Source organism: Microvirga vignae, from assembly GCF_001017175.1.
Classification (GTDB): domain Bacteria; phylum Pseudomonadota; class Alphaproteobacteria; order Rhizobiales; family Beijerinckiaceae; genus Microvirga; species Microvirga vignae.
In genome coordinates this window covers 1-49,678 of sequence record NZ_LCYG01000066.1, presented here as the reverse complement: position 1 = coordinate 49,678, position 49,678 = coordinate 1, and the positions used below count along the sequence as shown (strand labels likewise).

General features: G+C 61.7%; 45 protein-coding genes and 2 pseudogenes. 13 read left to right on the top strand and 34 right to left on the bottom strand.

What is annotated here, in order from left to right; genetic code table 11:
* Positions 1-308: 308 nt before the first annotated feature.
* From AA309_RS23785 to nirB, 13 genes are all read right to left on the bottom strand, one after another.
* Positions 309-665 carry a 4a-hydroxytetrahydrobiopterin dehydratase gene (locus AA309_RS23785; RefSeq protein WP_047191515.1) on the bottom strand — a complete coding sequence of 119 codons (357 nt, stop codon included), beginning with the start codon at positions 663-665 and terminating at the stop codon, positions 309-311.
* Between the two features lie 79 nt (positions 666-744).
* Positions 745-1,776 carry a cysteine synthase A gene (locus AA309_RS23780; protein WP_047191514.1) on the bottom strand — a complete coding sequence of 344 codons (1,032 nt, stop codon included), beginning with the start codon at positions 1,774-1,776 and terminating at the stop codon, positions 745-747.
* Between the two features lie 51 nt (positions 1,777-1,827).
* On the bottom strand, positions 1,828-2,748 hold the full coding sequence (locus AA309_RS23775; protein ID WP_047191513.1) for an MBL fold metallo-hydrolase: 921 nt from the start codon (positions 2,746-2,748) through the stop codon (positions 1,828-1,830).
* A 122-nt stretch (positions 2,749-2,870) separates the two neighbouring features.
* On the bottom strand, positions 2,871-3,533 hold the full coding sequence (locus tag AA309_RS23770) for a peroxiredoxin (RefSeq protein WP_047191512.1): 663 nt from the start codon (positions 3,531-3,533) through the stop codon (positions 2,871-2,873).
* Between the two features lie 156 nt (positions 3,534-3,689).
* Positions 3,690-4,349: a class I SAM-dependent methyltransferase gene (locus AA309_RS23765; RefSeq protein WP_047191511.1), complete on the bottom strand. Its 660-nt coding sequence runs from the start codon at positions 4,347-4,349 to the stop codon at positions 3,690-3,692.
* 385 nt (positions 4,350-4,734) lie between these two features.
* Positions 4,735-5,412, bottom strand: a complete 678-nt coding sequence (locus tag AA309_RS23755; protein WP_047191509.1) for a protein-L-isoaspartate(D-aspartate) O-methyltransferase — start codon at positions 5,410-5,412, stop codon at positions 4,735-4,737.
* A 205-nt stretch (positions 5,413-5,617) separates the two neighbouring features.
* Positions 5,618-7,027 (bottom strand): cytochrome P450, encoded by a 1,410-nt coding sequence (locus tag AA309_RS23750; protein WP_047191508.1) that lies wholly within the window; start codon positions 7,025-7,027, stop codon positions 5,618-5,620.
* A gap of 291 nt (positions 7,028-7,318) precedes the next feature.
* Complete coding sequence (locus AA309_RS23745; protein WP_047191507.1) at positions 7,319-8,107, bottom strand: bestrophin-like domain; 789 nt, start codon at positions 8,105-8,107, stop codon at positions 7,319-7,321.
* Between the two features lie 418 nt (positions 8,108-8,525).
* Complete coding sequence (locus AA309_RS23740) at positions 8,526-8,771, bottom strand: hypothetical protein (protein WP_047191506.1); 246 nt, start codon at positions 8,769-8,771, stop codon at positions 8,526-8,528.
* Between the two features lie 83 nt (positions 8,772-8,854).
* Entirely contained in the window at positions 8,855-10,591 is a 1,737-nt protein-coding gene (locus AA309_RS23735) for a bifunctional protein-serine/threonine kinase/phosphatase (protein ID WP_047191522.1), read from the bottom strand.
* Positions 10,592-10,800: 209 nt separating this feature from the next.
* Positions 10,801-11,646, bottom strand: a complete 846-nt coding sequence (locus AA309_RS23730; protein ID WP_047191505.1) for a formate/nitrite transporter family protein — start codon at positions 11,644-11,646, stop codon at positions 10,801-10,803.
* 88 nt (positions 11,647-11,734) lie between these two features.
* Entirely contained in the window at positions 11,735-12,067 is a 333-nt protein-coding gene (gene nirD, locus AA309_RS23725) for a nitrite reductase small subunit NirD (RefSeq protein ID WP_047191504.1), read from the bottom strand.
* Positions 12,064-14,514, bottom strand: coding sequence for a nitrite reductase large subunit NirB (gene nirB, locus AA309_RS23720; protein ID WP_047191503.1), 2,451 nt, complete (start codon positions 14,512-14,514; stop codon positions 12,064-12,066). Before nirB ends, nirD begins: the two co-directional genes overlap by 4 nt.
* 489 nt (positions 14,515-15,003) lie before the next feature.
* On the opposite strand from nirB, the gene AA309_RS23715 reads away from it, so the two are divergent.
* Entirely contained in the window at positions 15,004-15,909 is a 906-nt protein-coding gene (locus AA309_RS23715; protein WP_047191502.1) for an SDR family oxidoreductase, read from the top strand.
* Here AA309_RS23715 and AA309_RS23710 read toward each other — a convergent pair.
* From AA309_RS23710 to AA309_RS23695, 4 genes are all read right to left on the bottom strand, one after another.
* Positions 15,893-16,720, bottom strand: a complete 828-nt coding sequence (locus AA309_RS23710) for a uroporphyrinogen-III synthase (protein ID WP_047191501.1) — start codon at positions 16,718-16,720, stop codon at positions 15,893-15,895. The genes AA309_RS23715 and AA309_RS23710 overlap by 17 nt on opposite strands.
* An 18-nt stretch (positions 16,721-16,738) precedes the next feature.
* Positions 16,739-18,217, bottom strand: a complete 1,479-nt coding sequence (gene cysG, locus AA309_RS23705; protein ID WP_047191521.1) for a siroheme synthase CysG — start codon at positions 18,215-18,217, stop codon at positions 16,739-16,741.
* A gap of 332 nt (positions 18,218-18,549) precedes the next feature.
* Positions 18,550-19,812: a CmpA/NrtA family ABC transporter substrate-binding protein gene (locus AA309_RS23700; protein WP_047191500.1), complete on the bottom strand. Its 1,263-nt coding sequence runs from the start codon at positions 19,810-19,812 to the stop codon at positions 18,550-18,552.
* Positions 19,813-19,876: 64 nt separating this feature from the next.
* Positions 19,877-20,485 carry an ANTAR domain-containing response regulator gene (locus tag AA309_RS23695; RefSeq protein ID WP_047191499.1) on the bottom strand — a complete coding sequence of 203 codons (609 nt, stop codon included), beginning with the start codon at positions 20,483-20,485 and terminating at the stop codon, positions 19,877-19,879.
* A 411-nt stretch (positions 20,486-20,896) separates the two neighbouring features.
* Between AA309_RS23695 and AA309_RS23690 the strand changes: the two genes are divergently transcribed.
* On the top strand, positions 20,897-22,006 hold the full coding sequence (locus tag AA309_RS23690) for a DUF3182 family protein (RefSeq protein WP_047191498.1): 1,110 nt from the start codon (positions 20,897-20,899) through the stop codon (positions 22,004-22,006).
* Positions 21,990-22,796 carry an alpha/beta hydrolase family protein gene (locus AA309_RS23685; protein WP_047191497.1) on the top strand — a complete coding sequence of 269 codons (807 nt, stop codon included), beginning with the start codon at positions 21,990-21,992 and terminating at the stop codon, positions 22,794-22,796. The genes AA309_RS23690 and AA309_RS23685 overlap by 17 nt, the downstream gene beginning before the upstream one ends.
* Positions 22,797-22,937: 141 nt before the next feature.
* Here AA309_RS23685 and AA309_RS23680 read toward each other — a convergent pair whose 3' ends face one another.
* Genes AA309_RS23680 through coxB form a run of 3 tightly spaced genes read right to left on the bottom strand, consistent with a single transcriptional unit; the run spans position 22,938 to position 26,784 of the window.
* On the bottom strand, positions 22,938-23,297 hold the full coding sequence (locus AA309_RS23680; RefSeq protein ID WP_047191496.1) for a hypothetical protein: 360 nt from the start codon (positions 23,295-23,297) through the stop codon (positions 22,938-22,940).
* Entirely contained in the window at positions 23,297-25,864 is a 2,568-nt protein-coding gene (locus tag AA309_RS23675) for a cbb3-type cytochrome c oxidase subunit I (RefSeq protein WP_047191495.1), read from the bottom strand. The genes AA309_RS23680 and AA309_RS23675 overlap by 1 nt, the downstream gene beginning before the upstream one ends.
* Positions 25,861-26,784 carry a cytochrome c oxidase subunit II gene (coxB, locus tag AA309_RS23670; RefSeq protein WP_244470469.1) on the bottom strand — a complete coding sequence of 308 codons (924 nt, stop codon included), beginning with the start codon at positions 26,782-26,784 and terminating at the stop codon, positions 25,861-25,863. Before coxB ends, AA309_RS23675 begins: the two co-directional genes overlap by 4 nt.
* A gap of 150 nt (positions 26,785-26,934) precedes the next feature.
* Between coxB and AA309_RS23665 the strand changes: the two genes are divergently transcribed.
* On the top strand, positions 26,935-27,918 hold the full coding sequence (locus tag AA309_RS23665; RefSeq protein ID WP_244470468.1) for a cytochrome c oxidase assembly protein: 984 nt from the start codon (positions 26,935-26,937) through the stop codon (positions 27,916-27,918).
* On the top strand, positions 27,915-28,460 hold the full coding sequence (locus AA309_RS23660; protein ID WP_150117717.1) for a c-type cytochrome: 546 nt from the start codon (positions 27,915-27,917) through the stop codon (positions 28,458-28,460). The genes AA309_RS23665 and AA309_RS23660 overlap by 4 nt, the downstream gene beginning before the upstream one ends.
* A 26-nt stretch (positions 28,461-28,486) precedes the next feature.
* Here the strand turns inward: AA309_RS23660 and AA309_RS23655 are convergent, their stop codons facing one another.
* Genes AA309_RS23655 through AA309_RS23630 form a run of 6 tightly spaced genes read right to left on the bottom strand, consistent with a single transcriptional unit; the run spans position 28,487 to position 35,340 of the window.
* Positions 28,487-29,437 (bottom strand): hypothetical protein, encoded by a 951-nt coding sequence (locus tag AA309_RS23655; RefSeq protein WP_047191494.1) that lies wholly within the window; start codon positions 29,435-29,437, stop codon positions 28,487-28,489.
* Positions 29,434-29,928, bottom strand: coding sequence for a c-type cytochrome (locus tag AA309_RS23650; protein ID WP_047191493.1), 495 nt, complete (start codon positions 29,926-29,928; stop codon positions 29,434-29,436). Before AA309_RS23650 ends, AA309_RS23655 begins: the two co-directional genes overlap by 4 nt.
* Positions 29,919-30,458, bottom strand: a complete 540-nt coding sequence (locus AA309_RS23645) for a DUF3341 domain-containing protein (protein WP_047191492.1) — start codon at positions 30,456-30,458, stop codon at positions 29,919-29,921. Before AA309_RS23645 ends, AA309_RS23650 begins: the two co-directional genes overlap by 10 nt.
* Complete coding sequence (gene nrfD / locus AA309_RS23640) at positions 30,455-31,768, bottom strand: NrfD/PsrC family molybdoenzyme membrane anchor subunit (protein ID WP_047191491.1); 1,314 nt, start codon at positions 31,766-31,768, stop codon at positions 30,455-30,457. The genes AA309_RS23645 and nrfD overlap by 4 nt, the downstream gene beginning before the upstream one ends.
* A gap of 3 nt (positions 31,769-31,771) precedes the next feature.
* A complete protein-coding gene (locus tag AA309_RS23635; protein ID WP_200902039.1) occupies positions 31,772-34,702 on the bottom strand; it encodes a TAT-variant-translocated molybdopterin oxidoreductase in 2,931 nt (976 codons plus the stop codon).
* Positions 34,690-35,340, bottom strand: coding sequence for a cytochrome c3 family protein (locus AA309_RS23630; RefSeq protein WP_047191489.1), 651 nt, complete (start codon positions 35,338-35,340; stop codon positions 34,690-34,692). The genes AA309_RS23635 and AA309_RS23630 overlap by 13 nt, the downstream gene beginning before the upstream one ends.
* 505 nt (positions 35,341-35,845) lie before the next feature.
* Between AA309_RS23630 and AA309_RS23625 the strand changes: the two genes are divergently transcribed.
* Positions 35,846-37,267, top strand: a complete 1,422-nt coding sequence (locus AA309_RS23625) for a M10 family metallopeptidase (RefSeq protein ID WP_047191488.1) — start codon at positions 35,846-35,848, stop codon at positions 37,265-37,267.
* A gap of 196 nt (positions 37,268-37,463) precedes the next feature.
* Here AA309_RS23625 and AA309_RS23620 read toward each other — a convergent pair whose 3' ends face one another.
* From AA309_RS23620 to AA309_RS23600, 5 genes are all read right to left on the bottom strand, one after another.
* On the bottom strand, positions 37,464-37,961 hold the full coding sequence (locus tag AA309_RS23620) for a GAF domain-containing protein (RefSeq protein ID WP_047191487.1): 498 nt from the start codon (positions 37,959-37,961) through the stop codon (positions 37,464-37,466).
* Positions 37,962-38,048: 87 nt separating this feature from the next.
* A complete protein-coding gene (locus tag AA309_RS23615) occupies positions 38,049-38,498 on the bottom strand; it encodes a DUF488 domain-containing protein (RefSeq protein ID WP_047191486.1) in 450 nt (149 codons plus the stop codon).
* A gap of 5 nt (positions 38,499-38,503) precedes the next feature.
* On the bottom strand, positions 38,504-39,079 hold the full coding sequence (locus AA309_RS23610) for a hypothetical protein (protein WP_047191485.1): 576 nt from the start codon (positions 39,077-39,079) through the stop codon (positions 38,504-38,506).
* Positions 39,080-39,090: 11 nt separating this feature from the next.
* Positions 39,091-40,263 (bottom strand): zinc-dependent alcohol dehydrogenase, encoded by a 1,173-nt coding sequence (locus tag AA309_RS23605; protein WP_047191484.1) that lies wholly within the window; start codon positions 40,261-40,263, stop codon positions 39,091-39,093.
* 139 nt (positions 40,264-40,402) lie between these two features.
* The gene (locus tag AA309_RS23600; RefSeq protein ID WP_047191483.1) at positions 40,403-40,828 is read right to left on the bottom strand and encodes an NUDIX hydrolase; all 426 of its coding nucleotides are present in this window, start codon (positions 40,826-40,828) and stop codon (positions 40,403-40,405) included.
* A 195-nt stretch (positions 40,829-41,023) separates the two neighbouring features.
* Here AA309_RS23600 and AA309_RS23595 point away from each other — a divergent pair, with 195 nt between their 5' ends.
* From AA309_RS23595 to AA309_RS23580, 4 genes are all read left to right on the top strand, one after another.
* Positions 41,024-41,818: an inositol monophosphatase family protein gene (locus AA309_RS23595; RefSeq protein WP_084731568.1), complete on the top strand. Its 795-nt coding sequence runs from the start codon at positions 41,024-41,026 to the stop codon at positions 41,816-41,818.
* A 127-nt stretch (positions 41,819-41,945) separates the two neighbouring features.
* On the top strand, positions 41,946-42,992 hold the full coding sequence (locus AA309_RS23590; RefSeq protein ID WP_047191481.1) for an ABC transporter substrate-binding protein: 1,047 nt from the start codon (positions 41,946-41,948) through the stop codon (positions 42,990-42,992).
* Between the two features lie 119 nt (positions 42,993-43,111).
* Positions 43,112-45,301 carry an ABC transporter permease gene (locus AA309_RS23585; RefSeq protein ID WP_047191480.1) on the top strand — a complete coding sequence of 730 codons (2,190 nt, stop codon included), beginning with the start codon at positions 43,112-43,114 and terminating at the stop codon, positions 45,299-45,301.
* A gap of 5 nt (positions 45,302-45,306) precedes the next feature.
* On the top strand, positions 45,307-46,413 hold the full coding sequence (locus AA309_RS23580) for an ABC transporter ATP-binding protein (protein ID WP_047191517.1): 1,107 nt from the start codon (positions 45,307-45,309) through the stop codon (positions 46,411-46,413).
* 95 nt (positions 46,414-46,508) lie between these two features.
* Here the strand turns inward: AA309_RS23580 and AA309_RS23575 are convergent, their stop codons facing one another.
* Positions 46,509-47,276 (bottom strand): ion channel, encoded by a 768-nt coding sequence (locus AA309_RS23575; protein WP_047191479.1) that lies wholly within the window; start codon positions 47,274-47,276, stop codon positions 46,509-46,511.
* 169 nt (positions 47,277-47,445) lie between these two features.
* Here AA309_RS23575 and AA309_RS23570 point away from each other — a divergent pair, with 169 nt between their 5' ends.
* Positions 47,446-48,105, top strand: a complete 660-nt coding sequence (locus tag AA309_RS23570; RefSeq protein ID WP_047191478.1) for an HAD family hydrolase — start codon at positions 47,446-47,448, stop codon at positions 48,103-48,105.
* Positions 48,106-48,113: 8 nt separating this feature from the next.
* Here AA309_RS23570 and AA309_RS23565 read toward each other — a convergent pair whose 3' ends face one another.
* Positions 48,114-48,506 (bottom strand): winged helix-turn-helix transcriptional regulator, encoded by a 393-nt coding sequence (locus AA309_RS23565; protein ID WP_047191477.1) that lies wholly within the window; start codon positions 48,504-48,506, stop codon positions 48,114-48,116.
* Between the two features lie 103 nt (positions 48,507-48,609).
* Between AA309_RS23565 and AA309_RS23560 the strand changes: the two genes are divergently transcribed.
* Both AA309_RS23560 and AA309_RS36795 read left to right on the top strand, forming a co-directional pair.
* Complete coding sequence (locus AA309_RS23560; protein WP_047191476.1) at positions 48,610-49,212, top strand: NADPH-dependent FMN reductase; 603 nt, start codon at positions 48,610-48,612, stop codon at positions 49,210-49,212.
* Positions 49,140-49,481 (top strand): annotated as a pseudogene (locus AA309_RS36795) (hypothetical protein); the annotation flags it as partial. The gene AA309_RS23560 and the pseudogene AA309_RS36795, both read left to right, overlap by 73 nt.
* 56 nt (positions 49,482-49,537) lie before the next feature.
* Here AA309_RS36795 and AA309_RS36790 read toward each other — a convergent pair.
* Positions 49,538-49,678: pseudogene (locus AA309_RS36790) on the bottom strand (DUF1801 domain-containing protein); the annotation flags it as partial.

The following is a 49,678-nucleotide window of genomic DNA, read 5'->3' as shown; positions in this document are numbered from 1 at the left end:
GCGACGCACGGCCGGTCCATACATCCGGGTCAAACGCGGAAGTCCCCTGCCCTTCTTGAGCGCCCGCTGACCGCTCGCAAGCTGACCAAGGCGCTAGATCCGGGAAGTGCCAAGAGCAAACACCTGGTGAAGCAGACACCTGATGAAGTTGGAAACACCGTCAGATCGAATGCCCGCAGGCAGGACACGTTGCTCCGGACCGTATGACAGCTGCATCATGCCAAGGACAATGGATCAGCCCGGGTGACAGGGATCGGGGAATCGGCCTATCAGGCGAAGCAGAGCTGTCCCGGCTCCTGCCATCTTCGTCAGGGGCCGAGCGATATGTTGTCTGCCAGGTCATCGATCTTCGCAGCCATAATGAAGTCATTCTCGTGCAGTCCCTGGATCTTCTTGGTCTGGAGGGACACCGTTGCATAGCCCCAGCCGAAGCTGACATCGGGGTGATGCCCCTCGGACTCGGCCAGTTCGGCCACCTTCCTCACAAAGGCGAATGCTTCGGCGAAATTCCTGAACGTATAAGTCCTTTCGATCCGCCGCGCCTCATCCTGGATTGACCAATCAGGGATCTGCTTCTGGAGCGCCGCGACCTCATCCGACGTCAGCGGCGGGATCCCGCCCTGACAGGGTGTGCAGGTCTTTGTGACGAGGGTTGTTACGGTCACAATCTCCTCCGTTTGGGTCTGATGTGCTGAGCCTCTTCTCCCGAGACCAACTCGCTTTGAACTGAATTCGGGTGGGATCTTATATGAGACACTTGTCCAGCGTACTTTCCCGCTCCAGCCATGCCGGCACCGGAAGGTTCTTGGAGCGGAGGAACTCCGGGTTGAACAGCTTCGACTGGTAGCGCGTGCCGTAATCGCACAACACGGTCACAATCGTATGGCCGGGACCGAGGTGCTTTGCGAGACGGATCGCGCCGGCGACATTGATCCCGGAGGATCCACCCAAGCACAAACCTTCGTGCTCCAGGAGATCGAAGATGATCGGGATCGCCTCCTCGTCCGGAATCTGAAACGCCACGTCCGGCCTGAAGCCCTCGAGGTTCTTCGTAATCCGCCCTTGGCCGATGCCCTCGGTGATCGACGACCCCTCCGCCTTCAGCTCGCCGCGTGTGTAATAGCTGTAGAGGGCGGCGCCCATCGGGTCGGCAAGACCGATCATGACCTTGGGGTTGTGCTCCTTGAGCGCAATCCCAACTCCGGCCAGGGTGCCTCCTGTTCCCACGGCGCAGATGAATCCATCCACCCGTCCCTCCGTCTGAGTCCAGATCTCCGGGCCGGTAGTGACGACGTGTCCATCACGATTGGCGACATTGTCGAACTGGTTGGCCCAGATCGCGCCGCTTGACTCGCTTTGCGCCAACTGCTCGGCAATCCGCCCCGAGACCTTCACATAGTTGTTGGGATTGGCATAAGGCACGGCTGGCACTTCGATGAGTTCGGCGCCGCAGAGCCGGAGCATGTCCTTCTTCTCCTGCGTCTGTGTTTCCGGAATGACGATCACTGTGCGGTAGCCCAGCGCATTTCCCACGAGTGCAAGGCCGATGCCGGTGTTGCCCGCCGTACCCTCGACGATGACTCCTCCGGGCCGTAGAAGCCCCCTCTTCTCGGCATCCCTGATAATGAACAACGCCGCGCGATCCTTGACCGATTGTCCCGGGTTCATGAACTCGGCTTTGCCCAGAATGGTGCATTCGGTCAGCTCGGACGCCCGCTGCAGCCGGATCATCGGCGTGTTGCCGATCGCATCAACAATTCCGTGATGGATGGACATGTTCGGCGCTCCTGTCCCTGCTGGCATCGCTCCTGCACCCGGGGCCCTGGGCTAATCCCAGACGGCGTAGGGCAGTGCATCGAGTGGGATCTTGAGATAACGAGTCCCGTTGCTCTCCGGCGCCGGCAGGCGACCGCCAGTCATGTTCACCTGCAGCGCGGGCAGGATCAGCTTCGGCATCGGCAGCTTCGCGTCGCGTGCCTGACGCAGCGACGCGAATTCATCCTCAGTGCGGGCCTGCAGGAGATGAACATTCTGAGCCTTTTGGCTCGCAACAGTGCTCTCCCAGGCCGGCGCCCGTCCGCCGGGCATGTAATCGTGGCCAACGAACAAGCGGGTCTCGTCAGGCAGGCTGAGGATGCGTTGGATCGTGCGCCACATGGCCCTCGCATCCCCACCGGGAAAATCACACCGCGCTGTGCCGTAATCGGGCATGAAAAGCGTATCGTGAATGAAAGCCGCATCACCGACGACGTAGGTGATGGAAGCAAGGGTATGTCCGGGGGAGAAGAGGACCTTCACGTCCATGGCACCGATCCGGAAAACATCGCCGTCGGCCATCAGGCGGTCCCATTGCGAGCCGTCCGCAGGGAAGTCGGCAAGGTTATAGATCTTCTTCCAGAGCCGTTGAACGTCCACGATCCGCTCGCCGATGGCGGTTTTCGCTCCAGTCCGCTCCTTCAGGTAAGCGGCGGCGGAGAAATGATCCGCATGCGGATGCGTATCGAGGATCCACTCGACTGTGAGATCGTGCTTTCTCACGAAGTCCAACAGGGCATCGGCGGAGACGGTCGCGACCGAACCGGACTTTTCATCGTAATCGAGCACCGGATCGATGAGCGCGCAATGACGCGTCGCTGGATCGGAAACGACATATTGGATGCTGCAGGTGCGCCGTTCGAAAAAGGCATTGACCTGTGAGCGGCAGGTGGAGCGATCGAGAGCCGACTGGGATAAACTCGCTGTGCTCATTGCTCCGGCTCCCGATATGCGCGCTCGATCGATTTGGGCCGAACAACCGTCGGGCCCAATCGATGCTGTGCTCAATCCGATCTGTCGGCCCTGGCTGCTGCCGACCGATGGGAAACTGCTGTTCAGGCCTGCGGCTGCGGCACAATCCGGATGTACGGCTTCGGCGCCTTCCAGCCCTCCGGATAGATCCGCCGTGCCTCGTCATCCGAGACCGAGCCCGCGATGATGACATCCTCACCCTGTTTCCAATTCACAGGAGTTGCGACCCTGTGCTTGGCGGTGAGCTGGAGCGAATCGATGACGCGCAGCACCTCATCGAAGTTGCGGCCGGTGGTCATCGGATAGACGAGAACCAGCTTGATCTTCTTGTCCGGTCCAATGACGAAGACATTGCGCACCGTCTGGTTGTCGGCCGGTGTGCGCCCTTCCGAGGTACCGCCCGTGCTTGCCGGCAGCATGCCATAGAGCTTGGAGATCGAAAGATCGGGATCCCCGATCATCGGGTAATTGGGCGCAGTGCCCTGGGTCTCCTGAATATCGGCGCTCCACCGGGCGTGATTGCTGATCGGATCAACGCTCAGCCCGATGATCTTGACGTTGCGTCTGTCGAATTCGGGTTTGATCTTCGCCATGTAGCCCAATTCGGTGGTGCAGACGGGGGTAAAGTCTTTGGGATGGGAGAAGAGCACGCACCAGGAATCGCCGATCCATTCATGGAAGCGGATACGCCCTTCCGTCGTCTCCGTCTCGAAGTCCGGTGCGACCTCGCCGATCTGGAGTGTCATGTAAACCTCCTGCTGCAAGCGAGCCCCCGTGCCAGTGACCGAATATACACGTCAAGGATACAGCGGTGAAGCCATAAGCTGTTTTAAGACGGAGGACACGCGGCGCTACCTGCGTTGTCCCGATTGCCGCCCTGGTGGCGATGAGGGTTGCGCTAGTCACGGGATGCGTTCGGCGAGCTGGCGATCCGGCGCGGAGACTGCACGCCGCTGGAAGCGGGTGAACACAAAGCGCTGCCGGGCGCCCGAGGGCGTTTGATGGTCTTCCTCGAACGCGTCCAGAACCTCGAAATCCGTTCCAAGAAGGCCTGCGATCATGTCCCGGTCAGCTCGAAGAACAGGCAGGCCGCTGCACCGCTCGGGCCCGCTCGGGGCGAAGCCCGAGATCAGCACGAATCCGCCGGCTCTCACCGCACGGCGGAGCGCATCCGCATAGGCGGCGCGATCCTGCGGTTCCGACAGGAAATGGAGCACCGCCCGGTCGTGCCACAGATCCACAGTGAAATCCGGCATCCATGCAGCGATGTCGGCGACGATGAAGCGGACCGAACGCGCCTTCTCGCCGAGGCGGGCCCTGGTTCTTGCCAGAGCCGTGGCCGAAATATCCAGCACGACGACATTCGTGAATCCATCTTCGAGAAGGGCGTCAGGCAGCCGGGACGCCCCTGCCCCGACATCGAGGATGCAGGCTTCTCTCGGCAGATTGCAGGCACGGATCAGGCGCAGCGATGTTTCCGGCGTCGCCTGGAACCAGCTGACCGCATCTTCCGCCTTGGTCGCGAAGATCTTCTCCCAGTGCTCCTGCCGCGTGTCCGACATCAGGCCTCCTCTAGGCTGACCGTGTCCGTGGGCGACGTTGCCGAAGAGCCCATGGTTTATTGTACCACCATCCTCTCGCCCATGTTGCGGGTCTCGCCAGTAACCCGCGTCGCCATTCCATCGCACCCTTCTGTCGGCCCAGGCAGGCACATGAACCTCCCGTTCGCGAGCCCTGCCGCCTCTGTATCGGCCAGAACCGCCCGCCAGAGGCTGAGGGTCTGCTTAGGGCAGGAATGTCTGGGTCTCCTTCCTAAGGCGGGCGATCAACTTTCGTCTGGGGCGTACCAAGCGACAGCGTTCGGATCCGGACACACAGGATTCGCGCCCAAGGCAAAGGCTGACGACATCGTGTTCGCCATCCGAGTGCACCACCTCATCAGCTGCTTCACGTGATCGTCTCAAGCCGGCTGAACCGGACAGGCAGGAGTTCCTGAACTCTCGTGTGATCATTGGCATCCTTCTCGATGACCGTGAGATGCTGCATCTCTTCCGGACCCAACGGCATCACCAAGCGCCCGCCTGGCTTGAGTTGATCAACCAGGGCGGCCGGTGCCTTGTCAGCCGCCGCCGACACCAGGATCTTGTCAAAAGGGGCATGCTCACGCCAGCCGCGGGATCCGTCTCCCTCCCGGATCTCAATGTTGGCATGACCGAGCTGGCGAAGGAGACGGCGTGCGACGCCGGCGAACTCCTCGACAATCTCGATGCTCCAGACCCGATCTGCCAGTTCCGCCAGAATCGCCGTCTGGTACCCTAGGCCGGTTCCCACCTCGAGCACCTTCTCGTTTGCTTGCGGGGACAACAGATCGGTCATAAGCGCCACGATAAAGGGCTGCGAGATCGTTTTGTCGAAGCCGATGGGCAAAGGCGTGTCCTGATAGGCATAAGGTGCAAGAGGCGCCGGGACAAAGAGATGCCGAGGCACTTTCCGCATCGCGGCCATCACCCGCTCATCTAAGGCTGCCTTGCCGATTTCCTCGCTGACAAGATCGGCATGAATGGCGATCATCTCGACCATATGCCGACGCAGAATTGCTAAATGGCTCTCGTTCATCGGCTTCATAGCGGTCAGCTTTCATTCGCGCCACTTGATGGCGGTCTGCCTATAGGCGGTTGACTACTCGGGATAACGCTCAGGATGGCTGCCGGGTTGGCCAAGTGGCCCTGCTCTGCTGCCGCTCGCTGGTAGCCTCACACCCTGGGGCACCAGCAGCTGGAAGGATCCTGCCATGTGCAGGGGCCGCATCGGCGATCGGCTTCAAGCGCAGCTATTCCTTCGACGTCTGCGTTGACTTGTTCTCGACGCCGCCTGCCTTGATCGGTCGTGAGACCAGCCTGACCCAAACCCCGCCGCCAGGACGCAGCGTGATGGAGGGATTCGGCTGAACCGGCCGATCCGTCTGCCATTCCAGCCGAAACTGTTGGGCCACTGTTGCGAGGATCAGCACTGCCTCCATCATGGCAAAACGGTTGCCGATGCAGATGCGCGGCCCGCCGCCGAACGGCATGTAAGCAAAGCGCGGCAGTTCCTTGGCCAGATTGCCCGCCCAGCGTGCGGGCTGGAATGCTTGTGGGTCGTCGAACCAGCGAGAATCCCGGTGCATCACCCAAGGGCTCACGTAGATCGTGGTGCCCGCGGGCACGTGGTATCCGGCGATCTCACAATCCGCCAGCGCCTCACGGCCGATGGCATAGGCGGGCGGGTACAGGCGCAAGGCCTCGCTCACCACCTGTTCAGCGAGGCGAAGGCGAGGCAAATCATCGACCGTCGGTGACCGTCCTCTCAGGACCGTATGCACTTCCTCTGCAAGCTGCGCGTCCACCGCGGGGTGCAATCCGAGGAGATACCAGGTCCAGGAGAGGGTCAGGGCCGTGGTTTCATGCCCGGCAAGGAGCATGGTGATCACCTCGTCCCGGATCTGGCGCTCGCTCATGGGCCGGCCCGCCTCATCGCGGGCCAGCATCAATTGGGACAGGAGATCGCCACGATCTTCAGTCTTGTGGCGCCGCTCAGCGATGATCCGGGCAACCAACTGGTCCGTCCGCCGTACACCGCGCCGGTAGCGGAGATTGCCCGGGAGTGGAATAGCATCGGGTATCCGGAACGGGCGCCGGAATCGAACCGAGATCTGCTCCATCACCTCATCGATCGCCTGGCTGACTTCAGTCACGTCCTGGCTCGCCTCTGCATCGAACAGGGTCTTGGCGGCGATCTGCAGGGTCAGACCCATAGCCTCCTGGTGCACATCGAGAACCTGCCCTGACTGCCATTGCTGGAGCATGCGTTCGGTGAATTGCACCATGGTGTCAGCGTAGCTGTTCAGCCGCGACCCGGCAAAAGCCGGCGCTGCCAGACGCCTCTGCTGGTGCCAGAACTTCCCCTCGCTGGTGAGCAGCCCGTGACCGAAAATGGCTTCGACATGGCGCCAGAAGAAGCGGTGCTTGATGAAGTTCTGGTGGTTCTTGACCAGGACGTATTCCACCAGGTCAGGATGATTGAGGAGCATGGCTGGCCAAGCGGCCAACCGAAAGCTGACGATGTCGCCATATTGGCGCGCGCACCGTGTGAAGAACCCCAGAATGTCGCGTCCGAGGTCGGGCAAACTCCCGAGGAAGGGCAGCCCCTTCGGACCAGGAGCGCTATGCGGCGGTGAACCGGGTGAGACGTGCGTGACCATGACTCCTCCGCAACGTCTGAAGCCGAGAGGATGAACGATCGGATGTCCCCGTCAACCTGAACGACGCTGATGGCTGCTCCTGGGGATCGGCAATGGAATGGAAGCTGCCCTTGAATGTGATCCAAAAGGGCAGCTTAGGGTGAGACTCTGATATTCACTACTCTACGGGAACGTCCGGTGTCGCATTCTGAAGCAGACGTTCGGTCTGCTTGCGGGACATGCACTTGCGAGACATGCAGTTGTCTCTGGGCCATGCTCCTCTGCAACAGCAGCGCCGAGTTCCACCAGCGCTTACGGCTGGGCTTTCGCTCCAAAGTCTTCCAGCACCGCCAAGAGTGGCTCCGGATCCACCCTCACTGGTCCCGCGAACGGATGGTTGATGGCGATGATCACAAGCAGCCCCGAGAAGATCAGGAAGGTCAGGATCCCGGTCATCATGGCCTGGACGCGCAGGTTCTCGGTGCCGAAGAACAGCGTGAAGCCGATCGTCAGGACAGCACCGCCGACGAGCACGAACCAGAGCACCCCAGGGACTGCGCCAGAGGCCAGAACGAGCCTCGTGCGGCGCGCCTCGGTCAGGAGATCAAGCTGACGGAGCGCCTCGTCTAACAGAGAGGTCCCGCGGCCGTCGCCCGGGGTGAACGTCAGCAGGGCCGTATAGGTGGTGTCGAGGGCACGGGTTGCCTCGCGGCTTGCCCCACTCCGCGCCATCGCAGGCCAGTCCTCCGTCACAGCCGACCTGAGATAGCGGGTCAGGCTATCGCGGAGAGCCTCACCAGGACCCTCTCCAATCCCGTTGGCCAAGCGGTAGAGGGTCGCGGCCGCGCCCGCCTCCTGAGCCGCAGCACTCTCCGCCTCGCTGAACTTTTCCCAGACGATGATGACGGCAAAGGCCAGCAGCACCGCATAGAGCACACCGACGGTCGCAAAGGTGAAACCGGCCACCTCATTGTTGATCCTGAGCCGCTCTGAGGGAACGCGTCGGCGCACGAAAACGGGGGCAGCCATGGCAAGCAGGGTTGCCAAGCCGATGAGAAGGGCGCCCGACAGCCAGAGGGGTTGGGTGTCCAGGAAGATCATGTGTCGCCCTGCTCCGATCCCGTCCCATCGACTGATGGGAGTAGCAAGGAAGCCTGATTGCTTTCCTGGCCCACACTTTAACAGCGATCAATGCTTACGTCTGTATCACCGCTGCGGGTTAATCCAGGAGATTCCCCTGCCCTTCGGGAGCGTCTGGTGTTCTCCTCATGAGCAGACCTTCGGCCTACTTCCGAGAAGTGCCAGAAGCGGTCATTCTCTCGGCCACGGCTGACAGATGGAGACCATCTGACCTAACCTTCCTGCGATCACCGGCCGATGACCTGTTCAGGACCGAGAGATCCGGCGTCGCACGCGTTGCGGCTCTACAGCCACCGTCCCATCGAGAAGGCCCGCTTCAATAAGATGGAGCGGGCGAGATTCCTTCGGAAGAAGGGTTTATGGTCCGGTAGACGGCGGATCAGGCGGCTTTGACGCCTTGAAGGAAGGTTGCGACCTCGCGGCTGAGCTCGTTCGAGTGGCGGGCCAGTTCCTGGGCGGCTCCCTGCTGCACGTCCCCGATGCTGCCGGTCACCGCGTCCGTGCCGCGGGCGGCTTCCTGCACGTTGCGGGCGATCTCGCGGATCGAGATCGACAGCTCCTCGGTGGCGGCGGCCACCGTCTGCACATTGGCCGAGGTCTGCTGGGCCGCCGACGAGACGGTCATCGATTGCTGGGGGCTGATCGGCCACGGAGGTCATCGACTGAGCCGTGGCTTCCATCCGCGTCGGCGATGGCGCCGCCCGTGCCTCATCCGTCAAGAGTCAAGCGCCACAGCAAAAGGATGACGGCCAGGGCAAGAATGCCCGAGACGCATTTCCAGAATACGACAGGGTTGCGCTGGGCTAACGGCGGGCGAACCGTCTTCAGGAGGGTCGGATTGGGATGGCGCAGATCAAAGGTGAATTCCGACAGGGCCTCGTATCGCTTCATGGGATTCGGATGCACGGCCTTGCGCAATGCCTGATCGATCCAGTCCGGCACCTGCGGATTGATCTCTGATGCCGGGATGTAGCGTAGCCGACTCTGCTGCATGAGGCTGCGTGTCTTTGGTACTTCGGCACCATAAGGAAGCCGCCCGGTAAGCATCTGGTAGACGATCACACCAAACGAGAAGAGGTCCGAGCGCCAGGTGCCTCTCTCCCCGACGAAATACTCCGGAGCCGCGTACTGCGCCGTGCCGAGGATATCGTCACGAACCGCCTCCGGCGCGGCCTCGACGACGCCGGCAACACGCGTAGATCCGAAGTCGATGAGCTTCACCGTACCAGATCGGTCGATCATGATGTTCTGCGGCCGCAGATCCTGATGCAGCATCTCGAGACGATGGAATGCGCGCAAGCCCTTGGCGATCTGCTCGGCAATGTCGCGCACGGTCTCCAGATCCGGGTTCGGATGGTCGATCATCCACTGGGCCAGCGTCTGGCCTTCGACATACTCCGTCACGACATAGAGATGATTACGCTTACGAGAATGCGGCGGAGCCTTGACGACATGGGGGCTGTTCAGCCGCCGCGCGACCCATTCCTCCATCATCACGCGTTTAAGATGATCGGCATCGTTCCGAATGTCGGTTGAGGGCACCTTGAGCGCCACGGATTTCTCGGTCTGCGTATCGAGAGCGAGATAGACATGACTGCGGCTGCTCGCGTAGAGCTGGCGCAGAACTCGATACCCATCCAGCGCAGATCCTGGGTCAGGCAGCGGCGGAGGCGTGAGATCCGCGGCATCAGCCATGAACTCGCCTGCTTCCCCATCAGGCACTGCTTCGATCCGCACGATCTGAACTGTCAGATTATCACGGCTACCTGCCCGCAGCGCCTCTTCCACGATCGCGCGTGCGGCACGGTCGAGATCGTCCGCATGTGCTTTGGCGGCGGTCGCAATCACGCTGCCGCTGACATGCTCGTGCACGCCATCGCTTGAGAGGATGAAGAGATCGCCTACCCGCAGCGGCACGGCGCGATAGTCGATTTCCACAATCGGCTTCGCGCCGAGCGCCCGGGAGAGATAGCTCTGTTGCGAGGACACAGTGACGCGGTGATCGTCGGTCAACGGCTCCAGAGTGCAACCAGCCAGCCGGCTCACACGGCAATCTCCAATATGGAAGATGTGCGCGAGGCGCGATTTCAAGATCATCGCCGTGAAGGTGCAGACATAGCCCCTGTCCATGTCGCTGGCGTACTGGCCGCGCCGGGTCTCGGCATAAAGCCATGAATTGGTCGCACTGATAACTCGCTGCGCCGCAGTTTTGACGGACCAGGCATCGGAGGTGCAGTAGTAGTCTGTGAGAAAGCTCTTGATCGCCGATTCCGCGGCAATGCGGCTCACAGAACTCGTGCTGATCCCATCAGCGATCGCGATGGCGATGCCCTTGAGGGCGAGGACCGGTCCGGTCGGGGTCAGGGCGGCGTGGAAGTCCTGATTGGTTTCCTTATGCCCCTTTTCGGAATGTTGTCCGATCGAAACCGTCAGTGGGCGCATCATGAGAACACCGGTAATGGAAACCCCGCTCCAGCGCCTCGTGCGGAACCGGAGGTCCGCGTCAGCGACCCGGAGGGCCACGGCAGTGAAAAGGGGACCCGGTTTTCCGCGATCAACGATGCGCCAGTTAAAGAGAAGCATCGGATGGAGCCCGAAAGTGGTGTCCACTTTCGGGCCCGGGGCTCTAGTGCGGGATTCCAGTCTGCGTCTGGTCACTCGGCAGGGAAAGCGGCCATACCCACTCCGAGATCGGTATTGCGCTTCGCGCCGGTGCGCACATGGGTCGAGTAGAGTGTGAGGCCGACGAAGGCAAGGCCACCGACAAGGTTGCCGATGATGGTCGGAATCTCGTTCCAGATCAGATAATCCATGATCGAGAAGTTGCCGCCGAGCAAAAGGCCTGAAGGGAAGAGGAACATGTTCACGATCGAATGCTCGAAGCCCATGTAGAAGAACAGCATGATCGGCATCCACATGGCGATCACCTTGCCCGACACCGAGGTCGAGATCATGGCGCCGACCACGCCGGTCGCCACCATCCAATTGCACAGCACACCACGGATGAAGAGCGTGAGCATGCCTGCCGCGCCATGGGATGCGTATCCCACTGTCCTGCCCTCGCCGATCACGCCAATCTTCTGACCGATCGCGTCGGGCGCCTGGGTGAAGCCAAACGTGAAGATGATCGCCATCATCACCGCGACCGTGAAGGCGCCCGCGAAGTTTCCGACGAATACGAGGCCCCAATTGCGAAAAACACCGCCTATGGTCACGCCCGGCCGCTTATCGATGAGAGCAAGGGGAGTGAGCATGAGAACGCCTGTGAGCAAGTCGAAGCCCATCAGGTAGAGCATGCAGAAGCCCACCGGGAACAGGATTGCGCCGGCGAGCGGTTGGCCCGTCTGGACGTTGATGGTGACCGCAAAGGCGGCTGCAAGCGCCAGAATGGCGCCGGCCATGTAGGCGCGGATCACCGTGTCCCGTGTCGACATGAAGATCTTGGATTCGCCGGCATCGACCATTTTGGTGACGAACTCGGCAGGTGCGAGATAAGCCATCGAAGTTCCTTTCCTGAGTGTAGAGCGGCCGAAGTCCAGCGAGTGGCCGCAATGGTGGTTCCGTCTGAGTTGACCTGTGCTGAATCTCTTATGCAGCTTTCGCCATGAGGGCGGAGGCTGCGAGCAGGATGCGCGCGCCGTTGATGCGCAACGGGATCTTGTGAGCGCATCCTTGATCCGCGCCCTGCGCCTCGCCGCTCTTCAGGCTGATCACCCAATTGTGCAGCGGACAGGTCACGGAATGACCGTGCACGATGCCCTGCGACAGGGGACCGCCCTTGTGGGGACAACGATCCCGAAGGGCGAAGAAAGTGCCGTCCGCCGCCTTGAACACAGCGATGTCCCCACCGGGTGCCTGCACGACCCGCGACCCGAGAACCGGCACGTCATCGACCGCGCCCACGTCGATCCAATCGCTCATTCCGCTGCCTCCGCCAGTGTGAAGTTGGCCATGGGGTTGAACTCATGCGCATCGTGTCCGGCAACCCGTTCGGCCCACGGATCGATCTGCGCCTTTTTCTGCGAGATCTCGAAGCGTTCGAAGAGGGCGCGGCGCTTCTCGCGGTCATCGACCACGATCATGCGGATCGCATCCACGCCGACCCGATCGGCCCATTTGTACATGCGCTCGAGATAGTGGCCCTGCTCGCGGTAGAGCTGAGTCAAAGCCGCAATGACCTCGATACACTCGTCCTCTCCAGCGACCTTGCAGAGCAGTTGCGTGCCCTTGATGTGCAGACCGGCCGCTCCCGCGAAATGGATCTCGAACCCTGAGTCCACGCAGATCACGCCCACATCCTTGCAAGTCGCCTCGGCGCAGTTTCGCGGGCAGCCTGAGACGCCCATCTTGACTTTCGCGGGCGTCCATGAGCCCCACATGAATTTCTCGATCTTGACGCCGAGGCCCGTGGAGTCCTGCGTCCCGAAGCGACACCAATCTCTGCCCACGCAGGTCTTCACCGTGCGCAGGCCCTTGGCGTAGGCATGCCCGGAGACCATGCCGGCGTCATTGAGGTCGGCCCAGACGGCGGGAAGATCCTCCTTGCGCACGCCCAGCAGGTCGATGCGCTGACCGCCCGTGACCTTCACCGTCGGAATGCCGTATTTCTCGGCCACATCGGCGATGGCCCGGAGCTCCCGCGGGTTTGTCAGGCCGCCCCACATGCGCGGCACGACCGAATAGGTACCGTCCTTCTGGATGTTGGCGTGGACACGCTCGTTGATGTAGCGGGAGCGCCCGTCATCCTCGTATTCCTCGGGCCAATCGCACAGGAGATAGTAGTTCAGCGCCGGACGGCACTTGGCACAGCCGCAGGAGGTCTTCCAACCGAGTTCCTGCATGACAGCCGGGATCGACTTCAGCCCCGCCGCGTGAATGAGGCGGCGCACCTCGTCGTGACCGAGATCGGTGCACCCGCACATGGGCTCCGTGGCGGCGCGGGAGAACTTGTCGCCGAGCGTCAGCGCCATCACCTGCTCGACCAGGCCGGTGCAGGTTCCGCAGGACGCCGAGGCTTTCGTATGCGCCCGCACGTCGGCGAGAGTGGACAGGCCCTTGTCGGTGATCGTCTGAACGATCTTGCCTTTGCACACGCCGTTGCAGCCGCAGATCTCCGCATCATCCGGCAAGGCTGCAACGGCCGCCATAGGGTCCAGGGGAACGCCTCCGACGTAGGACTGACCGAAGATCAGCGTGTCGCGCAGCTCCGACACGTCACTCTCCTTGCGCAGGAGATCGAAGAACCAGGATCCGTCCGCCGTCTCGCCGTAGAGAACCGTGCCGACGATGCGGTTGTCCTTGAGAACGATGCGCTTGTAGATCCCGCGGGCCACGTCGCGCAGGACGATGTCCTGCCTGTCATTGGCTTCGCTGAAATCCCCCGCCGAGAACAGGTCGATGCCTGTCACCTTCAGCTTCGTTGCCGTGACCGAGCCGGTATAGGCGGCTGTCACATCGTCTGCGAGCTGTGCGGCAACCACCTTGGCCATCTCATAGAGTGGCGCGACGAGGCCGTAGCAGGTTCCCCGATGCTCCACGCATTCGCCGACAGCGAAAACATCCGGATCGCTGGTACGCATGTCGTCGCCCACGAGGACACCCCGGTTCGTCTCCAGGCCGGCCTCCTTGGCGAGAACAGCGTTGGGTCTGATGCCGACGGCCATCACGACGATGTCGGCGGGAAGCTCGGTGCCGTCATCGAGCTTGACCCCGGTGACATGCGTTTCGCCGAGAATAGCATGGGTGTTTGCCTTACAGCGAACCGCGATGCCGCGCTCCTCCATCGCACGCTGCAGGAGATACCCCGCCGACGGGTCGAGCTGGCGCTCCATGAGAGTTGGCATGAGGTGGAGAACCGTGACGTCCATGCCCTGTGCCTTCAGGCCTGCAGCAGCTTCGAGGCCGAGAAGTCCGCCGCCGATGACGACAGCCCGGCCACCTTTTTGAGCCGCAGCCAGCATGGCGTTGACATCATCCAGGTCGCGGTATGTGACGACTCCAGGAAGGCTCACGCCCGGGATCGGGATGATGAACGGCAGCGAACCCGTGGCGATCAGGAGCTGATCGTAGTCCGCCGCCGTTCCGTCGGCCGCCCTTACGCATTTCGCATCTCGATCGATCTGCACAACCTGCTTGCCGCGATGCAGGGTGACCCCGTTGGCTTCGTACCAGGCATCGTCGTGGATCAGGATGTCTTCGTAGGCTTTCTCGCCGGACAGGACAGGCGAGAGCATGATGCGATTGTAGTTGACGCGCGGCTCTGCGCCGAAGATGGTGACTTCATAGGCATCCGGAGCGTGCTCGAAGAGCTCCTCCAGCGCACGGCCAGCAGCCATACCGTTTCCGATAACGACCAGCTTCTTGGGCATCCCAGTCTCCCTGAGAACGTAGAAATTCCACGGCGCCTCCTTCTTGGCACGACGACGCAAGCACAAAACCGCCGCTTGAAGTGACCACGTGCTGCTTGCGCAGCATCCAAGCCATTCATGCGACGTCGTTGTCGGAGCAATGCCAGATGAGAGGCAAGACAGCCTGATATCTCTGATCAGACGGTCGAGCGGAGTCTTTGGACTTCGTTGTCGTGACCCGCGTTGTTCTTGAAAGCTACCGAGTGCACGCTTTTTGCTCAAGGAGATAAATTGAGCACGGTGGCTAACATATGATCAGCCTTATGCCCTTGGAGTGATCACCATAACCGCTCGCTTCTCCTGATCGTTCGGCCGAGCTACGAAGAAGCAGAATACGGAACTGGCCAGTGGCGGCACGAGACGAAGCGGCACTGTAAGGAGGATTTGCCGGTTCTCTGTTCCTTCGATAAACTCCGGTCAGCACTCAGACATTCCTGTCGTATCCCTTCCATGAATCTTTTCGTCTTCGGCCCCGGTTACACTGCACAGCAATTCATCGGTCCTTACCGGCACCGTTTCGCACGGATCGGCGGCACGCTTCGCTCCGAGACGAAAGCCGAAACGCTGGAGGCTTCCGGGATTATTCCTTACTTCTTTGATGCCGAGAGATATGATCCGGGCATTGTCGATGAAATTCGTCGCGTCGATGCCCTGCTTGTCTCGATACCGCCTGCCCCCGGATCCGATCCCGTCCTGAGATCGTTGTCCGATGCAATCGCATCGGCCCCGCGCCTGCGCTGGATCGGATATCTTTCGACTGTCGGCGTTTACGGCGATGCGAACGGCGCATGGGTCGACGAGAATACCCCGCCCAGCCCTGTCAACGAACGCTCGCGTCATAGGATCGCTGCCGAGGGACAATGGCTCGATCTCGGAAAGGGCGCGCCATTCTCCGTCCAGATCTTCCGCCTCGCCGGCATCTACGGGCCAGGACGCAACGCTCTCCTGAAAGTCGCGAATGGAACGGCTCGGCGCCTCATCAAGCCTGGACAGGTTTTCAACCGCATCCATGCCGCCGACATCGCGCACGTTCTGATGGCGTCCATCGATCGACCAAGCCGCAACGCGATCTACAATGTTGCCGACGACGAGCCGTGCCCTCCCCAAGACGTGATCGCGTATGCGGCTCGCCTTCTGGGTCTTGAGCCGCCTCCGGAGGAGCCGTTCGCGACAGCCGATCTCAGTCCCATGGCCCGCTCCTTCTACCAGGACAACAAGCGGGTTCGGAATACGCGCATCAAGGACGAGCTGGGAGTGAGGCTTCGCTTCCCCACCTATCGCGAAGGCCTCGAGGCGCTCCACGCCGCTGGTGAAGGCGTCGGATCATCGGGTGAGAAGATCAGGCGAGAGGAATAGCGCTCGCATCGGTCACCAGCATCTTACCAAGTGCAACGACCATGGGCTTGAGATGAAAGCTGTCCTTCGGCATCACCGCAACAGGCCAGCCTGCCTCCGCGATGGCCTGCGCCGTGACCGGACCAACGGCAGCAATCAGAGCCCGCCGCATCGCCGCATCGAGTTCCGCTGTTCTGCCGAACCGTCGCGCAACTTCCTGAAGCCGACGCACCTGCGCCGTGCTGGTGAAAGCGATCAGATCGATGGCTTCCGTGACAAGCTCATCGATGAGGCGGGCAACCCGCTCGTCCTCCTCCTCCGAGGCATAGCGGTAGCAAAGAACAGGATCAGCCTCGGCACCAGCCTGATTCAGAAACGCAGTCAGCAGATGCTCACCTCCGGGATAAAGCTGCACGCCGATGCAAGTGCCACTCAGATCCAACGCAGACAAGGTCGCGATCAAACCGGCCGTGGTGGGCTCCTCTGCGGCTATATCCGGTGTGAGACCGATGCCGCGCAGGACCTTGGCCGGCTTCGGCCCGCGGACGATCTTGCGCGTCCGGCGAAGGCCGGCGATCACTTCGGCCTCGATGCCGCTGCGCCGAGCGAAATCAAGGAGACGGCTCAGTCCCTCGCCCGTATAGAGAACAAGGCTGTCGTGCCGTCCTTCGGCAAGCCGCTTGAGCCAGACCTGAACCGGTGCAGCATCCTCCACATCGTGGATCGACACCAATGGACAGCGAACAGCGATTGCGCCGTGCCGCTCAAGCATGTTCACGAACAGATCGAGCTCGCGGCTCTCGGGCACAGCTATCCTTCGACCCTGGAGCATGATCCGTCCTCCCTTTGCTTACGCTTCCGCCAGGAGCCGCTGGGCAGATGCGGGAACGCACCGCAGGCTCGATTGACCGACCCTGCCGAAGACGCGGCCGATGCCGATGATGACGGGCTTCGAAGGATCGCGCCGGTCGCTTGCCTCGCCGAGATCCGAGATGGAGCCTGCCCAGCGCTCGTCACCCCGCGACACGTTCGACACCATCACCGCCGGAGTCTCCGGGGAGAAGCCTTCCTCCATCAACCGCGCGGCAATCGCGCCCGCCGTTCCTCCGGCCATGTAGAAGATCGTCGTGGTGAGAGGATCCGCCAGGCCGCGCCAATCGAGGTTGTCCGGAATGCGTCCCGTCTTCGCGCATCCGGTCACGAACCGAACCGACTGCGCGATCTCGCGATGGGTAAGGGACACGCCCAGCGCCGATGCAAGGGCGATGCCGGCGGTGATGCCCGGCACCACATCCACGGGAACGCCGGCGCACTCCAGGTATTCGATCTCCTCCCCGGCCCGCCCGAAGATCATGGGATCGCCGGACTTCAGGCGAACCACGTGCTTTCCCTGCAGGGCCAGGCGGGTCATGAGATCATTGATGTCTTCCTGTGCGCAGGATGAGCGCCCTCCCCGCTTTCCGACCATGAGGCGCTTCGCTTCACGGCGGGCGAGTTCGAGGACGTCCTCCGAAACCAGATCGTCGAAGAGAATGACGTCGGCGCCTTGGAGCGCCCGTACGGCCTTGAGGGTCAGCAGTTCCGCATCGCCTGGCCCCGCGCCGACGAGCGTGACACGCCCCACGGCCCCGACGGGCCGCGCCGCGATGTGTCTGAGCACGGCATCAGCACTCGATTCCATGGCCTCCGGCGGGCGGCCCTGGAACGCCAGATCGGCGAAGCGCTCCCAGAACGCACGCCGGGACAGCCCCGGAGGCAGTTGCTCCATGATGCGCTCGCGCATCGCCTTGGCGAGCGCGGCCCATGAGGACAGGGACGGATGCAGCAATGTCTCGATGCGACGCCGGATGGCTTGTCCCAGGATCGGCGCGGCTCCGTCGGTCGAGATGCCGATGACGACCGGCGAGCGGTTGACCACCGAGCCGAACTGAAAATCGCAGTAGCCGGGCTTGTCGACCACGTTCATCGGGACGCCGGACCGACGCGCCGCCGAGGCGAAGGCCTCCGCCTCGCCTTCCTCCTCGAGATCCGCGACTGCGAGAGCGGCATCGTTCAGGATCTCGGGCGTCCAACTCCTGCGATGCAGCGTGAGACGGCCATCTGCCGCTCCGCGAGCCAGCAGGGCCTCCATCTCAGCGCAGATCTCCGTCGCATAGACATCCACATGGGCTCCCGCCGCGGAGAGAAGCTCCGCCTTCCAGGCAGCGCCAGGCGACCCGCCGATGAGCACGGCGCGCTTGCCGCGCAGGTCGAAGAAGACCGGCAGCTTGGCGAGGCGGCCCAAGCGGCCGGGCTCGGCTTCGGACGGCTTTCTTAACGGCTGCAGCATCAATGACCTCCGGATTCCATGCGGGCACAGGTCGTCCACGCCGATCACGAGGACCTTGCCTGAACGCAAAAAACGCCGCGTGATGAACCGCATGCCGCTGCAACGGCACTGCAACCAATCATGCGACGTCGTTGTCGGGAAAATGCCTCTTCAGAAGGCACGTGCGGCCGATCGTCGTTGATCGGCGCTGCTGATCAAGGCGGCTACGACTTCATTGTCTGACCAAACCTTGGGAAAAAGGTTAGCACTGCACGGAATTCGCTCAAGTCGATTGTTTGTGCATGATACGCCTATTGTCTGTGCCCGATTGCGTATTTCGCCGCCATTGCGGTCTACTTCGTCCTGATCGCAAAGCCGCTCACGTAACCCGGGATATCGCTCGGGTCGAAAGCACGCCGGTCAATGAACGCATCCGCGGCCAGGGTGAGGTCCCCGCCTGCGGTGGGAACGACGGTCGAACTGGATCCAACGCCCTCGACCTTGCTGTCGATGAGAGGAACGGCCGTTGCCGAGCCTGCGAGAACGCTGCGATAGATATCTGGCCGATAAGCGGCTTCGACCTGTGCAAGGCAAGGCTCATCGTGAGCGACCTGCCCCCAGCGGACCATTTGACTGTAGATCCACCGGGCCTGACTGATCCAGGGGAAGTTGGCGGCCTGCCCGTGGAACATCAGGTAATTCTCGATCGATCGCGTTCTGCCGCCCGGATCGACAGTGAGTTCTCCCTTGAGAAGCCGCAGGATCATATCCGGCGAGATGCCCACACAAGCCCGATCACCCAGCATCTGAGCCAAGCTGCCGTGATTGCCGGGATCGTCGCACCAGCGGGCGGCGGCATCCAGCGCCACGATCAACCGCGATAAGGTCTCCGGGTTCTTCTCCGCCCAGTCGGGACTGACGCCGAGCACCTTCTCCGGGGCGGACGGCCATATGTCGGCCTTGGTGGCCACAATTCGGCCCACGCCCTTTTCGACGGCGATCATGTTCCAAGGGGCGTTGACGCAGAAGCCGTCGATAGCCCGCGCCGCCATGGCATCCACCGTCAGCGGCGGCGGGACCACCGTCATGATGACGTCGCTGTCCGGGTCGATGCCGCCGGCCGCAAGCCAGAAGCGGAACTCATAGTTATGGGACGAGAACGGGTAGGTCATGGCGAAGACGAGCGGCTTGCGGCCCTGACGCCTCCTGCGTTCGATCACGGCCTTCAAAGCGAGAGCGTTTGCAAGCGCATCCTCCGAGCCGTCGAGGTCGGCGGCTATCTGCATCTCGCGATACAGTTCGAGCGAGAGCGTTACGCTGTTGCCCCCACGCCCAAGAGCGAAGGGCGTGAAGCAACGATATGGATTCGAGCCGAGACCCAGGTGGGAGGCGACCGGCATCGGGCTCAGCATGTGAGCGACGTCGAACTGCCGGAAGGCCAGCCTGTCGCGGATGTTCGACCATGACACATCCTTGACGAGTTGCAGGCGAATGCCCTCGCGTCGGGCGAAGCCCTGCTCTTCAGCTGCCGCAAGAACCGCCATATCGAGGAGCGGAATGAACCCTATGCGCACCAGCCGCTCCGGCGAGGGCCGGCCTGTGTTTCGGGTCGGCATATCGTCCGATGATCCTGATTGGCTGACCGGATGCCCCCCGAATGCTTGCGAATCCAACACGCGATTATTTCTCCAGAAGCGAAGCCGCCGTGACGACGCTCTGCGCAATGTCGACGAGCTTTCTTTTTTCGTTCATGGCCGTTTGGCGAAGAAGCGCATAGGCCTCCTCTTCCGAGAGATGCCGGGTTCTCATCAGGATTCCCTTGGCACGCTCGATGATCTTGCGGGACGCCAGTTCGTTGCGGGCTGCCACCAGCTCGCGCTGCAGGCGGTCGAATGCGTTGAACCGGCTGACCGCCATGTCCACGATGGCCTTCACTCGCTCCTTGCGTAGTCCGTCGACGACATAGGCGGACACGCCCGCTTCGACGGCGGCCTGGATCATGCCGTCGTCGGACCGGTCCACGAACATGGCCACCGGACGGGAGACGAGTTTTGAGACCTGGAACATCTGCTCGAGCACATCGCGGCTGGGATTCTCAATCCCGATGATGATCACGTCCGGATCGATGGTGCTCAGCCGGCGAAGCATGTGGGTCATCGTATCGATGACTTCCACGTCGGCGACTCCGGCATCCCGCAGGCCGTCGAGGAGAATAGCGGCCCTGATGCTATTCTCCTCGATGATCGCAACGCGAAGAGGCCGCTGACCTGTTTGAGTATCTTTAGTCAAGTTGTTGGGAGCTCTCGATGCCGATCCTCGGCTGAAGCATCAGGCAAGTTTCAGGCCAAAGTCATCCGCTGGAGGGTCCGTGGGCTCGAGCGCATTTTGCTCAAGATTTAGGCATTTCGTGCCGAGTGATCGACTTGGAGTGCCCTGTTCGACTGATCCTTTCCGCTTCTTACCATCGTCAGCCGCTCTGCTGGCATCTTGGATGGACTGGCCCTTGATGTCTGCAACGGGTCGGACTCTGAAGCTCCCCTTTCTCTCAGGAACATCTGCTTTTCCGTCCTGAAGGAGACATTCAGTCTCCTTCCGCTTTGTGCCAGGACTGGACACTCGTGGAATGCCGCCACTCGCGCACCGGAACTCGGGGACATCCAACCGCTTGGTCTTCAGGATAATGCTGCACGGGAGCTTGGCTTGCTGCAGGACGTGGTGGTCGAGTATTCACCTCGACAGGGTGGATTCACCAATACGCATGAACGGGCGACTCGAGCTGAAATCGCTAGGCGGCTGGCGGCTCTGATGGGCTTTGCCTATGCGGGCGAATACGACGCCTCGGCCCGCTATTCCGGCAGGGTTTACTTTGTTCCAAGCGACACGCTGATGGGTGTCGAGCAGGCCGCCCGGCTCGGCATCACGGCCGAGCACCATCTCTTCGGAGGTGTCGTGCCTTATCCGTTCGTGGCGACCAAGCTCATCACGCATCCCCGCATCGAGACACGGGGCCCTGCGCCTGAGGGCTGGTCCGATACGTTTCCCAATCAGGTGCGGGATTGTGTTCTGCGGGGCTTTTCCGTCTTCACGCCGGAGCAGGCCCAGGCCGCCGGCCGTAATCTCCTGGAGTACGGACCCGTGCGCCTCAAGCCGGTGCACGCCACCGCCGGACGCGGGCAGGTCGTGGTGGTAGACACAATCGGCCTGGACGACGTTATCGCCACGCTGAATCCCGCTGAGCTGGCCGAGGCTGGGCTGGTTTTGGAAGAGAATCTCACCGATGTCATCACCTACAGTGTCGGCCAGGTGCGGGTGGGAGACCTCGCGGCGGCTTATTACGGCAGTCAGCGCCTGACGACAGACCTGACCGGCAACGAGGTGTATGGCGGGACCGATCTCGTGGTCGTGCGCGGAGATTTCGGCGCGCTGCCCCGGCTTTTCCTTTCCGAGGGCCTTCGCATCGCCGTGGAGCAAGCCCAGGTATACGATGCCGCAACAAGCGTCTTCTCTGGCATGTTCGCCTCTCGACGCAACTATGACGTCGCCCAGGGACTGGACGCCAGCGGACAGTGGCGCTCAGGCGTGCTGGAGCAGTCCTGGCGCATCGGCGGGGCGACCGGCGCCGAAATCGCTGCCCTCGAGGCCTTCCAGGCCGATCCCGGCCTGCAAGTGGTGCGCGCGTCCACAGTGGAGATTTACGGCGCGAGCGACCCGCCACCACCACATGCGACGCTTTATTTCCGTGGGATCGACGAACGGATTGGATTGTTGACCAAGTACACCGTGATTGGAACTCATGACGACACGCGATGAACGGATCGACATTCCCGTCGATGACCAGCGGATCTCAGGTACATTGATCACCCCGGCGACGGTGGTGCCGGGCGTGCTGTTTCTGCACGGCTGGGGCGGCAGTCAGGAGCAGTACCTGGCGCGTGCCCGCGAGATCGCAGCCCTGGGCTGTGTCTGCCTGACGGTTGACCTCCGCGGCCATGCGGGAACGGAGGCGCAGAAAGAGACTGTCACGCGGGAGGACAACTTGCGTGATGCGATCAACGCCTATGACACGCTGGTCGGCCACCCAGCAGTGGATCAGGAAGCCATCGCGGTGGTGGGCAGCAGTTATGGAGGCTACCTGGCTGCAATCCTAAGTTCGGTGCGCCCCGTGCGGTGGCTCACCTTACGCGTGCCGGCACTCTATCGGGACGAGGATTGGTCCCTGCCGAAGCAGCACTTGAAAAAGTACGGTCTCGCCGACTACCGCCGGGGCCGGGTGCGCCCCGACGAGAACCAGGCTCTGGCGGCCTGTGCGGCGTTCAGGGGCGACGTGCTGATTGTGGAGTCGGAGCACGACGACATCATTCCGCATCCGGTGATCGAGAACTACCTTGCGGCATTCAAGGGCGCTCACTCGCTGACCTACCGCGTCATCGAGGGAGCCGATCACGCACTCTCCGAAGAAACGTGGCAGCAGGCCTACACGTCCCTTCTGCTTAACTGGGCCACCGAGATGGTGCTGGGGGCCAGAGAGGATGGCGCGGCTCCGGGGGTGCATACCCATTTGCAGCCAGCGCCCCGAAGGGGACCGCCCACGGCCGCCTGACCTGACAGCCTCTCTCGATCTCAGGGACAGGGCGTGCCGGCACGTAAAGTTCCTGCCAACCGATCATCGTCGAAGCTTCCTCGCTGATGCTCCCTCTCTTTCATGAGCGCATCGTGCGGATCCGAAGGGCCGCACGATGCGCTAGGCGCAGGCCGGGAGAATAAGGGCCGAGATCCCATGCCAAAGGATCACGACAAGCGAGAGGCCGTTGATGAGGATTGCGACATGGCTCATGAAGCCGTCTGTCGTCGCGGCCGGTCGTTTCGCGTTCTGCCGATGGCTCTTGATGGACCAGATGACGGCAACGGCCGTTGCTGCGAATGTGATGAGAGTCGCTGAAACGATCGTCGCCGGAACGATCCCGAAACCGAAAAGCGTCGCATCCGCCCATCCGCGCCCGCAAAGGGTCGATGTCACTCCATAGATGACGGTAAACTGAACGGCCCATGCGATGAGGCCGGCCAGCATCAGGAGAACCTGCCCTGTCCGCCGCCCGCTCATCAGATCCCTCCCGTCAGACGCGGGAAACCGTGGACCACGAGGAGAGCGGTCAGGCCCTGCCCCACCGTGTAGTACCAGAACAGCATGGTGTTATCGAAGGTCGTCCGGCGTACGCTGTCGAGCCGCCCTGCCAGCCAGCGGGCAATGGTGTAGATCCCCATGATGAACGTCGTCAGGACGAAGAAGATCTGCAGGGACACGATGGCGTAGACCGCTGCACCGTAAGCGTGGGCCGAAGGGCTTAAGTTCGTTCCCCACTGCGTCCAGAGATCAACGGCGGCCGCGCCGGACACGAGCAGAAGCGCCACGCCGATCAGGATCGGAACAGAGCGCGGATTCCGGCGGTCAGCGCCGCGCAACTGCCGGCTGGCGACAGCGATCAGAACCGCGCTGGCGCAGTAGAGCAATGCCGAGAGAGAAGGCCAGATCCAGTCGGGAATTCGGACGCCTTGCGGCGGCCAAGCCCCCGGGTTCACGAGCCAGAGGAAAAGGTAGGAGAAGATCAGGCAGGTGAAGACCATGCCCGAGACGACCATGAGGACGATCATCGCCCACCAGGAGTGGTTCATCGGTCCGGTGACGTAGACAGGCACCACGATGCCACCACCGATATCCGCGGGCGGGCGAACCGGACCGGGATCCGTTTCCCAGAGCCACCAGATCACGCAACCCACTGCCAGCACGCCGCAGATGACTGATGTAAAAACGAACTTCACCGTCAGAAGCAGGAAGAAAGCGGCCGTGAACACGGCGGCCAGCACCGGCTGCCAGCCTGGACCCGGAACTTGCAGGATATATTGGGGTCTCGCATCGAAAGGGCTCGTCACCAACGCCTCGCGCCCGCCTGTCGCGGTCCCGGGCAGATAATAGCGGCCATCCTCCACGTCTTTCGACAGGTTGGATTGATCCCAGAGGGGATCGCGACTGACGACGGATGGAATGCTTCGCGTGTTGTAGGTTCCGTTCGGCAGCCACTCGAGCGTGCTGGCGTTCCAGACGTTGCCTGCATTGTCTTCCAAGGTGAAGCGGAAATTGCGCGCCAGATCGAACAGGAAGACCGCGACACCGGCCGCGATCATGAAAGCGCCGATGGTGGAGACGAGATTGAGTGCATCCCATCCCATCTCGACTGGATACGTATAGACGCGCCGTGGCATGCCGATGAGGCCGGTGATGTGCATCGGCAAAAAGGTCACGTTCATGCCGAGGAACATGAGGCCGAAGACCCAGCGCCCAAGCCGCTCGGATAAAGCATGTTTGCTCGCAACAGGTGCCCAATAATAGAAAGCAGCGAAGAGCGGGAACACCATGCCGCCGATGAGCACATAATGCAGATGGGCCACGACGAAGTAGCTGTCATGCGCCTGCCAGTCGAAGGGGGCCATCGCCACCATCACGCCGGTGAGGCCGCCGAGCGTGAAGATGAACAGGAAGCCGATGATGAAGAGCGATGGCGTCGTCAGCTTCATGCGCCCGGACGCGATGGTGGCGATCCAGGCGAAGACCTGGATACCGCTTGGCACCGCGACCGCCGTGCTGGCGGCAGAGAAGAAGCTCAAGGACATCTTCGGCAGGCCGGTCGCAAACATGTGATGCACCCACAGGCCGAAAGAGAGAAAGCCCGTGGCGATGAGGGCGAGCACGATCAGGCGGTATCCGACGAGAGACGTCTGCGCCATCGTCGGCACGATCATCGATACCATGCCGGTTGCGGGCAGGAAGATGATGTAGACTTCCGGGTGGCCGAAGAACCAGAACAGGTGCTGCCACAACAGAGGATCTCCGCCCCTTTCCGCAATGAAGAACGGCCAGTCGAAGGCGCGCTCCATCTCGAGCAGCAATGTGCCGAGGATAATGGCCGGAAATCCGATCACGATCATGACGGCGAAGACCAGCATGGCCCAGGAGTAAACCGGGAGCTTGTCGAGGCTCATTCCGACCGCGCGCGTCTTCATCACGCCCACGATGATCTCGATGGCGCCGGCAATGGCCGAAATCTCGATGAAGCCGATCCCGAGAAGCCACCAGTCGGCATTCTCCGCAGGCGAGTATTTCGTTCCCGTCAGTGGTGGATACATGAACCAGCCGCCGTTCGGCGACAGGCCGAAGAAGATCGTGCCGAAGAACACGAGCCCGCCGACGAAATACGCCCAGAACGCATAGGCCGAGAGGCGCGGGAACGGCAGGTCGCGCGCGGCCTGCATGTTCGGCAGCAGATAGACGCTGGCCGCCTCCACGGCCGGAACGGCAAAGAGGAACATCATCACCGTGCCATGCATGGTGAAGAGCTGGTTGTAGAGATCGTGGCTGACGAGATCGCCTTCCGGCGCCGCCAGTTGCGCACGCATGATCAGCGCAAGGATGCCCGCCAGGATGAAGAACAGGAAGGCCGTTCCGACATACCACAGGCCCACATAGGTATTGTTGACGGCCGTGATGAAGCTGATGCCGCGTGGAGCCTTCCAGGCTTTCTTGAGGGCCTCGAACTCTCCCTCCGGACGCGGCAACGGGTTGGGAAGCTCAGGTTCCTGTTCCCCGAAGGATCCGGGGCGCTCGGGCGCATTCATCTCAAGCTCTCCAGATAGCCGGCCAATGCCCTCAGATCCTCGCCCGTCAACGAGCCATAAGAAGGCATGCGCACGCCCGGCTTGATGTGCTGCGTGTTGGCGATCCAGCCGGCCAGCGTGCCGATATTGTTCGGAAACTGACCCGCTCCGATCGTGCGGCGGCTGCCCACATGGGTCAGATCGGGCCCGAACTGCCCATTGGCTTCGGTGCCGCGCACCGCATGGCAGGATCCGCATCCGCCTGCGCGAAACAGTTCGCGGCCGCGTGCGAGCAAGGGAACTTCCGGGTCTTGGGCCGGCTTCGCCTGCTCTGTGCGCCAGGTCTCGAAGGCGGCCGGTTCCAGTGCAATCACATCGAAAGCCATGCGGGCATGCTGGTCGCCGCAGAACTCTGCGCAGACGCCGCGATAGATGCCGGGCCGCTCCGCGGTGAAGTTGAGGCGGTTGATGCGGCCCGGGATCATGTCGATCTTGCCGCCGAAGTTCGGGATCCAGAAGCTGTGAATCACATCGGCCGCCGTCACCGATACGGCTATCGGGCGACCGACGGGAACGATGATTTCATTGGCGGTCGAGAACGCCACCCGATCACCGTCCGCAGGATAGCGGACCCGCCACCAATATTGCTCGCCGATCACCTCGATGGGGAGTGCACCCGCCTTTGGGACGTCGCTGTCCCGCATGACGATGAGTCCATAGGGCAGGAGCGCGGACAAGGTGATGATCGGAAAGGCAAGCCCGCCGTAGATGATCGTTCTGCGACTGCCGAGCCATGCCCGGCGCTCGGGCGGCGCGAAGATCGCGTAGAGCAGAAGACTTGTGACGCTCAAGAAGATGAGGATGCCGCCCACCGTCATGGTCATGGTGAGCCAGTAAATCCTCGACGCGTCGCCTCCGGCTGGATCGAGAGCCGATTGCACGCCGCTGCATCCTATGAGGGGAAGCACGCAGAAAAGAGCTGCCGCACGCTTCGCAGAGCTGCGCAGCCGCCCATGAAGGCAATGCCATGTCGCTTCAAGGTCCATCCGCCCTACATGGGTCTTGCGTGCATCGAACGGAAAAGCTTGGCCGTGAGACTTGGTTCCCTCGAAACATCCTGCCACAAGCTCACGAAGACAGCCTTGAGCCTCTTTGCCGTCCTGGCCATTCTCCTGCCCGGCAGACCTTCCCTTGCTCATGGCATGGCACTTCATGGCCCGGGGGATCTCTGGCATTCCTGGCAGACGGATCCTTTGGTCACGATCCCTCTCATCGCCTCAATCCTCCTGTTTGCCCGTGGCGTATGGCGATTGCGAGGAAGCCTCGGACGGCTCCTCCCGGGTTTCGGCATGGGCCAGGTTTTTTGCTTCGTCGCAGGAACGGCATTGCTGGCCTTTGCCCTTCTGTCTCCGCTGGAAAGCCTCTCCAAGCCTCTCCTGTCAGCCCATATGGTCCAACATATCCTGCTCATCGCCGTCGCTCCCCCGCTTCTCGTTCTCGGCAAGCCCGAGGTCGCTTGGCTCTGGGCGCTTCCGGATGCATGGCGGCGCGGAATGGCGCGCAATCGCGGGGCGCGATCAATCCTGTCGTTCCTATCCCCCTGCGCAAAGCCAATCCCGGCGGCCCTGATCCATATGGCAACCTTGTGGATCTGGCACAGCCCGACGCTCTTCGATGCCGCCGTTGCCTCTGACCGGCTTCACTGGCTGGAGCATGTTCTGTTCTTCGGCACGGCGCTCCTGTTCTGGCGCGCCGCCATCAAGGCCCATTCGGGCCGCGAGGCGGCTGCGGCTGCACTCATCGCCTGCTTCATCACCTTGCTGCAGAGCGGCCTGCTGAGCGCTCTCCTCAGCTTCGCGCGCGAGGCTCTGTATCGCACCCCTGATATGGGCGACTGGGGTCTGACGGCTCTGGAGGATCAGCAATTGGCGGGCGCCATCATGTCCCTTCCCATGTGTGCGATCTATCTCGTCTCCGGACTGATCATGGCGCTTCGCCTTCTGACGCCTCCCGGTCGGGAACGGAGGAGCCCCCTGCCAGTTGCTCCATCGGACCTCCTGAAACAGAGCTCATGATCAGGCACGCTCTCACCCGATTGCTGATCGTTCCCGCCTTCGCCGGACTGGGTGCATGCAGCGACACGCAGGAGCAATCCGCAATCGTGCAGATCACCGGCGGGGAGCCCGAGCAGGGACGCGTGCTGATCCAGTCCTACGGCTGCGGCACATGTCATAGAATCGATGGTATCCGGGGCGCGCGAGGCAAGGTCGGGCCGCAGCTTGAGGACTACGCACAGCAGCACCTCCTCGCAGGCTTCCTGCCGAATACGCCGCACAATCTGATCGCATGGCTGATGGATCCGGTGGCCCTGAAGCCGCAGACCGGCATGCCATCGCAAGGCGTGACGGAGGCTGAGGCCCGACATATCGCGGCCTACCTCTATTCGTTGGGACGCGACGGGTTACGGGTCTATCCGGACGATCCTCCCCTTCCGCTTCGCGGATCCGGAGAGAGAGCAATCGAGATCCCCGGCTCGACGGTGAATCCCTCGGAAACGGACCCACGCACGCGCCGCATCGTTCCAAACCAGGATGCAAGCCCCGGATCCGGCAGCTAGAGCCTCGTGTTTCCGCACGATGCATTCTAGGGCTCGGCCGATGCTTCCTCGGTATAGCTCGGGCGTACTCTCATCACCGCGATGAAAGCCGCGATCCAGAGACAGATCGTGCCGAGGATGAGGCATATATCCAGCCACGAGGAGATCCCCTTCGGCTGAAGGATCCAGAGCGTATGGGTGCCATGATACAGGAGCGCCAGCGCACTTCCCCCAATCATGGCGGACCGGCTCACGCCAGAGGGGACCAGCACCACGATCGCACCCAGCATCAACAGATAGGACGTCGTGAGAAGTCCTTGATCCCAGGGATCGGAGCGTCTCGCGTACCATTCTGCTTCCTGCGGCAGGTTGGCGAGCCAGACGATGATGAACTGCGCGAACCACGTCCAGACTGTCAGAAGCGCCAGCGTCAGCAGCGCCCGCTCCAGGCTTGCCATCCGCCTTGAAGAGGCAGGATCAGGCTTGAGAAAGTTCACGAGGATGGCGCCGGCCAAAGCGGCGAGAACCTGGGCAAGCCCGAAGGCAAAGCCGAACAGACTCGACCACCAATGCGGCTCGCGCGACAGCACCCAATCGTAGGCCGCAAAGCTCACGATGGGCGTCAGCAAGGCCAGGCTGACAGCACTTGTCCGGCGCACATGCCGCGTTCGGATCAGCCAAAACGCCATTCCGGCGCAGACGATCAGGTAGAAAGCGCTTCTCATCAGGAAGAAGCCGGGGCTCAGAAATGCGGCCCGCATCGGCGGCAAGTCGGCTCTCTCACTGACCCAGGGAAAGAGTTGATCGAGCCCGAAGGCAAGCGGAATTCCGAGGACGAGAAGAAGGGGCATCGTCAAGGATGCCGCCTCGAGTTCCGCGCGGATCGGAGCCAGCCAGTGCTCGCTCATGAGATGCCCGATCATCAGCACGATGAGGCTGCCCATCGAAATCCCGGTGAGCCCGACAAAGACGATATAGAGAGCCTCCGTTACGCTCATGGAGATGCCGCCCCCTGACGCATCGGCGCGCCGATCTGTGCCTGCAACTGCTTGATGTAGTGGGCAATCGCCCAGCGATCCTCCGGCAAGACGCGATCCGCATAAGAGTACATCCGTCCCTTGCCCTGGGTGATCACCGTGACGATCTGCTCAGGGGAGAGGGCTCTCACGCGCCCATCGTGATACGAAGGGGGTGGAGGAAATCCCCTGGAAACCACCGTTCCGTCGCCTCTTCCGCTCGGGCCGTGACAAGGCGAGCAGAAGGCCCGGAAGCGTTCTTCGCCTCTGGCAACCAGATCCGGTGTGACCTGCGGCCCCGGCGGCGAGAGCGCCGCATTCTGCGCAGCCGCTCCCCTGGCAATGGTTCCTGGAGGAACGGGGACATACGGTCGTTGAACGGCGCGGGTCGATGCGACGGCATCCCGCTGTTCGGTGCCGGTATCGCAGGCTGCGAGCACAGCAAGACTGATGAATCCGACCGCTAGTCGCATGCAGGCACCTCCCGCACCGCCTGTGGCGTCAGCGCTTCCAGGAAGCTTCGGGCTGCTTCAGCCTCGAACAGCGGATCGACGCTCAGGATGCAGAGATAGAACCGATCCTCCGAGGCCCGCTCGAATCCGGGCACCGCGAAGACCGGATGATGCAGGCGCGGCAGCCGAAGGATCAGAAGCAGGCCAAGCAAGGTCGCAGCACCCGCCCAGAGAATGGCGACGATCAGCGTGGCTGGAATGAAGGCGGGCCAACTGTCGAGCGGTCGACCTCCGACATTCAGAGGATAATCGACGACGTTCATCCAATATTGGGCCCCATATTGCAGCCCTGCACCTATCAAGGCTGCGACGAGCGCGATCCAGGGAATGACGGTTGTGCGAACGCCCAGCTCCTTGGCGAGGTCTGCGAGGGGGAAGGGACTGAATGCATCGAGCTTCGTAAAGCCGGAACGCTTTGCGGCCTTGACGGCTTCCATCAAGGCTTCCGGCGTCTTGAACTCGGCCATGATGCCATGGAGACGCTGTGTCATGAGGTTTCTTCCTCATGCTCGTCATGGCGGGTTTCGAACATGGAGACCACCGGCAGGAAGCGCGCGAAGAGCAGCAGAAAAGCTGCAAACAACCCGACGGTCCCCAGGAACAGGCCGGTTTCGGGAAGCGTCGGGCTATAGGTTCGTCCGACCGACGGCAGGTAATCCGTCTGAAGCCCGCCCACGATGATCGAGAAGCGGTCGAACCAGATGCCCACTCCAATGGAAAAGCCGACGAAAACCGCGGCGATTGTGCTCTGGCGGGCTGCCTTGAACCAGAACAATTGAGGGATGAGGATGCTGTAGACGATGGCCGTCCAGTAAAGACCGGCCTCGTCTCCGATCATGCGGTCGAAGGTGGCCTCCTGCGTCATCCGATCGGCGAGAACAGCGGAGACGAACTCGTCCAGATAGAGATAGCCCGACACAAGGGCGCTGGCGAGAACGAGCTTGCCGAGAAGATCGATATCCTCCTCGTCGATATATCGTCCAAGCCTCAAGCCCCAGCGCAGCAGCACAGCGACGAGGAGTACGATAGACAAGCCCTGAGCCAGACCGGTTGCCACGAAATGGAGCGGCTGGCGCGTCTCATGCCAGTCGGGCACCAGCGTCACACCGAATTCGAAAGCCACCGTGCTCTGCATGATGAGGATCAGAGGCAGCACGAGGATGGCAACGAGGCGGTAGGCGCGCTGGTGATAGGCCCAATGGCGCACGGATCCGCGCCAGCCTATCGCGAAGATCCCGTAGATCCGTTGCACCGTCTTGCGACGGGCACGATCGCGCAGGGTCGCCAGATCCGGGATGAGACCCACATACCAGAGCAGGCTCGTGACGATGACGTGGGTACTGATGGCCCAGAAGTCCCATGTCAGAGTGCTGCGGAATTGCGGCCACACCTCGAAAGTCGCAGGGTACGGAAACGTCCAATAGAACAGCCAGGGACGCCCGAGATGAAAGATCGGGAAGATGCCCGCGCAGATGACGGCGAAAAACGCGACACCCTCCGCGAAGCGGTTGACCGCCGTTCGCAGATCGTGCCGGCGCAGGACCAGAATGGCTGCGAAAAGGCTCGCTCCATTGGCAATGCCGATCCACCAGGCATAGTTGATCAGATCGAAGCCCCAGACGAAGGGGATGTTGACGCCCCAGATGCCGACACCCATGATCGTGACCGAAATCAGCGTGTAGCCGAGCAGCAGAACGAGCGCGCCGGATGCCCCGAGCGCGATCCACCAGATCAAGCCGAAGCGGCGGGAGAGCGGGACCTCCGCGACCGGACTCGTGCTGGCCTGCGCGTTGCTGCTCATCCGCTATCCATTTTCCGTGGGAGCCTCGATGAGGGCGAGATAGGTGGTTCGCGGACGCGTATTCAGATCGCCGAGCAGAGCATAATTGCGCGGGCTTTTCTTGAGTCGGCTCACGGCGCTGCCGGGATCATTGACGTCGCCGAACACGATGGCCTGTGTCGGGCAGGCCTGCTGGCAAGCCGTCATGACTTCTCCGTCGCGCAGGCGCCTGTCCTCGATGCGAGCGTCGGCGCGGGCTGCACCGATCCGTTGAACACAATAGGTGCATTTCTCCATGACGCCGCGGTCCCGAACCGTCACTTGCGGGCTCATGGCATCGGGCGAGGCCGTGTAGTCCGTGCCTTGGTAGTCCAGGAAGTTGAAGCGCCGCACCTTGTAGGGGCAGTTGTTCGAGCAGGTCCTCGTACCGATGCAGCGGTTGTAGACCATGTCATTGAGACCCTCGGAGGAATGCACCGTCGCATTCACGGGGCAGACCACCTCGCATGGAGCCTTCTCGCAATGCATGCAGGGTACAGGCTGGAAATACGTGTTCGGATCGGCGGTGTCCCCACTGTAATAGCGGTCCACGCGCAGCCAGTGCATCGCGCGTCCCTTCGCCGCTTCCTCCGGGCCAACGACGGCAATGTTGTTTTCGGCCTGACACGCGATGACACAGGCGTTGCAGCCGATGCAGGCGTCAAGATCGATCGCCATGCCCCAGGCATGTTCTTCATAAGGCCATTCGGGATATAAAGACGGCTGTTCTCCCGTTTCCCGAACCGCTGCTTGACCAGGCGCCATGACGCGCACGATATCGCGTCCTTGAAGCGAGTGATGCTGCTGGGTGGAGATGAGTTGGATTCGCTCGCCGGCGACCTTGATCGCACCCGTGACGATCCATGGCCGATGCAATGGACGGACCGCGTAGGCATCAAACCCGACGTCACTTCCGATCCGGCCCGCCTGCCGGCGTCCGTAGCCGAGAGTCAGTGTCACAGTTTCGCGCGCGTGTCCGGGCAGGACCCAGACAGGGATCCGCATGACGCGACCTTCAATGCTTAGATCGATGGCATCACCCGAGGACAAACCGAAGATATCCGCAGTCTCGGGAGCAATCAGCGCCGCATTGCCCCAGACCTGTTTCGTCAGCGGCTTCGGCAGCTCCTGCAGCCAGCCATTGTTCGCATAGGAGCCGTCCCACACCGACGGATCGGGTGCGAACACCACATCGATACCGGAAGCTGGGGCCGGAGTGGCGGGCTGCGGCTGCCAGTCGGATCGCCAGCGCACGTCGATGGTGGGCAGGGCCGAACCATCGATCACACCATCTTCGAGCGAGCGTGCCCAGCGCTCCTCGAATCCGTCTCCCCAAGCCTCACGCCAGGTCGCCTGAACAAGGCCTCGACCATCCACATTCTGCCCTGCCATGAGGCCAAGAAACTCCTCGGCGCTCAACGCTGGCCTCAGCGGCATCGTCGCGGGCTGCCGCAATCCCACTGTGCCATCAAAGCCCCGCAGATCGCCCCAGCTCTCCAGGGGATGAGCTTCGGGAACATGCCAGTGACAGACGGAGGCGGTCTCGTCGCGATGCTGGCCGAGATGAAGCGACAGAGGAACACGCCGAATGAGTGCGGCCAGATCAATGTCTGCCGGAGCCGTGTAAACCGGATTGCCTCCAAGAACGACCAGATGGGACACCTGACCGGCTTCGATGGCCTGCATCAGATCATTCAGAGTCCGGACACCGTCGATGATGGGGCGCACAGGTTCTATGGTGCGGATCGTCGTGCCGAAAGCGCCCAGCCTCGTATTGATCGCAAGCGCGAGAGCATGCACGCGGGCCGGCTGCTCACGCCCGACGACGACAAGGCCGCGAGAGCCGGCGCGGCGCAACTCGTTCGCCAGCCGGGAAACGGAGGGATACACTCCCGATGCCGGCGCAGGGTTCGTTTCGAGAGACGCTGCAAGGGCCCGAGCAAATGCTTCGAACTCCCGCGGTCGAAGGACGATCCGCTCATCTGCGCGGGCTCCGACAAGGCTCGGCCGGGCCTCGACGGAAAAGAGGCGTGGAAGCTCCCGGTCCGGCATCCGCCGCCGTTTCTGGTAATCGGCGGCATAACGCAGATGGCCAGGCTCCTCGGCGAAGAGATCACCACCGAGAGTCACGATGACATCAGCCTGTGTCAGGTCGTACACGAGATCGGCATCCTGGCCGAACACGTCCATGGCGGCGGCCCGTCGGTTGTCGTCGTCAATCGGCGAGAACACATGCCATTGTGCAAGCGGGAAGAGCTGCCGTGCCTGTGTGATGAGCCTGTGAAGGGTCGGCGATGACGTCGGCGACATCAGAACGTGCAGCCCCCGCCCCTCGGCCACGACGAGTTCGTTCCGCACGGGACGAATGAAGCTCGTGAGCTCCTCCCAACTTCCCGGGAGACCGTTCTGAAGCGGCGCACCGGATCTGTCGGGATCGTAGAGCGACAGGATCTCGGCCTGGGCGAACACGTCCGTTGCTCCGAGACTTGCCGGGTGAAGCGGGTTTCCCTCGATCTTGATGGGTCGCCCCTCCTGCGTCTTCACGAGAACTCCCCTTCCAAAGCCGTTCAACGGAAGGGACGTCGCGACGGTGAGCGGCACACCCGGTGTGTAGCCCGGCATGTTCCGACTTTGGGACAGGAGCGGAGCGTTCTTGCCCGCCTCGCTGCCGTTGCAAGCAGCGAGCCCTCCCAGGGCGAAGGAAGCGCTCATCAACTTCAGCAGGGTCCGACGGTCGATGGACGAGGCCTGGACGATATCCGGGAACTCGGCCTCCACATATCGGCGTACCTCAGGCACATCGGCCAGTTCCTCAAGGCTGCGCCAAAGCCTCGGGCCGTTTTCCGTTGAAAGACGGGCTCTCAAGACATCGAGATCGAATGGCGCATCCTCACCCATCGTTACTACCGGTGGCATGTGTTGCAGCTGGTGAGACGTCGGGAAGCCTCCCGGTAGAGCTCGCGAATATCGCCCGGCAGGTCCTTGCCGTGCGCTTCATAGCCCATGGTGAACACGGCCTCTCGCGGCCGAAGGTTTGGAACCGGGTCGCGGTGGCAGTTCAGGCACCATCCCATAGAAAGGGTCTGCGTCTTTACGGTCTTGGGCATCTGATCCACCCGACCATGACAAGTCTCGCAGGCTACACCCTTGGTGATGTGGGCGGCGTGGTGGAAGTACGCGTAGTCCGGCAGGCGGTGAACGGACGTCCATTCAATCGGCTGTCCGAGTGTGAAGCTGGATCGAACCGGCTCAAGGACGCTCGCACCCACCCACACCTGAGAATGGCACGACATGCAAGTCTGAGCGGACGGCATGCCGGCATCGGCCGCTCGCTCGACCGTGGAATGACAATAGCGGCAATCGATCCTCAAGGACCCGCTGTGAAGATCGTGCCGGAACGGAACAGGCTGCGGTGCAGACTTGCCGACGTTCCAGGTGCTGTCCGAGCGAGCCCAGACATAGGCCATCACGCCCGCAGCTACGATCCCTGCGCCAATGAGCACGATAACCACTCTGAACAGAGTGGTTGCTGCCGGTGTGAAGAGTTGCGCCATCGCCCGTGCCGCGCACCCTTTGTTGAGTCGGGCTCCCTGGCCTGACCGAAGCTTCGCTGTTGACACAATCGGTTCAGCGCAGCTTCGTTCCCTCACGGTTGCGCAAGGTCGACATGATCGGGATGGATAAACACTTCGAATCCACCGCCTCGGGCAACAGCCACCAGAGTGATCCCGCAGCTTTCAGTGGCTGCCAAGGCGCGCCATGCGAGCCGCAGCATGCTCGTGGATACGCGTGTCCGACCCTGCTGCGTCAGATCGTCCAACAAATTGAAGTTCGTCCTAACTCACTTTTTCGCCCGGAAGATTTAGGCTAAAGTTCTCAAAGCCTAGAAGGCTAAGCATCAAGAACGATCAAGATTTCGAAGAATGGGGCATGCACATTGCACTTCAATGTAATTTTGAAACACGCCAAGTCTCTGCCTTCAAACAATACCAGCAGAAGCAACAGCTAAGTTATTTCCTTCCCAATCAATCCATTTTCTAAACGAGATTGAGCCGACCAATGCCTTCCACCTCGTCCATCGCCACGACAAGCAACACCTATATCAACGCTCTTCTGGGTGACGAGAAGTGGGCGACAAACAGCCTGACCTACAGCTTTCCGATGTCTTCCGCCTATTACGGCGATCCCTATGGCAGCAGCGAGCCTGTGGACAATTTCGGTGTGTTCCTGAGCGGTCAACAGGCGGCAGCGCGCGCAGCGCTCAAGCTCTATTCCTCGGTCGCCAATCTGACCTTCACGGCGATCACCGAGACGAGTTATCAGCACGCCGATCTTCGGTTTGCCCGCTCGGATAAACCCGGCACAGCCTGGGCGTACTTTCCGAGCACACATGAAGCCGGCGGGGATGTCTGGGTCAACAATTCCAGCCGAATCTATGACGCTCCGCGCAAGGGCAACTACGCTTACCTGACAATCGTTCACGAGATCGGCCATGCGCTCGGTCTGGAACATCCGCATGAGGGCAGCACCATCATGCCGCTCAGCCGTGACTCCATGGAATACACCGTCATGAGCTACCGCTCTTATACAGGAGCCTCGCTGTCGTCCGGTTACGTCAACGAGACCTGGGGTTATTCGCAGTCGCTGATGATGTACGACATCGCCGCGATCCAACATCTCTACGGTGCGAATTACGCGACCAACAGCACAAACACGACATACGCCTGGAGCCCCGCCACCGGCGAACTGCTGGTCAACGGCGTCCGACAGGGAGCCCCCGGCGGCAATCGCATTCTCCAGACCGTTTGGGATGGTGGCGGTGCCGACACGTATGATTTCACTCAATACACGACAGGCGTGCAGGTCAATCTTGCTCCCGGCACCTGGACGATCACATCGACGGCACAGCGCGCGAAGCTCAAATGGGATGGAACGAAACTCGCTGCCGGCAACATCGCCAATGCCCTTCTTTACAATGGCGATACCCGCTCCCTGATCGAGAATGCATGGGGCGGCTCAGGCAGTGACACACTCAAAGGAAATTCCGGTAACAACACCCTGAAAGGCAACGCCGGTAATGATGTGCTTTACGGCTACACCGGCAACGATGCGCTCGTCGGCGGCTCCGGAAACGACAAGATGATCGGGCAGACCGGACAAGACCGTATGTACGGCAACAGCGGCGCCGACACTTTCATCTTCTCGGCCGTGAGCGATTCCCCGACACTCGCGAGAGATGCGATCTATGATTTCAAGCGTGGCGAAGATCATATCGACCTGCGGAGCATCGACGCAAACACCCTGATCACCGGCAATCAGGCATTCACGTTTATCGGTCAAACGGCGTTCACGGCGAAGGCGGGCCAGCTCAGGTTTTCAGGTGGTGTTCTCTCGGCTGACGTGAATGGCGACAAGAGTGCCGATTTTGCGGCGACCATGGTCGGCCTCACGAGCATGGCCAGCAGCGATTTCTATCTATAGCGGGATACTTCGGCACGATCATCTCTCCTAAGGCTTTAAGGGACAGCATGCACGGCTGCTCAGCCAAGTGCATGCTACCGCCGAAGGGAACGTTCAAAAGAGCAGGCCTGCAGGCGTAATGGGCCGATAGAAGCGATCCGGCCTATAGGAGGCTTCATTGTGATTGCCCCCGCCACATGGCAGGGAGCAAACGGTCTTAGGCAGGCAACTCTGAGGCCCCGAGATAAATCTGCACGAGCCGCTCGCATCCCTCACGGTCCTCTTCATCGAACCGGTCGGGATGCGGACTGTCGAGGTCGAGAACGCCGATGACCCGCCCGTCCTTGATCAGAGGAACCACGAGTTCGGAACGGGAGGCGCTGTCGCAGGCGATATGACCTGGGAAAGCATGAACATCAGGCACGACGATGGAAGCCTTGCGCTCCACGGCCGCACCGCAAACGCCACGGCCAACGGCGATCCGCACGCAGGCCGCCTTGCCCTGGAACGGCCCCAGCACGAGTTCCGGACCGCGCATGAAATAAAATCCGGCCCAGTTCAGGTCGGGAAGGATCTGATAGATCAGCGCCGACATATTCGCCGCATTGGCAATGGCGTCGGGCTCACCCTCCAAGAGGGCGGCGAGCTGTTGAGCAAGCGAGGCATAAAGGTCGCGCTTGCTGGCGAAGGAAGGAAGAGGTTTGGCTTCGAACATGGGACTCACTTATGAGCCCTCGCCCTGCTTGTCCAGTCTGTCCTGTGGGAACTGAAGCCGAGCTTGACGGCTGAGGGACAGGCTCGCTTACAGAACCATCAAATCCACCGTCTCGAAGCCCAGGCCCTCGAGCCGCTGCGCCAGAACGCGCCGGTGGCAATTGGCGGGATCGCGCTCGAAGCACAGAAGGCAGATCGGCCTTGCGCCAGCCAAGGCCTCCAGATCCCGGAATGCTTCCTGCGCTTCTTCCGTGGCCAACACCTCATCGCAATAGATACGGCGCATCAGCTCGCCATCGCCGGCCCGTGCCGCCTGGCGGCCTTCCTTGGGCGTTCCGAGCTTGATGAAGTGCTCATAGCCGATGCCCTGGCTCGCAAGCGCATCGCGGAGAGAGGATTTCGAGAAACCGCGCTTGCGGGAGAGCGCAACAGCGCGCACATCCGCGAGCGTCTCGACGCCCGCGTCCTTCAAGGTCGCGAGGAAGCGGTCAACATCCGCTCCCTCGTAACCGATCGTAAAAACCTGCGGCTTTGCCATCCCATTTACATGGACGGCATCGGGCGCTGTGGCAAGTCGGGTTGTGTATAGGGTCTCAAGGCCTCCGGCGTACGGAAGTCTCGAGGGACCTCGAAGTCGCTTGCAGCACCGCGCGATTGCTCCACGCCGCGCGGGAAGCCGGTACGGTCCGAATAATCCTGCATGGGCGGCAGCGGATGCGGGCTTTCGCGGCTGAGCGTCTGCGCGCAATAGACGTCGAGCGCCGTCACACCGGCGACAGCCGCCATGGCGATGCCGACATTGGTCTTCTTCGGATTGTCGCCCTCGAGCGCCGTGGCAAGCGTCGCGAGATCGAGACCATCGCCAGCCACACGCCCCCAGATCCAGGGTGTCGGATCTTTCGATGCAAGAATGCCGACGCCCGTTGCGATCTCACGCAGACCATAGCCCGCGATCAATCCTTCCTGCCCTTTCATGCCGAGCGCTCGCGCCAGGGGACGAGGCGCGGCGATTTCTGCGATGCCGAGAGCAATCGAGAAGATTCCAAGGCCACGCGCGAGCGTGTCCGTTGCGGTGTCGGCATGACCGCGCCGACGGGTTCTTTCGGTTTCGTAGCGCATGATGTTGGCCTTTAAGGTTTGAGCACGACCTTGATGCAACCGTCCTGCTTGTCGCGGAAGACCTTGTACATCTCAGGCCCTTCTTCCAGCCCGACGGTATGCGTGATCACGAAGGACGGATCGATCTGCCCTTCCTCGATGCGCCGCAGCAGATCGTCGGTCCAGCGGTTCACATGAGTCTGACCCGTGCGGATCGTGAGACCTTTGTTCATGATCGCACCGAAGGGGATCTTGTCGAGAAGCCCGCCATAGACGCCGGGAATCGAGAGCGTTCCCGCCGGACGGCAGACATAAGCCATCTCACGCAAGACATGCGGGCGATCCGTTTCCATCATCGTCGCCTGTTTCACGCGGTCATACATGGCATCGACAGTGCCGGCTGCATGCGCCTCCATGCCGACGGCATCGATGCACTTCTCCGGGCCCTTGCCGTTGGTGAGCTCATTCAAGCGCTCAATGACGCTTTCCTCATCGAAGTTGATGGTGATCGCGCCGCCCGCTTCCGCCATGGCGAGGCGCTCCGGCACGCGATCGATCACGACCACTTGCTTCGCGCCGAGCAGGATGGCGCTGCGGATCGCCATCTGACCGACAGGGCCGGCGCCCCAGATCGCCACCGTGTCAGTCGGCTGAATGTCGCATTGAACGGCCGCCTGCCAGCCGGTGGGGAAGATATCGCCGAGGAAGAGGAGTTTCTCGTCCGGAATGCCATCCGGCACTTTGATATGCGTAGCGTCGGCGAACGGAACGCGCAGATATTCGGCCTGTCCGCCCTGATAGCCGCCGGTGAGATGCGTATAACCAAAAAGACCGGCGGTGGCGTGACCGAAAGCCTTGGCTGCAATGTGGCCGTTGCGGTTTGTGCGCTCGCAAACGGAGAAGTTGCCGCGTCGGCACTGCTCGCACTCGCCACAGATGATCGTAAATGGAACGACGATGCGGTCTCCGACCTTGAGCTTGCCTTTGGTCTCAGGTCCAACGTCGACCACCTCGCCCATCATCTCGTGCCCCATGACATCGCCGCTCTTCATGCCTGGCATGAAGTGGTCGTAGAGGTGGAGATCCGAACCGCAGATGGCACAGCTCGTCACCTTGATGATCGCGTCGCGCGGATGCTCGATCTGCGGATCAGGAACGGAGTCGCAACGGATATCCGTCGTGCCGTGCCAAACAAGCGCCTTCATCGAAATCTCCTTCCAGCATGCCTGAAAACGGCCAAGCTGTGCTGCATGGCCGCCTCGGTATGGGAAAAGACTTCTTGAAGAGCATTGCGTTCCCTGGGGAGCGCAATTTTCAGGGCGCTACCTCAAAAGGACAGGCGCGTCACACATGCTCCGGAAGGCTGCGGATGAGTTCCGCCAGCGCGGGCTCCAGCACCTGGTGGGCAGCCTCTTCGACTTCGAACCATTGTGCCTGACGCTGCCCCTTCTCCCGCCAGGACTTGAGCTGCTTTGAGACTTCCAGGGGATACACATTCACCCGGCAGAGATCGAAATGCGTGGAGCGGCGCTTCCAGTAATCATAATAGCCCAGCGGCTTCTGCTTGATCTCGCCCTTCACGCCGGCCTCCTCCTCGGCTTCCTGGGCCGCAGCCTTGTGCGGCTTCTTGCCCTTCATCGGCCAGCCCTTGGGAATCAGCCAGCGCTTGGTCTCGCGGGACGTGACGAGGAGCACCTCGACCTTCCCGTCCTTGATGCGGAAGGGGAGTGCTGCGACCTGGCTGAGTTCTTCTTTCGGCGTCCGGGGCATTCGACGAGAGTAGGATTCCTGAGCGGTTAGCCTATAACATAGTTTACTTGAGCCGGCTAATAAAGGATCAATTCAACAGGTTCTGGGAACATCTCTTTGTTTGATAGAGTACGCGGTTCTCCGCATTCTCACGAACCATCATGAATGCCTGACAACATCCGGCCGCCTTTTTGATCCTGGGGACGCCTGAACGCCATGACGACCGACAGCCTGGATATGAGATTTACCGCCGCCTGCGCCATCGCCCGCGAGGCCGGAGTGCTGGCGCGCAAGCGCTTCCTGGAGCGCCCGCGCTCCCAGCGCCCGGATTTCAAGGGCCCGCAAGACTTCCTGACGGCCACCGATGCGGAGGTCGAGGAGTTGATCCGGCGCCGCCTGAGCGAACTCTTTCCCAATGACTCGTTCTTCGGCGAGGAAGGTGGCGGCTCCTTCGAGCGCGATGTCTGGGTCGTGGATCCGATCGACGGCACGGCGAACTTCGCCCGCGGTATCCCGCATTTTGCCATCTCCATTGCTTTTGTACGCGACGGCCAGGTCGAGATCGGCGTGATCTACGACGTGATGCATGCGGATCTCTACACCGCCCAGCGCGGGCGCGGGGCGATCCTCAACGGCGAACCGATCAAGGTGAGCGGATTGTCCGATATGCGCCAGGCCACCGTCGAGGCCGGCTGGTCGTCCCGCCTGCCTCCGGAGCCCTACGTCGCTGTCGTCGAGCGGCTGAAGAAGAGCGGCGCGAATGTGCGCCGCGCAGGTTCGGGCACCCTTGGCCTCGCCTATGTGGCGGACGGCCGGATCGATGCCTATTGCGAGCTGCATATCAATTCATGGGACGCCTTGGCGGGTCTTCTCATCATCGAGGAAGCCGGCGGCTGGACCAACAACTTTCTGGCGAAGGACGGATTACGCGAGGGCAACCCTATTCTCGCCTGCACACCGGAACTCGCAGAAGCCCTGGTAGCAGCCACAGGCATAGCCCAGGAGCCCTGACGCCGGAGCAATGAGTCCAAAGATTCATTTCAGCATCATCGGCTGGGCTCTTGACCGGGCGCTCTATCGGAGTGAGCTTAGCCGACCAACAAAAACAATAACGATAAAACCCTATGGGAGGAAAACTATGAAACTGAAGAAGAATCTCGTTGCCGCCACGATGCTGGCGGGTTCCATGACCGCCCTCTCGTTCCTGTCGGCCGGAACGGCCCAGGCTCAGGGCGCGCTCGTGATGTATTGCGGCGTGCAGGAGGAATGGTGCCGCGCCATGGTCGGCGCGTTCGAGCGTGACACGGGCGTCAAGGTATCCATGACCCGCAAGAGCTCGGGCGAGATTTTCGCCCAGATCAAGGCAGAGTCCGCCAATCCGCGCGCCGACATCTGGTGGGGCGGCACGGGCGATCCGCACATGCAGGCTGCCGAGGAGGGCCTGACGGTCGAGTACAAATCGCCGAAGATGAGCGAGCTTCAGGACTGGGCCGTACGCCAGTGGGAGCAGTCCAAGCAGCGCACCGTCGGCATCTATTCCGGCGCGCTGGGCTTCGGCTACAACACCGAACTCGCCAAGACGAACAACGTGCCGGAGCTGAAATGCTGGGCCGATCTGCTCAAGCCCGAGCTGAAGGACGAGGTCCAGGTCGCGGATCCGAACTCTTCGGGCACGGCCTATACGCTGCTTGCCACCATCGTCCAGATCATGGGTGAGGACAAAGGCTTCGAGTACCTGAAAGCCCTGCACAAGAACGTCAACCAATACACCAAGTCGGGTGCCGCTCCCGCCAAGGCCGTGGCACAGGGCGAGACGACCGCCGGCATCACCTTCATGCATGACATGGTGACGATGGTCGTGGACAAGGCTCCGATCAAGGTCGTGGCTCCCTGCGAAGGCACGGGCTACGAGATCGGCTCCATGTCGATCGTCAAGGGCGCGAAGAACCTGGAGAACGCGAAGAAGTTCTACGACTGGGCTCTGACGGCGGACGCGCAGAAGATCGGCGCGGAAGCGAAGTCCTATCAGGTGCCTTCCAACAAGAGCACGCCGGTCCCGCCGCAGGCTCCCAAGCTCACCGACATCAAGCTGATCAATTTCGACTTCGCGAAATACGGCTCCTCGGAAGAACGCAAGCGTCTCCTGTCCAAGTGGGACAACGAGGTGAAGAACCTGCCGAAATAGGCAGCGCGAACCGGTCCGGCGAGACCTGTGGCGTTTCGCCGGACCGGTTCTTCCTCACCTGTGAAATTGGAAGTCGGGTTTTCTCTTAAGCCCGCATTGATCCTGACGCGAGAACAGACATGTCACGGGCAACCCTTGGCTGGATCGTTCTAGGCTGGGTCGGCTTCGCCCTCCTGCCCTGGTATGGTTTCGACCGCACGGCCGTTCCGACCCTCACCGACTACATCGTCGGCGGGTCGGCTCTCGTTCATGGCCTGAACGGCGCCTGGTGGCTTCTGCCCATTCTCGTGCCGCTTCTGATGAGCCTGCGCCCTGCCCTTCTGCCTTCGCGAGCAGACAACAGCACATGGCTCATCGCCTCCGGCTTCTTAGGTCTCGCACTGATCGTGATCGAAGGCTTCACCATCGGCCTGAACGGCTGGACGCTCGACGTCCTTAAAGCTCTCACCGGCGGAAACGGACCGAGCCAAGCCGGTATGGGCTATGGTGCCGCCCTCACCTCCACGGCTTTTCTCATCATTCTCTGCCATGGGCTGGCCGCGCGCGGCTGGTGCCGGGGAGATGCTTTCGTCACCTCCTCCATCGGCGTGGTTATCGCGCTCATCATCGTCTTCGTGTTCTTCCCCGTCGCGACGATCCTTGCGAGCGCCTTTGCGGACAACGACGGCAACTTCGCGCCGCTCACGTTCCTGACGAAGTTCATGGACAAGTCGATCTGGGGGCTCGATTGCCTCTCGAGCGACCTGCGCTGCGGCGTGGCCTGGAACACCCTCTTCCTCGGCCTCCTCGTCGGTGTCGGCACCACGGCTCTGGGACTTGCCTTCGCGCTCATCGCCACCCGTACGGCCTTCCGCTACAAGAAGCTCCTGCGCGTGATGAGCGTGCTGCCCATCATCACGCCTCCCTTCGTGATCGGTCTCGCGCTCATCCTGATCTTCGGCCGATCCGGCGCGCTCTCGTCCGTGTTGTGGGAGTGGTTCGGGATTCCGCGCTCGCGCTGGATCTATGGCCTTCCCGGCGTCTTCATCGCGCAGCTCCTGGCGTTCACACCCATCGCCTTCCTGGTGCTGATCGGTGTGGTGCAGGGCATCAGCCCGACGCTGGAGGAGGCCTCCCAAACCCTTCGCGCGAAGAGCTGGACGACCTTCGTGACGGTGACGCTGCCGCTCATGCGCCCCGGCCTCGCGAATGCCTTCCTCCTCGGCTTCGTGGAAAGCCTCGCCGATTTTGGCAATCCCCTCGTGCTCGGCGGCAATTACGAGGTTCTTTCCACCAAGATCTTCTTCGCCGTCGTCGGTGCGCAACAGGATCAGGGCCGTGCCGCTGTGCTCTCCATCATTCTGCTCGCCTTCACGCTCGGCGCCTTCTGGCTGCAGCATGCCTGGCTCGGCAAGAAGGTCTACACGACAGTGACGGGCAAGGGCGATTCGGGCGTTCCACTGCCCCTGCCCCGCCGCGTGGCCCTGGCATCCTACTTCACGGCCATTCCGTGGGCGCTGTTCACGGTGGCCGTTTACACGATCATCCTGGTCGGCGCCTTCGTGCGCTCCATGGGCCGCGACTACACGCCGACCCTCGAGCACTTCCTCACCGCCTTCCGCATCGAGCGAACGGATCGGGGGCTCTACTTCTCCGGATCGGCTTGGGATTCGTTCTTCGCCACCGTGAAGGTCGCGGCTCTTTCCGCGCCGCTCACGGCCGCCATCGGCCTGCTGACGGCGTATCTCCTCACCCGTCAGCGCTTCTCCGGGCAGCGCTCCTTCGAGTTCGGCACCCTGCTCAGCTTCGCGATCCCCGGTACCGTGGTGGGTGTGTCCTACATTCTCGCCTTCAACGTCCCGCCGATTGAGATCACCGGCACGGGCTTCGTGCTCGTAATGTGCTTCGTGTTCCGCAACATGCCCGTGGGCGTGCGCTCCGGCATCGCCACCTTGAGCCAGATCGACAAGAGTCTGGACGAGGCCTCGCTCACGCTCGGCGCCCGCTCGGCCACCACCATGCGCCGCGTGGTGCTGCCCCTTCTGCGCCCGGCCATCGTCGCCTCGCTCGTCTATTCCTTCGTGCGCGCGATGACGGCTGTCAGCGCCGTGATCTTCCTGGTCACTGCGGAGTACAACATGGCGACGACCTACATCGTCGGCCGCGTCGAAGCGGGCGAGTTCGGCCTCGCGATCGCCTATTCCACCGTGCTCATCATCGTCATGCTGCTTGCGATCCTCGCGATCCAGCTTGCGGTCGGCGAGCGGCGTCTCGGACGCCGTACGCTGAGCACTTCAGCCAGTCCCGTTGCCGCTCAAGCCATTCCATGAACCGCATGTCATCCCTAAGCTCCCTGTCCCGTTCCCCGGCCTCCAAGAAGCAGGCGGCTTCGGTCGAGTTTCGTGGCGTGACGAAGCGCTACGGCAGCGTCACGGCCGTCGACAACGTGTCCTTCACCATCGAGCCCGGCCAGCTCGTGACCCTGCTCGGCCCCTCGGGTTGCGGCAAGACCACGACCCTGCGCATGATCGCCGGTCTTGAAATGGCAAGCGAAGGGCAGATCCTGATCGGCGGACGCGATGTGACGCATCTCTCGGCCGCTGATCGCGACGTGAGCATGGTGTTTCAATCCTATGCGCTCTTCCCGCACATGTCGGTGCTGGAGAATGTCGCCTACGGCCCGACCGTGCAGGGCATCTCGAAGAAGGATGCCTACGAGATGGCCATGGAGAAGCTCGAATTGATCGGCCTCAAAGGCCTCGAGAAGCGCGCCCCGTCCGAGCTCTCCGGCGGCCAGCAGCAACGCGTCGCCGTCGCGCGCGCTCTGGTGCTCGAGCCGCAGGTGCTGCTGTTCGATGAGCCGCTCTCCAACCTTGACGCCAAGCTGCGCCGCCGCGTGCGCGAGGACATCCGCGAACTGCAGCAGAGTCTCAACCTCACGGTCGCCTATGTCACGCATGATCAGGAGGAGGCGCTTGCCGTCTCGGACCACATCATCGTGATGTCGAACGCCCGCATCGCGCAGACCGGTACGCCGCGGGAGCTCTACGAGGAACCTGCGGATCTCTTCGTCGCCGACTTCATTGGCGACGCCAACATCATTTCCGGTGAAGTCGTCGATGACACAGGGCCGGTTGCCAATGTGAAAATCGGCAACCTGAACGTCCAGCTGCCCCGTCGCGGCGCAGGCCCGGGTCCGGTGAAGCTCGCGGTCCGTCCTGATGCCATCGTGCTGGATGAAGCTTCCGCAGCTCTCGGCAGGATCACCGGCACAGTGAGGAAGGCCTCCTATCTCGGCACGCAGACGGAGTATGAGGTGGAGAGCCCGATCGGGAATCTGTTCGTGGTGCAATATGGCCGCAAGGATACGATTGCGCCAGGCACACCGATCTCGGTTTCCTTTGCCTCTCAGCGCGGTATCGCAATCATTCCTGGTGCATGACAGCCAGAGCTGTTTCCATTGGCATGGAAACAGCTTACCTCCTTGCCGAGCCGCATTTTTGCCGGTGAACCGGGACCCACCTCACCGAAAATGCTCTATACAGCGCCCTCGTCAGGAATGTTGAGGATGGTGCCGCAGGCCTTGCAATGGACGGCATCCCTGTCATGCCGCTGCAGCCCGCAGACCGGACAGGGATGGCGCACCTTGTTGGGCCGCAACAGAACCTGCACGAGGCGCAGGAACAGGGTCACGCCGAAGATCATGATGATCACGGAGAGCAGGTGTCCGAGCGTTCCCGTGAGGGTGATGTCGCCGAAACCGGTGGTGGTGAGCGCCGCCATGGTGAAGTAGAGCGCGTCGATATAGTTGCCCATCTTCTCATTGGTCCAGCGCTGCGTCTCATAGACAAAACCGGTCATGATGAAGATGAAGACGCTGAGATTGACCGTTGCGATGATCAGCTCCTCGTTTCTCCGGAAGAATGGGCTGTCGGCGCGCAGGCGCACGAGAAGCTGGTAGGTGTGGAGCAACCGTACCGTCCGCAGGATGCGCAGGAAGCCGATTCCCTCTCCGACGATGGGGGCCAGAAACGACACGATAGCCGCCACGTCGGCCACGGTCGTCGGGTGCAGGAGATCCTTCCAGGGTGTCGGGCTGATCGCAAGGCGCGCAGAAAAGTCGGCGAGCACGATGAGGCCGATGACGATATCAATGCCCTGCACGAACTTGGAGTGCGGCAGGAAGGAGGAAACGACGATGAAAAGAATGGTGACGATATCGAAAACCAGAAGGGCATAGCGGAAACGGTGAGCCTCCGGCACATCCGCCTCGTAGAGAAACTTAAGCTTGTCCATCACCCTCATCGAGTTTCCTCGCTATCGATCTTGAGGGGAGTGCAAGCCATGAGCGACATCATGTTTCCTGGATTGGGGACCCCCACATTATCTATAAGGCAGCCTTGCAATTCTAACAGGGTGTCTTTTGAGCCGAAGCGGCTTACCTGATAGCCACAACCCCTCGCGAGACGGAACGATGCTCAAGGCCTTGATTTTCGATATGGACGGCACCCTGGTGCACAGCGACCCCGTGCACCTCCAAGCCTTTGTCGAGGTTCTGGGCCCGGAAGGTGTGGCGGTCGACGAGCATGTCTACCGCTCCACGATCATCGGCCGAACCAACGAATCCATCTTCGCCACTCTCCTGCCCGATCGCACCGTCGACGAGCACGTAGCCTTCGCTGACGAGAAGGAGGCAGCCTTCCGCCGATTGGCGCTTGATCTCAAGCCTTTGGACGGCCTCCTCGATCTACTCGACTGGGCGAAGGAGCGCGGGATCAAGGTTGCGCTCGTCACCAACGCCCCGCGCCTCAATGCGGAGCATATGCTCGATGTGCTGAGCCTCAGGGAGCATTTTCCGGTCCAGATCACCATCGATCAGGTGGCGCGCGGAAAGCCCGATCCCCTCCCCTATCTCGCGGCCCTGGAGCGGCTCGGCGTGCGCGCGGACGAGGCTGTCGCCTTCGAGGATTCCCCCTCCGGCATGAAAGCCGCCAAGGCTGCGAGCCTCTTCTCTTTTGGCGTGCTGACCGGCCTGACCGCACAGGAAATGCGGGATGTGGGAGCGGATGCGACCATCGAGGATTTCCACGCCCCCGTCCTCTGGGACGAATTGAACCGCAGAGCCGCTGGCTGAGCCTGGCCTCAGGCGGCGTCTGTTTCCGGCTCGACGCCAGCTGCCTCATCGAAGCGCCGCCGCGCCTCTAGAATCTCGTCCCGGTTCTCGATGGCCCAGGCTCCCAGAGCCCGCACAGTCTTGAGCAGACTGCAACCCAGCCCTGTGAGATGGTACTCCACCCGGGGCGGAATGGTGGGGTAAATCGTGCGCGTCACGAGCCCGTCGCGCTCCAATCCGCGCAAGGTCAAGGTCAGCATCCGCTGCGAGATGCCGCTGACGATGCGGCGTAACTCATTGAATCTTTTGGGCCCGTCGCCCAGCTGCACCACAACCTGGACGCTCCACTTGTCACCTACGCGGGAGAGGACTTCCGTGACCGTGAGACAGTTGGCGGGCACATCTGTGTGACTGGGTGACATGAAAGTGCCTCCTTGCGGCTCACTCCGAAAGTTACTTAATGAGCCTCGGTTACAAAACGGAACTTAATACCTGTTCCGATCCGTCGCAACCCGAGGAGACGACATGACCCTCAAACTTCATACGATCATCGCAAGCACCCGTCCCGGCCGGATCGGCCCCAGCATCGCGAATTGGTTCAACGACTTCGCCGCCGAGCACGGCAAGTTCGATCCGGTTCTGGTCGATCTCGCCGATTTCAACCTGCCGATCTTCGACGAGCCCGAGCACCCGATGAAGCAGGACTATAAGCATGCCCATACCAGGGCTTGGGCGGAGAGCGTCTCGGCGGCTGACGCCTTCGTGTTCGTCACGCCGGAATACAACTACGCTCCACCTCCGGCGCTGGTGAATGCGCTCAACTACCTGTCCCGCGAGTGGAATTATACGCCCGTCGGCTTCGTAAGCTATGGCGGCATCTCGGGCGGGCTGCGCTCTGTCCAGGTCGCCAAGCAGATCGTGACGACCCTGAAGATGATGCCGATTCCGGAAGGCGTGCCGATGCCGATGGTGTTCCAGAATCTGGAAAACGGAAAGCTGAAGCCCGCCGACATCTACAAGACCTCGGCCGCCACGATGCTCGACGAGCTTCACAGGTGGGCCGAGAGCCTGAGAGGCCTCCGTGCCCAGCACAAGGCCACGCTGCAGATGAGGGCTCAGGCTGCGTAAGTCGCCATCAGCACACAAAACCGACGAGGCATCGCTGCCACGAACAGCGATGCCTGTTACTTTGGAGCGAAGGCCCAGGCGCTGTTTACAGAGTAGTTGCCGCATGGCTCAGGCATTGCTTCAAGAATGCCTCTTGGGGGAAGGCTGGATTGAATCGTGGCGACCTGAGCGAAGCGGAATGGCGTTTGCTCGAACCCCTTCTCTCACCGGAGCGAGGACGCAAGAGCTGGCCCGCGTTCGACAATCGGCAGATCGTCAATGGCGTTTCGTGGCCCATTCGCACTGGGGTGCCGTGGCGCGATCTGCCGGAGAAGGGGGGCGTGGCTCAAGCACTGGAGCGCGCCGACGGGCTTCTCGGCCGCGGGGCATCCGAGGACGTGTTGAGTGCCACGGCGGCGCGGATGAGCGCCTTCAACGCCTCTTCGTCCATCGTGTCGCCCTCGTGGAAATCGATGGCACGCCTGGT

Excerpts from the sequence above, each read along its gene's own strand:
- AA309_RS23780 (WP_047191514.1), bottom strand. The coding sequence starts at position 1,776 with ATGTCCATCCATCACGGAATTGTTGATGCGATCGGCAACACGCCGATG.
- AA309_RS23775 (WP_047191513.1), bottom strand. The coding sequence starts at position 2,748 with ATGAGCACAGCGAGTTTATCCCAGTCGGCTCTCGATCGCTCCACCTGC.
- AA309_RS23770 (WP_047191512.1), bottom strand. The coding sequence starts at position 3,533 with ATGACACTCCAGATCGGCGAGGTCGCACCGGACTTCGAGACGGAGACG.
- AA309_RS23765 (WP_047191511.1), bottom strand. The coding sequence starts at position 4,349 with ATGTCGGACACGCGGCAGGAGCACTGGGAGAAGATCTTCGCGACCAAG.
- AA309_RS23755 (WP_047191509.1), bottom strand. The coding sequence starts at position 5,412 with ATGAAGCCGATGAACGAGAGCCATTTAGCAATTCTGCGTCGGCATATG.
- AA309_RS23750 (WP_047191508.1), bottom strand. The coding sequence starts at position 7,027 with ATGGTCACGCACGTCTCACCCGGTTCACCGCCGCATAGCGCTCCTGGT.
- AA309_RS23745 (WP_047191507.1), bottom strand. The coding sequence starts at position 8,107 with ATGATCTTCCTGGACACCCAACCCCTCTGGCTGTCGGGCGCCCTTCTC.
- AA309_RS23740 (WP_047191506.1), bottom strand. The coding sequence starts at position 8,771 with ATGACCGTCTCGTCGGCGGCCCAGCAGACCTCGGCCAATGTGCAGACG.
- AA309_RS23735 (WP_047191522.1), bottom strand. The coding sequence starts at position 10,591 with ATGATGCGCCCACTGACGGTTTCGATCGGACAACATTCCGAAAAGGGG.
- AA309_RS23730 (WP_047191505.1), bottom strand. The coding sequence starts at position 11,646 with ATGGCTTATCTCGCACCTGCCGAGTTCGTCACCAAAATGGTCGATGCC.
- nirD (WP_047191504.1), bottom strand. The coding sequence starts at position 12,067 with ATGAGCGATTGGATCGACGTGGGCGCGGTCGATGACGTGCCGGTTCTC.
- nirB (WP_047191503.1), bottom strand. The coding sequence starts at position 14,514 with ATGCCCAAGAAGCTGGTCGTTATCGGAAACGGTATGGCTGCTGGCCGT.
- AA309_RS23715 (WP_047191502.1), top strand. The coding sequence starts at position 15,004 with ATGAATCTTTTCGTCTTCGGCCCCGGTTACACTGCACAGCAATTCATC.
- AA309_RS23710 (WP_047191501.1), bottom strand. The coding sequence starts at position 16,720 with ATGCTCCAGGGTCGAAGGATAGCTGTGCCCGAGAGCCGCGAGCTCGAT.
- cysG (WP_047191521.1), bottom strand. The coding sequence starts at position 18,217 with ATGCTGCAGCCGTTAAGAAAGCCGTCCGAAGCCGAGCCCGGCCGCTTG.
- AA309_RS23700 (WP_047191500.1), bottom strand. The coding sequence starts at position 19,812 with ATGCCGACCCGAAACACAGGCCGGCCCTCGCCGGAGCGGCTGGTGCGC.
- AA309_RS23685 (WP_047191497.1), top strand. The coding sequence starts at position 21,990 with ATGACGACACGCGATGAACGGATCGACATTCCCGTCGATGACCAGCGG.
- AA309_RS23680 (WP_047191496.1), bottom strand. The coding sequence starts at position 23,297 with ATGAGCGGGCGGCGGACAGGGCAGGTTCTCCTGATGCTGGCCGGCCTC.
- AA309_RS23675 (WP_047191495.1), bottom strand. The coding sequence starts at position 25,864 with ATGAATGCGCCCGAGCGCCCCGGATCCTTCGGGGAACAGGAACCTGAG.
- AA309_RS23660 (WP_150117717.1), top strand. The coding sequence starts at position 27,915 with ATGATCAGGCACGCTCTCACCCGATTGCTGATCGTTCCCGCCTTCGCC.
- AA309_RS23655 (WP_047191494.1), bottom strand. The coding sequence starts at position 29,437 with ATGAGCGTAACGGAGGCTCTCTATATCGTCTTTGTCGGGCTCACCGGG.
- AA309_RS23650 (WP_047191493.1), bottom strand. The coding sequence starts at position 29,928 with ATGCGACTAGCGGTCGGATTCATCAGTCTTGCTGTGCTCGCAGCCTGC.
- AA309_RS23645 (WP_047191492.1), bottom strand. The coding sequence starts at position 30,458 with ATGACACAGCGTCTCCATGGCATCATGGCCGAGTTCAAGACGCCGGAA.
- nrfD (WP_047191491.1), bottom strand. The coding sequence starts at position 31,768 with ATGAGCAGCAACGCGCAGGCCAGCACGAGTCCGGTCGCGGAGGTCCCG.
- AA309_RS23635 (WP_200902039.1), bottom strand. The coding sequence starts at position 34,702 with ATGCCACCGGTAGTAACGATGGGTGAGGATGCGCCATTCGATCTCGAT.
- AA309_RS23630 (WP_047191489.1), bottom strand. The coding sequence starts at position 35,340 with ATGGCGCAACTCTTCACACCGGCAGCAACCACTCTGTTCAGAGTGGTT.
- AA309_RS23625 (WP_047191488.1), top strand. The coding sequence starts at position 35,846 with ATGCCTTCCACCTCGTCCATCGCCACGACAAGCAACACCTATATCAAC.
- AA309_RS23620 (WP_047191487.1), bottom strand. The coding sequence starts at position 37,961 with ATGTTCGAAGCCAAACCTCTTCCTTCCTTCGCCAGCAAGCGCGACCTT.
- AA309_RS23615 (WP_047191486.1), bottom strand. The coding sequence starts at position 38,498 with ATGGCAAAGCCGCAGGTTTTTACGATCGGTTACGAGGGAGCGGATGTT.
- AA309_RS23610 (WP_047191485.1), bottom strand. The coding sequence starts at position 39,079 with ATGCGCTACGAAACCGAAAGAACCCGTCGGCGCGGTCATGCCGACACC.
- AA309_RS23605 (WP_047191484.1), bottom strand. The coding sequence starts at position 40,263 with ATGAAGGCGCTTGTTTGGCACGGCACGACGGATATCCGTTGCGACTCC.
- AA309_RS23600 (WP_047191483.1), bottom strand. The coding sequence starts at position 40,828 with ATGCCCCGGACGCCGAAAGAAGAACTCAGCCAGGTCGCAGCACTCCCC.
- AA309_RS23595 (WP_084731568.1), top strand. The coding sequence starts at position 41,024 with ATGACGACCGACAGCCTGGATATGAGATTTACCGCCGCCTGCGCCATC.
- AA309_RS23590 (WP_047191481.1), top strand. The coding sequence starts at position 41,946 with ATGAAACTGAAGAAGAATCTCGTTGCCGCCACGATGCTGGCGGGTTCC.
- AA309_RS23585 (WP_047191480.1), top strand. The coding sequence starts at position 43,112 with ATGTCACGGGCAACCCTTGGCTGGATCGTTCTAGGCTGGGTCGGCTTC.
- AA309_RS23580 (WP_047191517.1), top strand. The coding sequence starts at position 45,307 with ATGTCATCCCTAAGCTCCCTGTCCCGTTCCCCGGCCTCCAAGAAGCAG.
- AA309_RS23575 (WP_047191479.1), bottom strand. The coding sequence starts at position 47,276 with ATGAGGGTGATGGACAAGCTTAAGTTTCTCTACGAGGCGGATGTGCCG.
- AA309_RS23570 (WP_047191478.1), top strand. The coding sequence starts at position 47,446 with ATGCTCAAGGCCTTGATTTTCGATATGGACGGCACCCTGGTGCACAGC.
- AA309_RS23565 (WP_047191477.1), bottom strand. The coding sequence starts at position 48,506 with ATGTCACCCAGTCACACAGATGTGCCCGCCAACTGTCTCACGGTCACG.
- AA309_RS23560 (WP_047191476.1), top strand. The coding sequence starts at position 48,610 with ATGACCCTCAAACTTCATACGATCATCGCAAGCACCCGTCCCGGCCGG.